The 57,671-nt window shown below is 42.4% G+C and carries 45 protein-coding genes and 1 pseudogene (2 of these 46 cut by a window edge); 22 read left to right on the top strand and 24 right to left on the bottom strand.

Features of this window, described 5'->3' with window-relative positions:
• From I3249_RS06815 to I3249_RS06830, 4 genes are all read right to left on the bottom strand, one after another.
• Positions 1-153: the 5' end (the start) of a transporter substrate-binding domain-containing protein gene (locus tag I3249_RS06815; protein WP_238050788.1), read on the bottom strand. 744 nt of this gene lie to the left of the window's left edge; 153 of the gene's 897 nt are visible here — the first part of the coding sequence; the start codon lies at positions 151-153; the stop codon falls past the left edge of the window.
• 152 nt (positions 154-305) lie between these two features.
• A complete protein-coding gene (locus tag I3249_RS06820; RefSeq protein ID WP_238069235.1) occupies positions 306-1,106 on the bottom strand; it encodes a transporter substrate-binding domain-containing protein in 801 nt (266 codons plus the stop codon).
• 337 nt (positions 1,107-1,443) lie between these two features.
• Positions 1,444-2,241 carry an ATP-binding cassette domain-containing protein gene (locus I3249_RS06825; protein WP_057758311.1) on the bottom strand — a complete coding sequence of 266 codons (798 nt, stop codon included), beginning with the start codon at positions 2,239-2,241 and terminating at the stop codon, positions 1,444-1,446.
• Between the two features lie 347 nt (positions 2,242-2,588).
• Entirely contained in the window at positions 2,589-2,894 is a 306-nt protein-coding gene (locus I3249_RS06830) for a hypothetical protein (RefSeq protein WP_057758309.1), read from the bottom strand.
• A gap of 431 nt (positions 2,895-3,325) precedes the next feature.
• Here I3249_RS06830 and I3249_RS06835 point away from each other — a divergent pair, with 431 nt between their 5' ends.
• From I3249_RS06835 to gltS, 4 genes are all read left to right on the top strand, one after another.
• Positions 3,326-4,627: a glutamate-5-semialdehyde dehydrogenase gene (locus I3249_RS06835; protein WP_238069236.1), complete on the top strand. Its 1,302-nt coding sequence runs from the start codon at positions 3,326-3,328 to the stop codon at positions 4,625-4,627.
• Positions 4,628-4,748: 121 nt separating this feature from the next.
• Positions 4,749-5,501 (top strand): ribonuclease domain-containing protein, encoded by a 753-nt coding sequence (locus I3249_RS06840; protein ID WP_238069238.1) that lies wholly within the window; start codon positions 4,749-4,751, stop codon positions 5,499-5,501.
• A gap of 1 nt (position 5,502) precedes the next feature.
• The gene (locus tag I3249_RS06845) at positions 5,503-5,952 is read left to right on the top strand and encodes a barstar family protein (RefSeq protein ID WP_238069240.1); all 450 of its coding nucleotides are present in this window, start codon (positions 5,503-5,505) and stop codon (positions 5,950-5,952) included.
• Positions 5,953-6,088: 136 nt separating this feature from the next.
• Positions 6,089-7,363, top strand: coding sequence for a sodium/glutamate symporter (gene gltS, locus I3249_RS06850; protein ID WP_238069241.1), 1,275 nt, complete (start codon positions 6,089-6,091; stop codon positions 7,361-7,363).
• A gap of 135 nt (positions 7,364-7,498) precedes the next feature.
• On the opposite strand, the gene I3249_RS06855 is transcribed toward gltS, so the two are convergent.
• The 4 genes from I3249_RS06855 to I3249_RS06870 form a co-directional block, all read right to left on the bottom strand.
• Entirely contained in the window at positions 7,499-9,007 is a 1,509-nt protein-coding gene (locus tag I3249_RS06855) for an alanine/glycine:cation symporter family protein (protein WP_238069242.1), read from the bottom strand.
• A 436-nt stretch (positions 9,008-9,443) separates the two neighbouring features.
• Positions 9,444-10,700, bottom strand: coding sequence for a serine hydroxymethyltransferase (gene glyA / locus I3249_RS06860; RefSeq protein ID WP_057758295.1), 1,257 nt, complete (start codon positions 10,698-10,700; stop codon positions 9,444-9,446).
• A gap of 449 nt (positions 10,701-11,149) precedes the next feature.
• The gene (locus I3249_RS06865) at positions 11,150-11,650 is read right to left on the bottom strand and encodes a chorismate lyase (RefSeq protein ID WP_238069243.1); all 501 of its coding nucleotides are present in this window, start codon (positions 11,648-11,650) and stop codon (positions 11,150-11,152) included.
• 99 nt (positions 11,651-11,749) lie between these two features.
• Positions 11,750-13,123 carry a peptidogalycan biosysnthesis protein gene (locus tag I3249_RS06870; RefSeq protein WP_238069244.1) on the bottom strand — a complete coding sequence of 458 codons (1,374 nt, stop codon included), beginning with the start codon at positions 13,121-13,123 and terminating at the stop codon, positions 11,750-11,752.
• 607 nt (positions 13,124-13,730) lie between these two features.
• Between I3249_RS06870 and I3249_RS06875 the strand changes: the two genes are divergently transcribed.
• Entirely contained in the window at positions 13,731-15,950 is a 2,220-nt protein-coding gene (locus I3249_RS06875; RefSeq protein ID WP_201578910.1) for an NADP-dependent isocitrate dehydrogenase, read from the top strand.
• 234 nt (positions 15,951-16,184) lie between these two features.
• Here I3249_RS06875 and icd read toward each other — a convergent pair whose 3' ends face one another.
• Positions 16,185-17,444, bottom strand: a complete 1,260-nt coding sequence (gene icd / locus I3249_RS06880) for an NADP-dependent isocitrate dehydrogenase (RefSeq protein ID WP_238069245.1) — start codon at positions 17,442-17,444, stop codon at positions 16,185-16,187.
• 438 nt (positions 17,445-17,882) lie between these two features.
• Here icd and I3249_RS06885 point away from each other — a divergent pair, with 438 nt between their 5' ends.
• Both I3249_RS06885 and I3249_RS06890 read left to right on the top strand, forming a co-directional pair.
• Positions 17,883-18,497: a pseudouridine synthase gene (locus I3249_RS06885; RefSeq protein ID WP_101205551.1), complete on the top strand. Its 615-nt coding sequence runs from the start codon at positions 17,883-17,885 to the stop codon at positions 18,495-18,497.
• A gap of 221 nt (positions 18,498-18,718) precedes the next feature.
• On the top strand, positions 18,719-19,582 hold the full coding sequence (locus tag I3249_RS06890) for a DUF305 domain-containing protein (protein ID WP_238069246.1): 864 nt from the start codon (positions 18,719-18,721) through the stop codon (positions 19,580-19,582).
• Positions 19,583-19,732: 150 nt separating this feature from the next.
• Here I3249_RS06890 and I3249_RS06895 read toward each other — a convergent pair whose 3' ends face one another.
• On the bottom strand, positions 19,733-21,685 hold the full coding sequence (locus I3249_RS06895) for a PDZ domain-containing protein (RefSeq protein WP_238069277.1): 1,953 nt from the start codon (positions 21,683-21,685) through the stop codon (positions 19,733-19,735).
• Between the two features lie 402 nt (positions 21,686-22,087).
• Between I3249_RS06895 and I3249_RS06900 the strand changes: the two genes are divergently transcribed.
• A complete protein-coding gene (locus I3249_RS06900; RefSeq protein WP_057758283.1) occupies positions 22,088-22,573 on the top strand; it encodes a peptidylprolyl isomerase in 486 nt (161 codons plus the stop codon).
• Between the two features lie 545 nt (positions 22,574-23,118).
• Here the strand turns inward: I3249_RS06900 and I3249_RS06905 are convergent.
• Positions 23,119-25,329, bottom strand: a complete 2,211-nt coding sequence (locus tag I3249_RS06905; RefSeq protein WP_101205548.1) for a carboxy terminal-processing peptidase — start codon at positions 25,327-25,329, stop codon at positions 23,119-23,121.
• Positions 25,330-25,791: 462 nt separating this feature from the next.
• Here I3249_RS06905 and nagZ point away from each other — a divergent pair, with 462 nt between their 5' ends.
• Positions 25,792-26,868, top strand: a complete 1,077-nt coding sequence (gene nagZ / locus I3249_RS06910; protein WP_238069247.1) for a beta-N-acetylhexosaminidase — start codon at positions 25,792-25,794, stop codon at positions 26,866-26,868.
• 101 nt (positions 26,869-26,969) lie between these two features.
• On the opposite strand, the gene I3249_RS06915 is transcribed toward nagZ, so the two are convergent.
• Complete coding sequence (locus tag I3249_RS06915) at positions 26,970-28,565, bottom strand: OmpA family protein (RefSeq protein ID WP_238069249.1); 1,596 nt, start codon at positions 28,563-28,565, stop codon at positions 26,970-26,972.
• 294 nt (positions 28,566-28,859) lie between these two features.
• Positions 28,860-30,506, bottom strand: coding sequence for a hypothetical protein (locus tag I3249_RS06920; RefSeq protein WP_238069250.1), 1,647 nt, complete (start codon positions 30,504-30,506; stop codon positions 28,860-28,862).
• A 414-nt stretch (positions 30,507-30,920) separates the two neighbouring features.
• Between I3249_RS06920 and I3249_RS06925 the strand changes: the two genes are divergently transcribed.
• From I3249_RS06925 to I3249_RS06950, 6 genes and pseudogenes are all read left to right on the top strand, one after another.
• Positions 30,921-31,529, top strand: coding sequence for a rhomboid family intramembrane serine protease (locus I3249_RS06925; protein WP_057758273.1), 609 nt, complete (start codon positions 30,921-30,923; stop codon positions 31,527-31,529).
• Positions 31,530-31,632: 103 nt separating this feature from the next.
• Positions 31,633-32,589: a metallophosphoesterase gene (locus I3249_RS06930; protein WP_238069252.1), complete on the top strand. Its 957-nt coding sequence runs from the start codon at positions 31,633-31,635 to the stop codon at positions 32,587-32,589.
• A gap of 107 nt (positions 32,590-32,696) precedes the next feature.
• Positions 32,697-33,248: a 5-(carboxyamino)imidazole ribonucleotide mutase gene (gene purE, locus I3249_RS06935; RefSeq protein WP_082624535.1), complete on the top strand. Its 552-nt coding sequence runs from the start codon at positions 32,697-32,699 to the stop codon at positions 33,246-33,248.
• Positions 33,249-33,445: 197 nt separating this feature from the next.
• A pseudogene (locus tag I3249_RS06940) lies at positions 33,446-34,618 on the top strand (5-(carboxyamino)imidazole ribonucleotide synthase); the annotation flags it as partial.
• A gap of 215 nt (positions 34,619-34,833) precedes the next feature.
• Positions 34,834-35,283, top strand: a complete 450-nt coding sequence (locus I3249_RS06945; protein ID WP_102093310.1) for a DUF188 domain-containing protein — start codon at positions 34,834-34,836, stop codon at positions 35,281-35,283.
• Between the two features lie 235 nt (positions 35,284-35,518).
• The gene (locus I3249_RS06950) at positions 35,519-36,160 is read left to right on the top strand and encodes an NAD(P)H-binding protein (protein WP_238069255.1); all 642 of its coding nucleotides are present in this window, start codon (positions 35,519-35,521) and stop codon (positions 36,158-36,160) included.
• Positions 36,161-36,317: 157 nt separating this feature from the next.
• Here I3249_RS06950 and epmA read toward each other — a convergent pair whose 3' ends face one another.
• The 3 genes from epmA to I3249_RS06965 all read right to left on the bottom strand — a co-directional run bounded on the left by epmA (position 36,318) and on the right by I3249_RS06965 (position 39,914).
• Positions 36,318-37,346 carry an EF-P lysine aminoacylase EpmA gene (epmA, locus tag I3249_RS06955; protein ID WP_238069256.1) on the bottom strand — a complete coding sequence of 343 codons (1,029 nt, stop codon included), beginning with the start codon at positions 37,344-37,346 and terminating at the stop codon, positions 36,318-36,320.
• Between the two features lie 50 nt (positions 37,347-37,396).
• Entirely contained in the window at positions 37,397-38,506 is a 1,110-nt protein-coding gene (locus tag I3249_RS06960; protein ID WP_238069278.1) for a 4-phosphoerythronate dehydrogenase, read from the bottom strand.
• A 280-nt stretch (positions 38,507-38,786) separates the two neighbouring features.
• Complete coding sequence (locus tag I3249_RS06965; RefSeq protein WP_238069258.1) at positions 38,787-39,914, bottom strand: AI-2E family transporter; 1,128 nt, start codon at positions 39,912-39,914, stop codon at positions 38,787-38,789.
• An 875-nt stretch (positions 39,915-40,789) separates the two neighbouring features.
• Here I3249_RS06965 and I3249_RS06970 point away from each other — a divergent pair.
• Positions 40,790-42,481 (top strand): NAD+ synthase, encoded by a 1,692-nt coding sequence (locus tag I3249_RS06970; protein WP_102078089.1) that lies wholly within the window; start codon positions 40,790-40,792, stop codon positions 42,479-42,481.
• A gap of 213 nt (positions 42,482-42,694) precedes the next feature.
• Positions 42,695-43,969 (top strand): hemolysin family protein, encoded by a 1,275-nt coding sequence (locus tag I3249_RS06975; RefSeq protein WP_057758257.1) that lies wholly within the window; start codon positions 42,695-42,697, stop codon positions 43,967-43,969.
• A 46-nt stretch (positions 43,970-44,015) separates the two neighbouring features.
• Here the strand turns inward: I3249_RS06975 and I3249_RS06980 are convergent, their stop codons facing one another.
• Positions 44,016-44,732: a YggS family pyridoxal phosphate-dependent enzyme gene (locus tag I3249_RS06980; RefSeq protein ID WP_269137223.1), complete on the bottom strand. Its 717-nt coding sequence runs from the start codon at positions 44,730-44,732 to the stop codon at positions 44,016-44,018.
• A gap of 353 nt (positions 44,733-45,085) precedes the next feature.
• Between I3249_RS06980 and I3249_RS06985 the strand changes: the two genes are divergently transcribed.
• Together I3249_RS06985 and I3249_RS06990 are read left to right on the top strand one after the other, a co-directional pair.
• Positions 45,086-46,141, top strand: a complete 1,056-nt coding sequence (locus I3249_RS06985; RefSeq protein WP_057758253.1) for a type IV pilus twitching motility protein PilT — start codon at positions 45,086-45,088, stop codon at positions 46,139-46,141.
• Positions 46,142-46,273: 132 nt separating this feature from the next.
• Positions 46,274-47,395, top strand: coding sequence for a PilT/PilU family type 4a pilus ATPase (locus I3249_RS06990; RefSeq protein ID WP_238069259.1), 1,122 nt, complete (start codon positions 46,274-46,276; stop codon positions 47,393-47,395).
• 129 nt (positions 47,396-47,524) lie between these two features.
• Here the strand turns inward: I3249_RS06990 and fur are convergent, their stop codons facing one another.
• Positions 47,525-47,959, bottom strand: coding sequence for a ferric iron uptake transcriptional regulator (gene fur / locus I3249_RS06995; protein ID WP_058024231.1), 435 nt, complete (start codon positions 47,957-47,959; stop codon positions 47,525-47,527).
• Between the two features lie 327 nt (positions 47,960-48,286).
• On the opposite strand from fur, the gene bamE reads away from it, so the two are divergent.
• Complete coding sequence (gene bamE / locus I3249_RS07000; protein ID WP_058024230.1) at positions 48,287-48,706, top strand: outer membrane protein assembly factor BamE; 420 nt, start codon at positions 48,287-48,289, stop codon at positions 48,704-48,706.
• A gap of 50 nt (positions 48,707-48,756) precedes the next feature.
• Here bamE and I3249_RS07005 read toward each other — a convergent pair whose 3' ends face one another.
• The 4 genes from I3249_RS07005 to I3249_RS07020 all read right to left on the bottom strand — a co-directional run bounded on the left by I3249_RS07005 (position 48,757) and on the right by I3249_RS07020 (position 51,926).
• Positions 48,757-49,128: an RnfH family protein gene (locus I3249_RS07005; RefSeq protein ID WP_238069261.1), complete on the bottom strand. Its 372-nt coding sequence runs from the start codon at positions 49,126-49,128 to the stop codon at positions 48,757-48,759.
• Positions 49,116-50,249, bottom strand: a complete 1,134-nt coding sequence (locus I3249_RS07010; protein ID WP_102078085.1) for a hypothetical protein — start codon at positions 50,247-50,249, stop codon at positions 49,116-49,118. The genes I3249_RS07005 and I3249_RS07010 overlap by 13 nt, the downstream gene beginning before the upstream one ends.
• A 354-nt stretch (positions 50,250-50,603) precedes the next feature.
• The gene (locus I3249_RS07015) at positions 50,604-51,272 is read right to left on the bottom strand and encodes a c-type cytochrome (RefSeq protein ID WP_101205531.1); all 669 of its coding nucleotides are present in this window, start codon (positions 51,270-51,272) and stop codon (positions 50,604-50,606) included.
• 318 nt (positions 51,273-51,590) lie between these two features.
• Entirely contained in the window at positions 51,591-51,926 is a 336-nt protein-coding gene (locus I3249_RS07020; RefSeq protein ID WP_238069263.1) for a c-type cytochrome, read from the bottom strand.
• Positions 51,927-52,313: 387 nt separating this feature from the next.
• Between I3249_RS07020 and yihA the strand changes: the two genes are divergently transcribed.
• Positions 52,314-53,069 (top strand): ribosome biogenesis GTP-binding protein YihA/YsxC, encoded by a 756-nt coding sequence (gene yihA / locus I3249_RS07025; RefSeq protein WP_238069264.1) that lies wholly within the window; start codon positions 52,314-52,316, stop codon positions 53,067-53,069.
• Positions 53,070-53,192: 123 nt separating this feature from the next.
• On the opposite strand, the gene I3249_RS07030 is transcribed toward yihA, so the two are convergent.
• Together I3249_RS07030 and I3249_RS07035 are read right to left on the bottom strand one after the other, a co-directional pair.
• Entirely contained in the window at positions 53,193-53,900 is a 708-nt protein-coding gene (locus I3249_RS07030; RefSeq protein ID WP_238069266.1) for an HAD-IA family hydrolase, read from the bottom strand.
• A gap of 133 nt (positions 53,901-54,033) precedes the next feature.
• On the bottom strand, positions 54,034-55,044 hold the full coding sequence (locus I3249_RS07035; protein ID WP_101205527.1) for an RluA family pseudouridine synthase: 1,011 nt from the start codon (positions 55,042-55,044) through the stop codon (positions 54,034-54,036).
• 1,189 nt (positions 55,045-56,233) lie between these two features.
• Between I3249_RS07035 and I3249_RS07040 the strand changes: the two genes are divergently transcribed.
• A protein-coding gene (locus I3249_RS07040) for an Rne/Rng family ribonuclease (protein WP_238069267.1) crosses the window boundary here: on the top strand, positions 56,234-57,671 show its 5' portion. The gene runs 2,732 nt beyond the window's last position; 1,438 of the gene's 4,170 nt are visible here — the first part of the coding sequence; it begins with the start codon at positions 56,234-56,236; its stop codon lies off the right edge, out of view.

Raw genomic sequence — 57,671 nt, forward strand, 5'->3', positions numbered from 1 at the left:
GATATTTAAAGGCGCTTCAGTAGCGGTATCAGCTTCAGCATTTTCTGCTGGTGCTGAGCTATTGTTACAACCTGCCAGCATTAGCATTGCTGCGCTAAGCGGTGCTAGCCACAATGCTTTTTTGCTCATTGATGATGTCATTGAAATTGTCATAAGTTTTATCCCTTAATATATTTACCAGCTGTATCGTCAATCACTGCTTGCTGATTTATGCTTATAAACACCGTTTATTTGAAACATGCTTGGTTTTAAGCATTACTCGCATCAAACGTCACTTGTTCTAAGCATAGATCTTCAGTGAGTCATTATTGACCAAAGTTCATTTGCTCAAGACGTGCAAGCTCACCGTTACTACGGATTTCGCTTAATGCTTTGTCAAAGTCAGCTTTGAGTGAGTCACCTTTACGTACAGCAATGGCAATATTGTCATCGTTATCAATTTCATCACCAACGATACCGAAGCCCGCTGCGTTTTCTGCTAACCATGATTTGGCAGAAACTTTTTCGGCCAATACGGCATCGCTACGACCAGATTTTAGATCTAGATAGGCATTGTCATAGTTATCATACAACTGAACTGTGTTGCCTTCTTTGCCTTCGTAGTTATCCTGTAGATAAGCACCTGGTGTAGTAGAACGTTGACCACCAAGCGTTGCGTCTTTAATCGTCATAGGATCAAAACTACCATCCGTATTGGTCAACCATACCATCGTATTGGCAAAGTATGGCTCGCTGAAATCAACTTTTTCTTGACGCTCAGCAGTGATAGACATACCTGCGATCACAGCATCATATTTCTGTGCCAATAGACCTGGGATAATACCGTCCCAATCCTGTGCAACGATTTCACACTTGGCTTGCATTTGATCACACAAGGCATTGGCAACATCGATATCAAAACCTGCCAAGCTGCCGTCGGCGTTGGTGTAGTTGAATGGAGGGTAAGCGCCTTCGGTAGCGATACGAATGGTTTTACCAGTGGTTTCTGCTGCAGGGGCGTCAGCGTTGGTATCGGTAGTTTCATCGGCAGGTTGGCTACAAGCGCTCAACATCAATGCAGCAGTAACGGTCATCGATGACCACAATAGGCGAGAATTCGACATCATACGTTCCTTAAATTCTGATGGGTTTTACATAAGTTTTCGACAGGATTTTCTGACTTAGGGTTCTGATATTTTGTTCTCTGACGTCCCTGCCAGACAAGCAATATAGATAGCAGAATAACAGACAGCCGCGAGACGTGACGGCCTATAAACCTTTTGATAATACCTGAGTAAAATATCAAAAACAAACGTTTTGCATACTCATAGTTATCATTGGGCAATAAACAGTCAACAATGGTTACGTTACAGTGATTTTACATTTGGCAGGGCAAATGGTGGCAAACGTGTTGCCACCATCTGTATTAGACATGATATTAAGCAAAAAACTAATAATTAATAACTAAGTAGGACGATGTGATGCCATAAAGTCTTTAACGCGCTCAGAGGTAGGGTTATCAAAGACTTGCTCAGGTGTGCCAATTTCTTCAACCACACCTTGATGTAAAAAGACGACTTTGCTTGATACTTCACGGGCAAAGCGCATTTCGTGAGTAACGATAAGCATCGTACGTCCCTCTTCTGCTAGCTCGCGCATTACCGCAAGCACTTCGTTGACCAGTTCAGGATCTAGCGCAGAGGTTGGTTCATCAAACAATAGGACTTGTGGCTGCATAGCAAGCGCACGGGCGATTGCGACACGCTGACGCTGACCACCAGATAAGTTGGCAGGATAAGCATCTTTTTTGTCGAGCAGGCCGACTTTATCGAGCAGCTTTTCTGCATCGCTAATTGCTTGGTCTTTTTTAATCTTTAAGACCTGCGTTGGCCCTTCGATGATGTTTTGCAGAATGGTCTTATGCGGCCACAGGTTGAAGTTCTGAAAGACAAACCCGACGCGTGCGCGCAAGCTTTCTAATTGCTTCACGTCTGCTGCTTGTAGCTCACCTGATTTGGCAGGTTTTAGCATTAGCTCTTCATTACCAATCAAGATACGGCCATGATTGGGGTTTTCAAGAAGATTAATACAACGCAGCAACGTCGACTTACCTGAGCCAGATGAGCCCAAAATAGAGATAACATCGCCATCATAGGCAGTCAAGGATACCCCTTTCAATACCTCTAATGAGCCGTAGCTTTTATGGATGTCTTGTAAGTCTAGGGCGATAGGCCGAGTCGGGTTTTTTGCAGTATCAAGCATGGTTCAGCAGACTTCCAATAAATATGAGTGAAAACACGAATAAAATAAGAGCTATATCTATATATAGTACAAGCATCTAGAGGCATTATCGTAATATGCCTGATGAGGCAAAGAGAAAAATGCCATATTGTCTCTTATTACGCAGTAAAAAGGCAAATATTGTATTTAACCAACGGGTTAATCAGCTTCTAATAAACCGGAGTACAAAAAAGCCCAGACTGCATTTATCGCTCTGGGCTTTATTTTATCACTTTAGAATACGAGACGTTGTGTTATCTGATAACTGCCTATTTATAGTATGTGCTTAGTACATCTAATATGTAGCTAGTGCATTCTATAATATGCGATTAGTACGTCGATACATGCTCTGAGTCTTCAGTACCGTCCATCATATCCGCATCTTCTGCTGTCGCCACTGCCACATCATCGTTATTGGTAACGTCCATACCCTCATCATCGGCACTAGCAACGGCCACATCGTCATTGTCACTCGCTGTTGCACTTTCTTCTACAGAGGTTTGAGCGTCTACAGTAGTATCAGCGTCAGTTTCCATCGGTGTGTCGTCTTTTTTGCTACAAGCGCCTAATGCTAGAGCACCTGCTACCAAGCCAACCGTTAACCAATTTTTATAAGTTGTATTTTTCGTAGCCATGTTCGTTCTCCATCACTCATCATAATAAGATTAAGTACTATCTACTGATAGCCTTGCTGTTTTAATGCTTACTATACTGAGGATATCTCGCGGCTACCTTAGTATTTACAGCGCAATTCTGTTAAAAACACGTAAAGATATAGTGTAGTACTGATAACGCGATTATCTTAAATAAATACTGCTTAGCACGAGCAATATTACTCTGAATAAGCCCTTACAAGAGCGCTGCAAAGCGGATTCTGTTCACAAAATCATCTTTACTATCGTCTCAATCTGCTCTATGTTAAATAGCATAATGACCTATCGCTATTTCAGTAGGCATTCAAAACTTCTTTTTTTGCGACATTTTTCGCCTTTTTAGGTACTTTTACCTATATAAAACTGGGCGCTTTTAGTTATAAAAAACCTGTATCACATAAGGAAAATAATTTATGAGTCAATCGAATACTACGGATATTACGACCTATATGCAGTCTGTCGGCAAGCAAGCAAGAGCCGCTTCTCGCGCGCTGGCTGCTGCCAACACTGGCGATAAAAATTCAGCACTTTTGGCCATTCATGATGAGCTGGTCAATGCCAAACAAGACATCTTGGCTGCAAATAAAATCGATATGGACAACGGTCAAAAAAACAATCTTGATAGCGCACTCCTCGATCGCTTGGAGCTAAACGAAGCACGATTTAACGGTATGCTACAAGGTCTTAAAGACGTCGCTGGCCTTCCTGATCCAATCGGTGAAGTCACTGACATGACCTATCAGCCATCGGGTATTCATTTGGGCAAAATGCGGGTGCCACTTGGTGTGGTCGGTATGATTTATGAGTCGCGCCCTAATGTGACTTTAGAGGCTGCCTCACTGGCACTCAAATCAGGCAATGCTATTATCTTGCGCGGTGGTTCTGAAGCATTTGAATCTAACCAAGCGATTGCCAAATGTATCATTAAAGGACTTAGTCATACTGATCTATCGGAACATAGTGTACAAGTGCTACAAACGACCGATCGTGCAGCCGTTGGTGAGCTGATTACCATGACTGAATATGTCGATGTCATCGTACCACGTGGCGGTAAAGGTCTGATTGCGCGTATTAGCAACGATGCCAAAGTACCTGTAATTAAGCATTTAGACGGTAATTGCCATACCTTTATCGATAGTGATGCGGATCCTGAGATTGCGATTAAGGTCAGCGTCAATGCCAAAACGCATCGCTACGGCACTTGTAACACGATGGAGACGCTACTGGTCGATGAAACAGTCGCAGATGAGCTATTGCCTAAAATTGCAGAAGCCATCATCGTTGCTGATGACGCAATGCAACTACGCCTTGATGACAAGTCACAAGCTATCCTAAATGAAAATGCTAAGCTTAAAGGTCATCTATCAGCTGCCACCTCTGAAGATTGGGATACTGAATATTTAGCTCCTATCCTAGCGGTAAAAGTGGTCTCAGGTATTGATGAGGCGATTGAGCATATCAATACGCACGGCAGCCATCATACCGATGTCATCATCACTGATAACTATACCAAGTCGCAACGCTTTATCCGTGAAGTGGACTCGGCCAGCGTTATGATTAACGCCTCTAGCCGTTTTGCTGATGGTTTTGAATACGGTCTCGGTGCTGAAATTGGTATTTCGACAGACAAAATCCATGCGCGCGGCCCTGTCGGTCTCGAAGGTCTGACTTCACAGAAATGGATTGTTTATGGTCACGGCGAAACCCGTGCTTAATCATACTAGCATCGACTATCAAAACGAGTAATCAGAAACGTCAGCAATTATGCTGGCGTTTCTTCGTTTAAATCATAAATATTTTAGTCAATGCATTTAAATTATAGGGAGCGGTACGACTATGCAAAGTGGCAAGATTAAGCACTGGAATGAAGATAAAGGCTATGGCTTTATCGATGTAGATAATCAAAGTGAAGATGTGTTCTTTCATATTAGCAAAGCAAGACTGGCGAAGCCTATAACGGTTGGACAAAGTGTCTATTTTAACAGTGCCCGTAACGACAAAAATCAATTGAGAGCCACTGAAGTGACCTCATCTTCGTTGAGCCTTGACCAAGATACTGCATCAGATGTTCCAAGCTATACCCCTACTAATGCTAATAGAAATAGCAATCAACGCACTCGTAACTCAAATCGTAGCAGTCAAAACGGTAGACCCAATAAAAGAAGCTTAGGCTCTACGCTATTTAGCCTTATCGCTATCATCGCCGTCGCTTTCTATTTTTTTGGTGATTTAAATTCGACATTGTTTGCTGATAGCATCGAGTCGACAACGGTATCGCAAGACGTCACTAATAGTACGAGCCAAACCACTACTGCTGGTATAACGGGTGACGCACAGGTCGATAATACGATTGCGCTTATTCAGCAAGGCGGCCCTTTTCCGTATCCAAATAAAGATGGCACGACGTTTTATAACCGTGAAGGCAGACTGCCCGCCCAGTCACAAGGCTACTACCGCGAATATACTGTACCCACCCCTGGTGTCTCTCATCGCGGCGCACGGCGTATCGTCACAGGTGGTAACCCACCTACTGTCTATTACTTGACTATCAACCACTATGATAGTTTCCAAAGGCTACAGGTGCCTTAATATGAAACGAGCTGATATGAAACAAGCGAATACGGACAAAGCCGATATGAATCGAGAAAGTATGAACCAAGCAATCCACTACGTTAATCAAAGCCATGTTAATCAAGGCCACATTAACCAAAACGGTACAGCACTGGGTACTAGCATTCCTGCGCAGGCTGTTACTATAGCCGTAGGTGACACGCTCGAGAAAACTGAGTTATTGACGAGTTTGGCCAAGGCCTGTGACTTTCCTAGTTATTTTTCACACAACTGGGACAGTGCATGGGATTGTCTAACAGACAGTGAGGCAGTTCATTTAAGGCTTGATTTAACAGACGTCAAAAGGATAAATACTGAGGACTTCAATGTCTTTAAAAGCATCATTGAGGATGCCTTTAGAGAATTTGGCAAACCACAATTGTGGATCATCGTGCCATCTGAGGATGAAGCTTATAAGTTAGAAAGTTAGTCGTTGAAAGCCTATATTGCAAGCCCGACCGCCGATAGTCACCGATAATTATTCGTCATCATAGAAACCTGAATTCGAGATAAAGCCATATTTATCCCGAATTCAGGTTAATTTATTTTATAGAAAGGATTAACCTATGGAGATTACCTTAAACGGTTATTACACCCTGATATTGGCCACCTTAGTGCTGCTGCTTGGGCGGTTTTTGGTGCGGAGAGTCAAGTTTTTAGAAGACTTTAATATTCCAGAACCGGTTGCTGGTGGTCTGGTCGCGGCGATTGTTGTCTATGCTCTCAATATGGTTTGGGGATATAGTTTTAACTTTCATCAAGGACTACAGACCGCCACCATGTTGATGTTCTTTGCCTCCATCGGTCTGAGCGCTGATTTTAGTCGATTAAAAGCAGGCGGCACACCATTACTAATTTTTACTATCGTTGTTTCAGTGTTTATTGTATTGCAGGACATCGTTGGTGTGGCCATGGCAAGTGCATTGGGACTTGATCCTTTGCTCGGTCTAGTGACAGGGTCTATCGCTCTAACGGGTGGTCATGGTACAGCAGGCGCTTGGGGAATCACGCTAGAACAAGACTACGGTGTAGTCGGTGCGACTACATTGGGTATCGCGGTTGCTACTTATGGTTTGGTCGCGGGTGGTATCGTTGGCGGTCCTGTTGCCCGTCGCTTGATTAATCGACTTGGCCTAAAACCAACGCCAGCCAACCCTGATCCTAGCGATATCGAAAAAGTTGCTGGTGCGCAGTCGTTATATAGCACCAAACACGATGAGGAGTCTGCAGGTAGTAATAAAGATATCTTTGAAAGGCCTGATAGCATGCGCTTTATCACCGCTTCTTCTACTATCGAAACCTTGGCACTATTCGCAGGTGCTTTGGCTTTTGCCGATGTGATGGCCATCGTTGCTGAAGGTACATGGTTTGAGCTGCCTACGTTCGTATGGGCACTGGCAGGCGGTGTCATCATTCGAAATGTGCTGACGATGGTTTTCAATTTTGATATGTTTGACCGCTCGATTGATGTACTTGGTAATGCGTCTTTAAGTCTATTTTTAGCAATGGCATTGTTGTCTTTAAAACTTTGGCAATTGACCGACTTGGCAGGCCCTGTACTAATTATATTGGTTGTACAGACCATCATTATGATTATCTACGTTTACCTCATTACCTTTAAAATTATGGGTAAAGACTACGACGCAGCTGTATTATCAGCGGGGCATTGTGGTTTTGGTATGGGTGCGACCCCGACTGCAATTGCAAATATGCAGGCAGTCACTGATCGCTATTTGCCTTCACCTAAAGCATTCCTAATCGTACCGATGGTAGGTGCGTTCTTTGTTGATATCGTCAATGCCACGATATTGCAGATTTTTACGAAGTTGCCGTTTATGTAGGCTGATGCTGTTACAGATCAGAACTTAATAGCTATTTAGTAAATAACAAATGCCCACCATCGAAAAGCCCGCCAAGACACATCTTGGCGGGCTTTTTTAATTATCAAGTTATAATAGAATGTTCAATCAAACCTATTATTTATACTTTTTAATTTCGCCACTTTTCACACGAGCTATGAAAGAATTAACTTCTCTTTTCACAATTGGCATCAAGAAGTATAGGCCGATGATGTTAAAGATAGCCATAGCGAACAGAGCCGCATCTGAGAAGTCGATAACGAAGCTAAACTGTACGATGGTACCGATAACAACGAAGATTAAGAAGATAAGTTTGTATATCATCTCGCCGCCTTTACCTTCACCGAAGAGGTAAGTCCAAGCTTTTAGACCGTAATATGACCATGAAATCATCGTTGAGAAAGCAAACAACAATACTGCGACAGCTAGGAAATACTGGAAAATAGGCGCCGTTTCCATAAAGGCTGCACGGGTTAGATCCACACCAGTAAGCGCTTGGGTTTGTAAGTTTGCGGCAGTATTTACCCCAGAGATAGTAATAACAAGCGCCGTCATCGTACAGATAACAACCGTATCAATGAAAGGCTCTAATAGCGCTACTAGACCTTCAGTAGCAGGCTCTTTGGTTTTTACTGCTGAGTGAGCAATAGCGGCTGAACCAACACCCGCTTCGTTAGAGAAAGTGGCACGTTTCAAACCTTGAATCAATGCGCCAATAAAACCACCAGCCACACCAGCACCAGTGAAGGCACCCGATAAAATCTCGCCAAATGCAGCACCGATATGATTAAAGTTAGCAATTAGTACGATTACCGCCATAGTAATGTATAACAAGGCCATAAAGGGTACGACTTTTTCGGTAACGGTTGCGATGCGCGGCATACCACCAATGATAACCATACCGACTAAAAACGCTAAGCCAATACCAAAGAATACACTGTAGTCCGTTGGAATGCTAAAAGTAGAGCTCATGACTGCAAAGGCTTGGTTACCCTGGAACATGTTACCGGCACCAAAGGTCGCCAATATACACTTAAGGGCAAAACCAACAGCCAGAAACTTACCTAATCCGCCCATACCACGTTCAGCCATACCGCGGCTTAGGTAGTACATAGGGCCACCTGATACGACGCCAGATGGTAGTACCGTACGGTATTTGACACCTAGCGTACATTCTACAAACTTAGTCGCCATACCGAATAGGCCGACCATAATCATCCAAAAGGTAGCGCCAGGTCCACCAATAGCAAGCGCTGCACCAACGCCTGCGATGTTACCAAGACCAACGGTACCTGATAGAGCAGTAGCTAAGGCTTGAAAATGGCTGACCTCGCCTTCTTCTTTATTGGCGGAATTTGGATCGGTATATTTGCCTCTGACAATATCTAGAGACAAGCCTATTTGACGAAACTGAATAAATCCAAAGTAAAAAGTGAATACGAGTGCGGCAACTAATAACAAACCCACAATGAGGGGGAAGCTGACGTCTCCAAGAGGTACTGAAAAGAAAATAAGGTCGACGAACCAGCCAAATATATTGGCCATAAAGCCATCGAGACCTGCTCCAAATGCTGCTAAACCTGATTGTTCTGCTGCTTGCGCAAGAGTCGTGCTGAGTAATAGCATCGTTGCGACTAAAGATTATTTTTTCATGTAAATCCCTTTAGTGAAAATAACATTTATATAATTATTCAATCAATTACAGCGATACTAATACAAAGTGTAATTATTTATTATAATTTGTATTAGTATTATTACTAAATGTTCAATACTGACTATATACTAATATTTTTATATAGACAAAAAAATTTACACATTTTTCTTAATTAAACATCAACTTAGCTCTTTAAAACTAATAGCGAAACTCAGTCAAGCTCGCTACATTTATCGAAAAATGTCGGTAGTAATCTTCAGGTTAAATAACAGACTGAAATATAATTAAAAAGAGCTAAATAGCAATACTGATATAGGTTTGCGTTAAATACTCTAATATTTATAGAGAGCAATAACAAAAAAACCGCTAAGCAAAAGCTTAGCGGTTTTTTTATTACCATTCTAAAGTTTACTGATTTTTAGCATAGACTGGTAATTCTGCACAAATCGCTTCTACTTTAGCGCGTACTTCAGTAGCAACCGCTTCATCACCGCGACTGTCTAGTACGTCACAGATCCAACCTGCCAATTCACCCGCTTGTGCTTCGTTGAAACCGCGAGTAGTAATCGCTGGCGTACCGATACGGATACCAGAAGTCACGAATGGTGATTTTGGATCGTTTGGTACAGCATTTTTGTTGACAGTGATGTGTGCTTCACCAAGCCATTTGTCTGCTTCTTTACCCGTCATTTCTTGCTTAACGAGACTGATCAGCATTAGATGGTTTTCAGTACCACCAGAGATGACTTCATAGCCGCGCTCTTGAACCACTTTTGCCATCGCTTGCGCATTTTTCACTACTTGCTGCTGATACGTTTTGAAGTTATCTTCTAACGCTTCTTTAAAGCAAACCGCTTTTGCAGCGATAACATGCATCAACGGGCCACCTTGGTTGCCTGGGAATACAGCTGAGTTTAGCTTTTTAGCCAGTACTTCATCACGTGCCAAAATCATACCTGAGCGTGGGCCACGTAGGGTTTTGTGCGTCGTCGTCGTAACCACATCAGCAAAAGGTACTGGGTTTGGATAAACACCGCCAGCAACCAAGCCTGCAACGTGAGCCATATCGACCAATAGATACGCGCCTACTTCGTCCGCGATGTCACGGAAACGCTGCCAATCAACTACTTGTGAATATGCTGAAAAACCCGCGATGATCATTTTTGGCTTATGCTCACGCGCCAAGCTCTCTACTTGGTCATAATCAATCAGGCCAGTGCCATCTACCAATCCGTACTGTACGGCATTGTAGTTCAAACCTGAGAAGTTGATATGTGCGCCATGCGTCAAGTGACCACCCGCATCTAGGCTCATGCCTAGTACAGTGTCATTTGCTTCTAGCAATGCTAAAAATACGGCTGAGTTTGCTTGGCTACCAGAATGCGGCTGAACGTTCACATACTCTGCACCGAACAACTCTTTAGCGCGGTCAATAGCCAATTGCTCAACTACGTCCACATGCTCACAACCACCATAATAACGCTTTCCAGGATAGCCTTCTGCGTATTTATTGGTAAGGTCAGTACCTTGTGCTTCCATCACTGCTTGTGAGCAGTAGTTTTCAGAGGCGATAAGCTCGATGTGGTTTTCTTGACGAACGCTTTCTGCGGCCATCGCTTCAGCAAGTACTGGATCAAAATCTTTGATAGAAATATCTTTAAACATAGTGATGTCCTAAGTAGTGACTGTCATTAAAAAACGTCATTGAAAAGAAGCTTATAGCCTGCCCACAATAAAACAACTACTGCGTCAACGTCGCTCGAAGTACGCTTGATACCTCTGCACGCTGTTTTTCTGCAGTCTGTTTTATGGTCTGACCCTTATTGTGAATGGAGTCTATTAGCAAAGATTGAAATAAGAATAAATACAGGCGACTGACCTGTTATTAACTTGACTGATTCGTCAATAAAATCGATGTACATTTGCATCGATATCATCGCGAAAGATTAAGTGTAACATGAAAATTTGTGCTGTGAGCGCAAAAAAACCTCACCTTAAGATGAGGGAATTAAATGACTATATAACACAGATAAATAGCCAATAAAATAAAGGATTTACCCGCTGAATTTTTTCTCTTACTTGCACTTTTATGCTGTTTTAGGCATAAAATATTTTTAAATGTGGCTAGATAAAAACGCAGGTAGGAACGTTTCACTGATCATTATCTTACGACCATTCCAGTCATAACGCGTTTGTCGTTGCCAACCGTTACTCGTATGACTGATAAAACGCTCATTTGGCAAGGTACGGCGACGCTTAAATAAAACGTAGCCGATAGGTGTGTTTTTCAGATGCTGAAGACGACGCGACTGACCTTTTAAACTGTTTAAAGGAAAGATACTCTGTGCTTGCACCCATGGCATTTCATCATTGCCATATAGCTGCACTTCCCGTATCCATGCCAGCATTGGACGATTTAGCATCATGCCTTGTATACCCAGCTGCTTTTTTTGACCTAGAGTCAGCGAACGATAGCCTTCAAAGCTGCGTTTTACGCGCAGCGGCTGCCCTGCCTTCTCTTCTAATATAGCAGTGAGAGAGCCTTCAGCATTTAACCAAGGTAAGAGTTCAGTAGGAGGTAGGCCACTGGTAGAACTAAAAGAATTGCTGGTCATAGTTTATGGCTAGTATTTTTTATAGGATGTTTGATAGTTAAAAGGTGCTTGCAGATAAAAGCAGAGTGAGTCACAGCTGATTACCGTTATGAACCAATGCTATGAGTCACTATCATCAAATTCAGGCATATTGTCAGCATTAAAAGGCAGAGCTTCAAAAGCCTGCTGACGATACTGCGCCATATGCATCCGATCTCTAGCACAAAAATCGCCAATCGCCGGTACAAAACGCGGATCATAGATACGGTGGATAGAATGTGTCGTCGTTGGGACAAAACCACGTACTAGCTTATGCTCGCCTTGCGTACCAGGATCAAAAGATATCAATCCTTGCTCAATAGCAAACTCGATACCTTGGTAATAACACAGCTCAAAATGCAAGCTGTCATATTCACCGAGCGCACCCCAGTAACGACCATATAAGGTGGCATTATTATCGCCACCAACATTGTCACCATCAGCCTTGTCGCTATCAGGTCTGTCATATAAGAACAAACTACTCGCGATAATCTCACCACTGGCGTCGAGTGCTTGTGCAAGCATTATATGCTCAGGCATGCTCACTGCCAATGCCATAAAAAAATCTATCGTCAAATAAGGTTGTTGTCCGCGTACTGCATAGGTCATCACATAACAGTGATAAAAAGCCTTCCAATCAGCATCGCTAATAGCATCGCCGCATTTTCGCTGGCAAATAATGCCTTGCTCGGCAACTTTACGGCGCTCAGCCCGAATGGTTTTACGCTTTTTGGCTTTTAAGGTCATCAAAAACGCATCAAAATCTGCAAATGGCTTACTGTCATTAAGTAAGTCTTTGTTTTGCCATAAGAACTGGCAGCCTTGACGCTCAAATATCGGTAGCTCAATAGCAGCTGACTCTACGCCATTTTCTTGAGCCGCTATCGCAAGCTCTACATCAATTTCAGTTGGCATAGATGTGGTGACGATAGAGGCAAGCTCAGGTGTCACAAACAGTCCATGCCAGCTTGAGGCACCCACTTGTTGAGCGATATCATCGATACCTGCGATGGCTGTTTTGAGAATATCTTCATTTAAGGTTTCACCTTTTGCCAACCAAATTCTTTGACCGGTAATCGGTGTATATGGTGCGCTAGTGACCAATCGCGGATAATAATCAACGCCATAGCGTGCATAAGCTTCAGCCCATGCATGATCAAATACAAACTCACCACGATGATGACCTTTTATAAACACTGGCATGACGGCCACAGGTTGCAATGCATTTTCTGCCGCGCTGTCTACTAAGGTATCGGTGCTATCTTCACTATCGGCATAGTCTGTGACACGATGTACCAAAATAAATATCGGTAGCCACCCTGCCTGCTCACCAATGGCTCCGGTGTCAGTCAGCGCTTGCCAAAAAGCAAATGACATAAAAGGGGTATCTGGCGTCTGCCACTCTGTTTGGCTCTGCCAGCTGGCATCATTAATCAGCGCATACTCTAAACTCATATTCACCGTCACTATTATAATCGCGATATATTTATCGATAACCAATCTATTGATGACCTAGACTAGCAAATTTTTACGTCATTGCTGTCACAATTTGCAAAAACTTATCCGCACCCAATAGAAAACCACCAACGATAACGCGGGTGGTTTGTAAGAATGCGCTCATGGGCAGTAAGATCAATATAAAACGTCATGAAAAAACAGTAGTTGTATGGAAAAGATGATATCGAAGCCGATGACTGGTAGAATAAGGTTGTTATTAGCTTAGTATAATTCGAAACCATAGGATACGAGCTAAAACAGTATACTTAGTTCATGGTATACGATTGACATCCTATCGGATTTATAGTGGATTGATTATAATGTAGCGTCAGTGATTTATTTTTAGGCAGTTTTGCACCGACCGTTAATGTGTTGCCTTTAAATGCTTTTTTCATGAATATTATTAAAAGAAAATGTCTGACCTGTCTTAAAAATTTCTAAGAAGCTACATATGAAGTACTTGTTCTAACCATATCATGGATTATTGCATAGTATCATTGACGCATATTCAACACTATATTTGAGCTTTATTATTAACTACAGCCTAAAGGAAGATCTAACTAAAATGTCAAAAATTATTTATACAAAAACTGACGAAGCCCCAGCGCTGGCGACTCTGTCGTTCTTACCTATTGTCGAAGCATTCACTAAAACGGCAGGCGTTGAAGTTGAAACCAGCGATATCTCTGTTGCAGCGCGTATATTGGCCGAATTCCCTGAATACTTGACCGAAGAGCAACGTGTTCCTGACAACTTAGCTGAGCTAGGTCGTCTGACTCAAGATCCAAATACTAACATCATCAAACTGCCAAACATCAGTGCTTCTGTACAGCAGTTAAAAGCTGCTATCAAAGAGCTACAGAGCAAAGGCTATGCCATCCCTAACTTCCCAGAAGATCCACAAACTGACGAAGAAAAAGAGCTACGCAAGCGCTATGGCAAAAGCTTAGGCAGTTCAGTGAACCCAGTACTGCGTGAAGGTAACTCAGATCGCCGCGCGCCTAAAGCAGTTAAAAACTATGCACGTAAGCATCCACACTCTATGGGTGAATGGAAGCAATGGTCAAGCACGCACGTATCACACATGCATGGCGGCGACTTCTACGATGGCGAGCAATCTATGACATTAGATAAAGCTCGTACAGTACGTATGGAGTTGTTACTTGATGACGGTACTCAAAAAGTATTAAAGCCTAAAATTGCTTTGCTTGATAAAGAAGTCATCGATCTGATGGTCATGAGCAAAAAAGCACTATTAGAGTTTTATGAGCGTGAAATGGAAGATTGCCGCGAAGCTGGTATCTTGTTCTCGTTACACGTGAAAGCAACCATGATGAAGGTCTCGCATCCTATCGTCTTCGGTCATGCAGTTAGAATCTACTATAAAGAAGCCTTTGAAAAACATGGCGCATTCTTTGATGAGCTAGGTATCAACGTCAACAACGGTATGGCTGACTTGTACGACAAAATTGCCACTTTGCCAGCCTCTCAGCGTGAAGAGATTGAGCGCGACTTGCATGCGTGTCAAGAGCATCGCCCACGTCTGGCCATGGTTGACTCTTCAAAAGGTATCACCAACTTCCATTCTCCAAGTGATGTAATCGTTGATGCTTCTATGCCAGCGATGATTCGTTCAGGTGGTAAAATGTGGGGTGCTGATGGCAAAATGTATGACTGTAAAGCCGTCATGCCAGAGTCTACCTTTGCGCGTATTTACCAAGAAATGATCAACTTCTGCAAATGGCATGGTAACTTTGATCCAAAGACCATGGGTACCGTTCCTAACGTTGGCCTAATGGCTCAAAAAGCTGAAGAATATGGCTCGCACGACAAGACTTTTGAGTCTAGCGATGCTGGTATTGCACGCATCGTCGACATTGATACTGATGAAGTGCTACTCGAAAAACGTGTTGAGAAAGGTGATATCTGGCGCATGTGTCAGGTTAAAGATGAGCCTATCCAAGACTGGGTAAAACTTGCCGTACGCCGTGCTCGTGAATCAGATACGCCTGTTATCTTCTGGTTAGACCCATACCGTCCACATGAGAACGAGCTAATCAAAAAAGTTAGAACGTATCTAAAAGATCATGATACTACTGGCTTACATATCGAGATTATGTCTCAGGTTCGTGCGATGCGTTATACCCTAGAGCGCGTTGCTCGTGGTCTAGATACTATCTCTGCGACTGGTAACATCCTACGCGATTACCTAACTGACTTGTTCCCTATTCTAGAGCTAGGTACCAGTGCCAAGATGCTATCAGTTGTACCATTAATGAAAGGCGGCGGTTTGTTTGAAACTGGCGCTGGTGGTTCTGCACCAAAGCATGTTGAGCAGCTGACAGAAGAAAACCATCTACGTTGGGATTCACTTGGTGAGTTCTTGGCCTTGACGGTATCTTTGGAGCATTTAGCAAACAATGACAACAATGCTAAAGCTCAAATCTTGGCAGACACGCTAGATACAGCAACAGAAAAACTGCTACTAAACGATAAGTCGCCATCACGTAAAACTGGCGAGCTCGACAACCGTGGTAGCCACTTCTATCTAGCGATGTACTGGGCAGAAGAGCTTGCAGCGCAAGATAAAGATAGCGAGCTAAAAGCGCAATTTACACCATTCGCGCAAAAGCTAAAAGAGAACGAAGAAGCCATCGTTAAAGAACTTAACCAAGCTCAAGGCAAGCCAGTAGACATTAAAGGCTACTACTATGCTGATGAAGAATTGGCTAAGAAAGCAATGCGTCCAAGCGCTTTGTTTAACGAGACTTTGGCATCGCTATAATTTTAAGCAACTGCTCTTAAACAATTAAGCCTAATCTCTTTTGGTTTTTATACCTAGCAGCGATTAAGCAAGTTTAAGTCTTAGTAAAAAACACCTCAACCGTCTTAGAACGTTGGGGTGTTTTTTTGTGTTTTCTAAAGTCTTTATAAAGAGTGAAATAATAAAAGCCGCCTATATAAATAGGTGGCTTTTAATACATAGTAATAAAATAGAATGCTTAGAGTTTAAATAGTCTTAGGCTTCCATATGCTTAATAATCGCCTTACCAAACTCAGAAGTACTCAGTAAGGTAGCATCTGGCATCAGACGCTCAAAATCATACGTGACTGTTTTATTGGCAATCGCACCTTGGATACCGCTAATGACAAGATCAGCTGCTTCCGTCCAGCCCATATCACGAAGCATCATCTCAGCAGACAATATCAGTGAGCCTGGGTTTACTTTATTCTGACCAGCGTACTTGGGCGCAGTACCGTGCGTCGCTTCATAAACAGCAATCGCGCCGCCTTTGTTTGCACCAGGCGCGATACCAATACCGCCTACTTCAGCCGCCAAGGCATCAGAGATATAGTCACCGTTTAGGTTAAGCGTTGCTACTACAGAATAATCTGCTGGACGCATCAAAATCTGCTGCAAGAACGCATCAGCGATGACGTCTTTAATAATAATATCGTTACCCGTTTTTGGATTTTTCATGGTCATCCATGGACCGCCATCTAATAACTCTGCACCAAAACGCTCTGCTGCCAGCTCATAACCCCAATCCTTAAATGCGCCTTCAGTGAACTTCATGATATTGCCTTTGTGCACTAGGGTCACATTTGGCAGATCATTATCAATGGCATGCTGAATCGCTTTACGTACTAAGCGCTGTGAGCCTTCTTTCGAAACTGGCTTGATACCGATGCCGCAGTCTTCAGGGAAGCGAATACTGGTTACCCCCATCTCATCTCTTAAAAAATTGATAACTTTTTTGGCATCATCACTGCCCGCTTTCCACTCGATACCCGTGTAGATGTCTTCTGTATTTTCACGGAAGATAACCATATCCGTCAGCTCTGGATGCTGTACTGGGCTTGGTACGCCCTCAAACCAGCGCACGGGGCGCTGACATACGTATAGGTCAAGGTTTTGGCGTACCGCGACGTTTAATGAGCTAAAGCCACCACCCACTGGCGTGGTCAATGGACCCTTGATACTAATGACATAGTCTTTTAGAATCTCTAGCGTCTCGCTTGGCAAATAGTCGCCGTCATATACTTTCGCTGCTTTTTCACCAAGATAAGTCTCCATCCAAATGATAGACTTCTTGCCGTGATACGCTTTATCAACTGCAGCATTGACTACTTTTATCATGACAGGCGTGATATCTATGCCGATCCCATCACCTTCCACAAACGGAATAATCGGATGGTTAGGAACATTTAATGTTAGATCTGCGTTTACGGTTACTTTTTCGCCGTCTCTTGGCACGATAACCTTATCATATGACATCGATGATACTCCTTGGTTGTATGTTGGACGTCGCAAGCGAACTAGACACTTTGTTATGATAACCGTTTTATTATAGTTATAACGCTCTGGGTGCTTATCGGTTAAGCAAAGCTTTGATGAGTACGATACTTGCAACATTGGTTTGAACGATATGAAAATAGCTCGAAGCTAAAAAAATTAAAATAAAAACCCAAATAATGATTGTCGCTTACAGATAGTGGATATTTCTCTATTGAAAATATAAATACCACTATCAGAGTGAGGATTTAGGATAACAGCAAATTTATACAAGCGCTGTCCTACTTTTGTAGCAGGTCATGTAACATACAGCACATATAAATATATCGCCTTTAGTCTTGTCGCTTAATACTAGCTCTGCATTACAAAACATACGCTACAATGATTCATTGTCCATCAAAAACTAGGAAACACCGTTTTATGTCTACTTCTAGTCTCATCTTATTCAATAAGCCTTACGGGGTGCAAAGTCAGTTTAGAGATGACAGTAATAACGATCACACCACCCTATCGCAATACTTTACTGACAAGGCTTTGCGAGTTGCTGGTCGGTTAGATGCTACTTCAGAGGGCTTGCTGATTTTGACCGATGATGGTCGAGTTAATAAAGCAATTACTCATCCGCCAAAAGCCAATGCAGGGCGCAAACAAGGTAAAACTTATTTAGTGCAAGTAGAAGGAACCCCTACTGCTGAGCAACTCAATAAGCTCAAACGTGGCGTGGTTTTAAAAGATGGTAAAACGCTACCTGCTGAGGTCAAACACGTCAGTGAAAATGAGCTACCGATGGTACTCTGGCAGCGCAATCCGCCAATACGTGAGCGTAAAAGCGTACCGGACTCATGGCTAATGCTGACAATATATGAAGGTAAAAATCGCCAAGTTAGACGTATGACAGCGCATGTCGGTCTGCCTTGTCTGCGTTTGATACGTTGGTCAGTGGCAGGATTTGAGCTAGGTGAGTTAGCTGTTGGGGAGTTTGTACGCGTTCATCTAACTAGCGAACACTGTCGTCAGCTAGGTATTTCTAGCTAGTTTAGATAGTTTTAAGTTTATATATTGTTGATTAGTTCACACTGTTTGGCTATTTAGCTGTTTAGCCCCTAATATAAAGCTCTGACACTAATATATTACGACCTGTTAAACATAGTGTCTCGAATGGGTAAGGTTTATCTGCTAACATTCAGCACGTAATTGATTATGTATAATAGGTATTATCCATTTATCGTTTGGTTTTTTCACAATAGGGATATGTCATGATTGCTTCTCGTCGTTTTCTTTCGTTGGTCACTAGCATTTCTGCGGCGCTTGTATTGAGTGCCTGTCAGCCAACGACAGAGGACAGCCAATCAAATCCTGCGGAAGAAACCTCACCGCCAGTGACTGATATGCCACATGCTGAGCATGACGATATGGCAGACGATACTCTAACAAATGACAGCGATAATAATGTCATTGATGAGTCTCAAATAAGCGATATGCTCAGAGACTATACGAGATCGATGACTAGAATGCATGATGAGATGATGATTGGGATAGGGTATAACGATCCTGATACCGCTTTTGCTAAAGGCATGTTGGGACATCATCGCGGCGCGGTAGAGATGGCAAAAATAGAACTCAAGTATGGCACTGACGAAGCGATGCGCCAGCTTGCTCAAGACGTCATCACGGCACAGCAAGCTGAAATCGATGTCTTAAACAAGTGGCTGGCTAGCCATCCTGATGCGGCCAAACCTAAGCCAAATACTGTGGCAATGCAGCAAGCATATGCTAAAAACATGGAAAATATGCATGGCGAAATGACTTTGGGTGTGGCTGATCCCGTACCTGATATGGCATTTGCACGCGGCATGCTACCGCATCATATTGCCGCTGTTGATATGGCAAAAGTTCAGCTCGAATATGGGACAGATGAAGAGATGCGTCAGTTAGCTCAAGACGTCATTGATAACCAGCAAACTGAAATTGATGTGATGAAAAACTGGATTGCTGCGCTTGAGGCTGCAAGTAGCAACGAAGACGATAGCTCTGTAGATGAAAACATTGAGCATGAAACTACCGATAATAAGAATCCAGATAACTCAGATAATCTAGATAACAGAGCTAAAGAGCAGTAAATGTATATCTCTCCAACCTCTGACCTATCGAGCATTTAAGTTGCTTGGATATATCTAAAATATTAAAAGTGATTTAAAAAACCCTCTTCTAAGCAGTATTGCTCGGAAGAGGGTTTTTTGTATGGAAAGGTATTTTATATAGCATCGAGGCTATCGTTTCATAACATTAAGCCATGTCTCCCAACCTGCCTCACCTTTTAATTGCTCATTATCATTCTCTAGCGTCTTATCTCCTTTTGCTAAGCATAGGCTTACTTTATGAGGAGGTACTGCTCCAGTCATGCCAGTTGTCTCATCTCGCGGCTTCACTTTAGTTATCGTTTCGGGTTGAACCTGAACACATATCAGCTCATCACGGCGGAACAAATAACATTCAACAGGATGCGCTGTATTAACCAAGGTGGTAAGTTGTTTCGTATCTGCTTTGATGCCGTCAATCGCGATAATAACGTCATGTGCTGAAATACCAGCCCTAGCGGCAATACTACCTCGCATCACACGATTTACCTTGATCCCAGTTGGCGTCTCATTACATCGCATACCCCAAGGCACATGCTTGTCTGCCGTTTCTTTAGTATTCGCCTGTATTTTGACACCATTTGCAATGAGCAACGCTTCAATTGGCAGCTCTTCTACCCCGTTGACATAACGGCGCTCAAAATCTTCCCATTCTGCTAGCGGCATAAACTGCTCAATGACGGAGCCCATGTCAGCACTACTGATACCAATTCGCTTACTGTCGTTCTGCTTGGCCTGAGTATAAAAAGCTTTGACCACATCGAACAAACGATAACGACCGTCACTATTTTTGAGTAAGATTAGGTCCAAACATAGAGCGACCAACGCGCCTTTATTATAGTAACTGATACCCGCATTGCCTGTATTTTCATCGGTGCGATACAGTTTAATCCAAGCATCAAAACTCGACTCTGCCACGCTTTGATTACCACGCCCTGGAGTCTGGTAGTAGCGATTGATTTGCTCGGCTAGCAGTCGCAGATAATTGGCTTTATCAATCACACCTGACGCTTGCAACATAAAATCATCGATATAAGACGTAAAACCTTCGAATACCCAAAGTAATGGTGTAAATGCCTCACGGCGCAAATCGACATCAATCATGACATCAGGACGTACCGTCTTAACCCACCATGAATGAAAATACTCATGACTGCATAAGCCTAAAAACCGCTGATAATCTGTACTTGGTAACTTTGGTTCATTGGCATTTGGCAAGTCATTGCGCGGGGTAATAAGGCTAGTAGAGTTGATATGCTCAAGCCCACCATAGTCTTGACCGCTGGCAAAGGTCATAAAGGTATAATCGTTAAATGGCGCATCGCCTAACCAATCTACGTAGGTCTGACAAATCTGAGTAATATCCTGCTGCAAGCGACCTAGATTGGCATTCTGCTTACCCGACAGATAAAAACTATGATGTAGCGTCTGATGCTCATTATCATGAATGATAAAATCAAACTTTTCTTGTTCAGCGATTTCAAATGGATAATCAATCAACTCGTGATAATTCGTTGCCTGTAACTTATAAATGTGCTGACAGTTCGCTTGCTGACGGCCTTTTTGCTGTTGATCAATCTGCAGGTGCGTAGCGTCCAAACCACAGGCCAACAGTACTTTGCTACTTTCTTTGTCTGCAAAAAATGTCTCAGGCACAATCAAGCTAACTTGGACAGGCGCTTGCTCTTGCCCTTCGACGGCTAGCGCAAGTGAAGTGAAATTGCCATAAAGTCGTTGCTGATCGACATAGGCTGTACGCACAGACAAGTCATAGCAATAGACTTCGTACTCAACGATGACCGTCTGCCCTGCTTGCACAGTTGGCAGCTGCCATGTATTTTTGTCTATTTTTTGCGCGCGATAAGTCTCTGGTTGCTTGTCACTATCCGCTGTTTGAGTTTCTAGTACTTGATAATGTACCGCAGTGATGTTTCGAGCAAACTCACGCATCAGATAACTTCCTGGTATCCACGCTGGTAACCAAAGCTGCAGCGCATCGGATACTGCTGTAAAGCTCAGGGATACATCGACCAAATGCTCGTAAAAACGGGTAAAATCAAAATGATAGCTTATATCAGCTATCATTTTAGCCTTAGTATCATCATGATTGGTTGAAACATTGCTCGCTGGTTGTTTGGTAGTGGTATTGGCAAATGCAGTCATCGTATCTCTCGTCCTTATTTTTATAATTATGCTAGAAGTCCTACTCTAAAAAAGCAACTCCTAAACCATGAATAGCCAATAGCTATGCCTTAACTATAGAAAATAGCAGTTATTATTGTAAATTGTGGCATTAATTGGCATTTTTTATGTTTTTTGCCTTGAAAGTTATGTGAGCCATCTCAATTAAAGATGCTAACTGCTAAAGTTACTTTAATAAACTGATGATAATTGACTAATGACGTGGCCTTTTGGCTTGCAGATTGGCTTTTTTAGGTTTATTGCAACCGTATTTAATTTTTTACATAGATATATTTAGGATATTTTATGACTACTATCGCAAAAGACACTGCCGTCAAATTCAATTACACACTAAAAGACGACGAAGGCAATATCCTTGACCAGTCACCAGAAGGTCAGCCACTTGCTTATCTACATGGTCACAGCAACATTATCCCAGGCCTAGAAGCACAATTAGAAGGTAAGTCTGCTGGCGAAAAAGTTAATGCAGTCGTTGAACCTGCTGATGGCTACGGCGAATACCAAGAGCAAGCAGTACAGCATGTACCACGTGACAACTTCCAAGGCGTTGATGACATTCAGCCTGGTATGCAGTTCCAGTCAGAAGCTGGCGGCCAAGTAATGTTGGTTACTGTGACTGCTGTGAACGATCAAGAAGTGACTGTTGATGCAAACCATCCATTGGCTGGTAAGCGTTTGACATTTGATGTTGAAATCCAAGAAGTACGTGCAGCAACTGAAGACGAACTAAACCATGGCCATGTACATGGTGCAGGTGGCGTTGAGCACTAATCTCTTTTAGAGTATAGTGAAAATAGTTAGATGATAAGTTATTAAATTTATTCTCTAATCTAAAAGGTCAGTAGCCGATAAGGTTACTGGCCTTTTTTATGCTTATCTCATGGTAAGTTTTGAATTAATGTAGATGTGCTCATCTATGAACTGACTACTAATTCCGTATACAGTGCTGCTCAATTTAAATACTATCTACTTAGAAAATCCGCCACAAAAATTACTAGTCTCCAGACGTAACAAAGCCGCATAACGACAAGCGTCATGCGGCTTTTATTACCAACCATCCATGTTAGCGTTACGTGATACCTAATCCCGGGGCATCTCATAACTGACAGGCATCCAGCCTTATCATCCTTAATCAGCAAACTACTTATCCCTAGTGCGACCTTTAAGATACCAATCCCTAGTATCAATGAACCGTTTCGTTCAATCGTGCCGTATAGTTATAGTCGCAGATTGACCCTTCGTTGGTAAGAGGTCTAAACGTCAATCTATGTAAGCATATGCTTACATAGATTACGTAACGTTATAATAACTTCACATTATAGCTTCTCTTCAGGGCTAAGCATCGTCTTAGGTTCAGCGCTAAGCATAAGGTAAGCTGCCTCATTGATGAACGCTTCATCCTCTGGTAACTCTGGACGTTCAGCTGCTTTCATGCGGCTACGTTCTTCAAACTTTGCGTCCATCGCTGCTTGATAAGTGTTCCAGTTAGAGTACGGTCGCTCGCCAGTTGCGATAAGGCGCTTGTTTTCTGCTTCTAATGAGCGTTTTTCAATTAATTGCATTTTAGCTCTGCGGCTATTGATATCTAATCGAACAGGTTTCTTTTCATCATCCATGTTACGAATATCATTTAGTGTCGACAGATAAGTAAATTGCGGGTCTTTCTGTTGGCGAATCTTAGACTGCTGATTGAGCGTCGCCAGTGTATCACTGGTAAACTTCCCTTCAGGCTTGTACGGCGCCGTTCTGATAGTGTCCCAAGGCAATGCTTTTTTCTGAGCGCGCTCGCCGAAGGTTGCATCATCATAGATATTGACTAGCTCAACGTCTGGTACAACACCTTTATTTTGCGTACTACCGCCAGTGACACGATAAAACTTACGCTGAGTTAAGGTGGCAGAGCCTAAAGCTAAGCTATCGAGCTGAATCTGCGCAGAGCCTTTACCAGTTGTCGTACTACCAACTACTAATCCGCGACCATAGTCCTGAATAGCAGCGGCAAAGATTTCACTGGCTGAGGCCGATGCTAAGTTGGTAATGACCGCCATCTTGCCATCATACAACTGCTCGCCGCCATCGTTGTCGCGATACACTTGAATATTGCCACGATTATCACGAATCTGTACTAGTGGTCCACTCTTGATAAAGAACCCTAACATCTTGGCCACTTCATCCAATGAGCCACCAGGGTTGTTTCTCAAATCAACCACTAGGCCATCGATATTTTGTTTATTCAACTCTTTTAGTGCTTTTTCAGTATCGATACTAACGCTACGGTAGTCTTCACCATTGCGACGCGCCCGATAGTTTAGATAAAAGCTCGGTATCTCAAGTACGCCAATACGCTTTGGCGTCTTATCAATATTAGGACGCTGCACTTCTACCACTCGCTGAGTGACGCCTGACTCTTCTTGCTGAATGATGTCTCGTACTACCGTGACCGTACGGGCGCTAGCATCTGGCGTGTTGGGTTGACGTAGTTTCAGTGTGACCGATGTACCGCGTTTTCCGCGAATCAAGCTGACAATTTCACGCGTTGACCAACCAACCACATCCGTCATGGTTTCGCCGTCTTTTGCGATACCAACGATCAAATCATTGGGCTTAATCTGACCCGACTTAGCGGCTGGACCACCATCGACCAAAGTCACAATACGAGTATAGTCCGGATTTTTGCGATCTGGACGAATAGAGACACCTATGCCTTCTAACTGAAGGCTCGACTGGATTTGCAGTTCAGTCGCTTGAATCGGTGCATAATAATTACTGTGTGGATCATAGGTCAGCATTGCCGTATTTAAGATGGTTTCCATGATTTCATCATCTTTAAGACGCTTAAACTGCTCTTGTTGACGTGACAAACGATTTTGCAAAATTTCATTTGGTGTACGCTCATCGTTACGTACCAAGTCTTGCCCACGTGTGATATCTGGATTGCTTAAAAATACTTTCTCTTTGGCTTTTTCGTCTTCTTGACCCAGCGTAATACTCATCAACTGGAATTTTAGCTGACGTTCCCAGTAATCGCGCTGCTCTTTTTTGGTTTTAAAATGACCGAGTTTTTCACGATCAAGAATGATTGTGTCGTTACCTGTCAAATCAATATCTGTTTTGAGCATTTTGGTAGCCATCGCAAAGTACTCATTTGAGCGTTTGCGGTAACGATCAAACACCTCTACCCCTGCAGACAGATCACCTTGTTTTAGGCGAGCGCCAAAATCTTCAGCATGTTTTTTCTTCAGCTCATCGACATCAGATTGCAAAAACAACGTATGGTTTGGGTCAAGGCTATCAATATACATTGATAGGATTTCGCTACCAGTTTTACTATCTAAAGGCTGATTGAGATAATGACTGCGATCCAGCAAGGCGGCTACTTGACGGGTGGTGACCTTTTGCTCAGGGGTCTGAACGAAACTTCCCGTATTGGTCTCGGCGACTGCAGTACCGTAGCTTTGGGTTAAGATAATACCGGCGATGCCCACTGACGCTGCACTGAGTAACCACTGTGCTGGTTGTTTTTTCATCATATGTACCTAGTTATTTGAAGTTAATAGTATTGGGTAATTCATCAGAATTAGAAATGCTCGAATCTGTTATGACCTATAAATGCTGTGTTTTATTCTTATATTTTATGCATCATTAAATACTGATATATAGTCAAAAATCAATCAATATTATCACGCGCATAAATACTGAACTGTCTCAAACTGTATAAGCAATCTTACACGCTACACCTGTACATACCAAACTTTCTATCACTTTTATCATACATAGCAATTGAGGGCTATCAACATCGATTTGATGACTGAATCTACTGGCTATTAGCAAATTGATTTGACCCCAATAATCTGCCACATTATGCTCAGTTAATAATAGCTGTCATAATAAGATATCTGAACAATGACTGATAAGTGATAAGACAGGCATAGATAGATAATCAGTCACCCACATAATATAACCATATATAAAATAATAAGGAATACGCGATGTACGGCGTTTTAATGATAGATATCGATAGTACCGCTTTGACCGCTGAAGATGTCAGCTTGATTAAACAAGCACAGGTTGGCGGAGTAATACTGTTTGGTCGTAACGTCACAGATGCGGCCCAAGTCAGAGCACTATGCGACGATATACGTTATCACAATCAAGACATACTTATCGGTGTGGACCAAGAAGGTGGACGAGTCGCGAGGCTACGTGAAGGCTTTACGCCCCTACCTGCTATGGGTCGATTGGGTGAGCTATTCAATCAAGACCCAAGTAAAGCACTTAGCTGCGCCTACGATTGCGGTTATCTAATGGCAGCTGAAGTACTGGCTGTAGGAATCGATTTGAGCTTTGCACCCGTACTGGATAGAGATGGTATTAGCCAAGTCATCGGTGATCGCAGCTTTCATCATGAGCCGCAAGCCATCACTGCGCTTGCAACACAGTTTATGCGCGGAATGAAAGCGGCTGGTATGGCAACCACTGGTAAACACTTTCCTGGTCATGGTGCCATCGCTCCTGACTCGCACGTATCAGAAGCCATCGATACACGTAGTTTAGATGAAATCATCAATAGCGATATGCAACCTTTTGCTCAAACGCTACATAGTCTGGACGCTCTTATGCCAGCGCATGTGATATTTTCGCAGGTAGACGACAAGCCAGCAGGATTCTCTAAAATTTGGCTACAAGATATCATTCGAGATGAGCTTAAATTTGATGGGGTACTATTCTCTGATGATTTATCGATGGCAGGTGCAAAGGCGGCTGGTGATGTCAGCGCTCGCGTAAAAGCGGCCATTGATGCCGGTTGTGATATTGCCCTCGTGTGCAACGACCGTGTGGCTGCTCATGAGGCGGCTAAAGCTGCGCAAGATCTGCCTTACCCTAATCAGCAACGTATCAAAACCATGCGCGGCAACATCCCAACATGGCAAGGCGACCTTGGATCTACCTGCCAGCAGTTTGAATACTGGCAGCAAGCCAAGCAAAATGTTACTCAGACTTTCTTTGATGCGCAAGCTGATGGTCAGACTGCTAAGCAATCAACAGATCCTACTCTGTATAAATAATAGCTTGTTCAATTGTCATCGAGTAGCATACAAAAAACCGCATCTTTATAAGATGCGGTTTTTGTCATTCGGCTACTATAATCAAAATAAGAACAAATAGATTAATTGGTTGGGTCTACCGTAGTGCCTTGGGTAGCGTCATCGCCATCTGGTAACAAATCATCATTGTTACTATCTAATGGGTTCATATCTGGATCTAGCGAATCACCGTTTATCATCATGCCATCATTTGCACTAACAACCTCGTCATTGACCATAAATTCAATACGGCGATTACGGAAGCGACCTTGTTCGGTTGAATTGTCTGCGATTGGTTCTGATTCGCCCATGCCTTTGGTCGTTAATTTACTGGCATCAACCCCTTTAGACACTAGATATGCTTTCACTGACTCAGCACGCTCCTGAGACAGCTCCATATTATAGGTATCAGAGGCTTGACTGTCCGTATGACCGACAATCATCAGCTTCATATCAGGTACGTTATTGATGATTTCTGCAGCACGGTCTAGCAGCGCCTTATTGACTTCAGGTATAACCGCTTCATCTACTTGGAAGTTAATCACCTGAATACTCAAAGCGCGAGCAACATCACGTGGATCTGGGTTATCACCCAGATTGGTCATCGCCACATCTGCAGCAGCCAGACTGTCATCAATCTCGCCTTGCAAGTCTAATGGGCCTTCAGCTTGCACCGTCATGGCAGGAGCAGCTGCTTGTAGGTCAGCAACCAACTTGTCCAACGCGGCTTTATCAGGAGCATTCACAGTAATGTTATCGCCTTTGATAATCATGCTCGCGTTCGGTACATTTTTGATAATTGGTAATATCGTAGCCAGTTGAGCAGATGCTGGCATATCTACTGCAAAATTATCATCAACGTCAGCACGGCATTTATTGGCTTCATCACCAAATGCACCAGTCAAAGCGTTCATAACATTGGTTTGTAGTGTCTCATCACCCACGCTCATACGACAAGCATACAGCTCGCTATTTTCACCAGTTGCGATACTTAGTGATGCAGGCTCAATTGCGCCTGCAACCGCTAATGCCTCATTACCTTGCGCCCCTTGCTGTACTGTAGCCGCTGGCGTTGCTACAGGCTCAGGGTTTTCTTGACAGCCTCTGAGTAGTGCCCAAGCCAGTGCACCCAAGATAATCAAACCAATAATAGGTAGCAGCGCTTTCATAAAGCTCTCTTTTGGCTCTTCTTCTTTTTGTAGTGGTGCTGTACTGGTGGTATCAGAAATAGGTGTACCAGCCGTAGAGGTGGCAGCGACCGCACTAGCAGGCAAAACAGTGCCCGCCCATGCAGGGATATGATGCTGATAACTGTTCAGGTTGTCATTCAAAAATTGCGGAACGGGCGTGGTACCAGCCAAGCTTTTGATCTCATGAAAAGCCAATGGCGCTGCCATCGCAATCAAACCACGTGAGGCCGTTGCATCGACATTATGCTTGCCTGCCAATTCGCGAGAGATTTGGTCGCGGTGTGCCCCTTCTGTCCATACACGGTCATAAAAAGCATTGTCATCACGGGCAATGTTTTCATTGGCAAAGCGGCTAAAAGTATCATTGTCTGCAAGACGAGCAGCAAAAATGGCATAAAACTGTTCTAGTAGATTTTTCTTAGCTGGGCTACGGTCATCTTCCAATACGGCTGGGCTGACGGTGCGTGTCAAGTGGCTAATAATATCCATAATATGGCTCTCCCCTTAATTTTTATTTATATGATTCGTTTGCTCAAAAAGCAGCTATTTCATTCTTTTGTATTCAATCGTCATAGTAGTCATGGTGGCGATAAATCCATCAAACTACTTTATTTGGTTTTGATTATTATAAAATTCTTAAGCTGCTATTCACAGTCTGTACGTTGTTGTGCAAATGATACAGTAAGTAATGTTTCGGATGGCACACGTAACTGTAGCCAAGCTACATGAAAAGATAGGCCATATAAAAAGACACGCCCTATAAAACAGCGTGCCTTATAAAAACTACCTAACTTGAGCTGGTTCAGCAACGATAATCGTGTTTGCCATCTCATCCACTTCTGAAGGTGAAAAAGGGCCTGGCGGTCTGGTCGTTTGATTATTTGAAGGAAAGTTGTTGGGAATATTACTCGCGCCATTGGTAGGCAGATTGTTGGGCGCATTATTAAAACTGTTATTATTGTTAGGCAAAGGAGTTGGTATCACACGATCTCCAGTATCATCATCTGATGCTTGGTATTCGCCAGAGTTACTATTTACCCCATTATTATTGAGTTGATTATTAATCCCCGCCCCATCATCTACAAACTGGTTATTTGCGTTTGCCATATTGTTCGTAGCATCACCAATATTACTATTATCAGGCAATGGCAGTGGTGCTGTACTCTCGACTACCATCGTTGGTGCTAAGTTGCGTACTTCTGTGACCAGTTTTTGCAGTAGCATATTGTCTGGCGCCTCCAGTATGAGACGATCGTTTTGCACATGCAAACGTGCAAATGGTGTTGATCTAAGCATCGTCAATACATTGGGTAGTATCTCCGCAGGCATATTAACGATTGTGGTTGCTACCCCATCCTGTATGTTCAACTCACAAATACTTGCCTGCTCACCAAAGCTTGTATTAAGCGCCTGTTGCAACGTGCTTTGCAGTGCAGCATCGCCAACGGTCGCACTACAAGTGTACAAGTTACCGCCGTTATCTACACCGACAATAATCTCAACAGGAGTCGTTGTTGGTACAGGAGGCACGGGTGCTGGCGGTGGTTCAACAGGTACTGTGGCCACGGGTTCTACTGGTATTTCATTATTGGGTTTCACTAATAATGCCCATGCTGCTAGTGCAAGCGCAGCTAGGGCTACTATTAATAAAAATACGCGTATTAGTAGATCGTTTCGTTGATTACGAGTACGCACCTGTGCACGCTTTAAATTACTGTTTTCTGCCAAATGGTAGGCTGCTGGATTGGCATGAATAGCATCACTATTGGCAATCGTATCGTTATCTAACGCTTCAGTGTTTGCGCGCTCAGCAGTTGATATTTGCTCTATACTTTCTGCATCATTATTCGTTGTTGGTGTGTCTATGCCAGCTATGCCAGTATCTAAAGTAGCGTCGTCAAGTCTATTCGATATGTCGTCACTTACTGGCACATGTACTTGCACATCATTATCATCTGAATTGAAGCTTGTTTGTATTTGCTGATCCACACCTTGAGTAGCCGTAATCACAGCGGCTGCCCAGATAGGTAAATATGGACGTAAAGCAGCCTGCTTTTCTTGTAAAAATGCTGGCAAAAACTGCCCATTGGCCAATACTTTTAGTTCACGATATGCCAACGGCGCGGCACTAATTAGTAATTGCTCAGTTGTCTGCTCATCAATGTGATGAGTGGCTGACAACTCTTGGATGATAGTCTCTTGCAGACTTTTATCTTGCCATATTTGTTCAAATAAAGGGCTTTCATTATTAGTGCTAGTCATTACTTGATCAGTACGCAGCAACTGTGAGTAAATTTGTGGCACAGCTAGACGCGCAGCCAAAACAGCATAAAATTGCTCAAGTAGACTGACATAGGCGACATTATTGCTGTCATCATTATCCATTACAGCTGGGGTTACCGTTTGTTCTAGCTGGTCAATAATGTTCATATTTCACTGCCTCTATCAGCCTTATTGGAATGTGCAAAATTAAGCACTTATTTTATTTTTGTCCATGTCACTTGTGTATTTTGCTTCTTTGTCTAAAAGACTCATTGCAGCGCGGATGAATGAACACTACTCTCGTCTTTAACCTTGCTTTAAAAGTCTCACTTATGTTGCATGGTACACTGCTACATTATTCACTATAACCGCATAAAAAAGCATCGTTTTGTCACACAATAGGTATTCGCGTTATCGCAACTGCTGTTAGTATTAGTCTATTGCTAATGGTTAGTACTTAATACGGATCAGACGTCAAACTTACTTTTTAATCAGCCGTAACGCTTAGGCTTTGAATACTGTCATTTGTAGCTTGTCATTTGTAACATTGTCACATATCAGGCACGGCCTAAGGATTTTCCTTTGTTAAACCATACGACGCTTATTATCATTATTACCGTTATTGTCAGCTTATTGGCTTGGCAAAACAAGACGCTATTTAATCGACTGATCTTTTACCCGCCAGCAGTCAACAATGGGCAATGGGATCGTTTTGTGACCCACGGCTTTATTCATGCTGATAGTATGCATTTGCTCTTTAATATGTTTACTTTGTATTTCTTTGGGCGTGCTATCGAAGGACTATATCAGCCGTTTTTATTCGGCTACGGTTTTGTGGTTTTTTATGTTTTGGCAATTATCGTTGCCATGATTCCAAGTTACGTGAAGAATAAGAACAACGCCAGTTATTTGAGTCTAGGCGCATCAGGCGGTGTATCGGCTGTGCTATTTGCTTTTATCCTGCTAGCACCATGGGAGAGAATTTACCTCTTTGCCGTAGTTCCTATTCCTGCGATACTATTTGCCGTGGCCTATATATTTTATAGTATCTATGCGGATCGACGCGGTGGTTCAAACATCAATCACATGGCTCATATGTGGGGCGGCGCATTCGGCGTTATCGCCACGATTGTTTTGGAACCAAAAGTACTACCGCACTTTATCAATGCGTTGCTATCACCGGGATTTTAGACATTTTTACGTATAGTAAAGCTAGCATTTTAAAGGCAGCTGTACTTTATAAATACTATTTTGCGCACATTATATTTCTACATTTGAGATTTAGTAATACATTATGATTATAGATATTATCGGTGATATACATGGTTATGCAGACAAACTGGTCGGTCTGCTGCATCAGTTGGGCTATGAGCATAACGGTCAGTATTTCGTGCCACCGACAGGTCACAGGGCATTGTTCATCGGTGATTTGATCGATCGTGGTTCACAGCAACTAGCTACACTGGAGATTGTCTTTGCAATGCTAGATGCCGATGTAGCCGATGCAGTGATGGGCAACCATGAATATAATGCATTGGCATATGCCACGCGCGATCCCGATAATACTAGCCAGTATTTACGCTCGCACAACGACATCCACAGACGCCAACACGAGGCGTTTTTAGCAGAGATACCATTTGGCTCAGAGCAACATGAGTACTGGTTGCAGCGTTTATATGAAATCCCATTATGGATTGAGACCGACTACGCCTGTTTTGTACATGCTTGCTGGGATACAGATAGCATGGCAATACTAAAACCCCTTCTGACTGACGATAACTGTCTGACTCCAGCAGGTTTAATCGCGACGGCTAAAGAAGATACCATCGCCTTTGACGCTTTAGAGCGAGTACTAAAAGGGGTTGAAACAAGCTTACCTGATGGCATTGTGATGGTAGATAAAGAAGGTACTGAGCGTACACGAGTACGAGTACGCTGGTGGCTAGATGAGTTAAATACACGCACACTTCGTGAAGTGTCTCGTGCTCCATCGTCCGCATTGGCACAGATACCGCCTGATGCGTTGGCTGAAAATATTGAATTTGCGCTAAAAACTCATAAACCTGTGTTTGTCGGGCACTATTGGCTCACTGGCACACCTGAGCCACTCAGTCCACAAGTTGCCTGTACCGACTACTCTGCAGCAGTGGATAGCGGTTATTTGACCTGCTACCAGTTAGATACCGAACAACCATTACCATTGACGGCCAAGCATTTTGTTCAGCATTATCACGATGAAAAGCAAACATAAAATCGTGATATCACTGCAATTAACGCCATACCAGTATTAAAAGTCAAACTTGGCTTTACGAGTGTAGCAAAATTTTTGTATGATGGTCTTTTTGAGGATATCCAATCATGAGCACCACGAATACTGCTGCTAACCAGAACGGTCCAATTACCTCTCCTGCTGGTCAGCCAAAAGTCGGCATTATCATGGGTTCGCAGTCTGACTGGGCAACTATGAGTGCTGCTGCGCAATTGCTTGCAGACTTTGACATTGCTTTTGATTGTGAAGTTGTCTCTGCACACCGTACGCCTGACAGATTATTTGATTATGCCAAAAGCGCAAAAGATAATGGTCTACAAGTGATCATCGCTGGTGCAGGCGGTGCCGCTCATCTGCCAGGTATGTGTGCCAGTCAAACGCCGCTACCTGTTTTTGGCGTACCTGTAAAGTCATCTATGCTGAGCGGTTGGGATAGTCTACTGTCTATCGTACAAATGCCAAAAGGCGTCGCTGTTGGTACTTTGGCGATTGGTGCTGCTGGTGCTTATAACGCTGCCCTACTTGCAATTCAAGTATTGGCATTGCATGATGATACGATTGCTACTAAGCTCGATCAGATGCGCCAGTCTCAGACTGAGACCATTCTCGCTAGCCCAACACCAGGTATTATCAATCCTTAGGTAGATATAAGTCGATCGGCTTTTATAGCAGAGTCTTTTATATTTATAGCTTAACGATTGAAGCTATCACTGTATATTTTTAAGTAATTTCGAGTAGAGATAAGGTGCATACAGTGCACCTTTTCCTATTTTCACCCATTGAATTTTAGATTTTAATAGACCAAACATCTTATTCACCTTTATTCAAAGAGCCTGCCATGACTACAGCAAACGCTTATCCTGTTACCCAAACCATTCATACCATCGGTATTTTAGGCGGTGGTCAGCTTGGTATGATGCTTGCCGAAGCCGCCATGCCATTGGGTTACCAATGCGTATTCTTAGAAGACAATGCAGAATGCCCTGCCAGCCTATACGGTCGTGTCTTTCATAGCGATCAATTAGAAGACTTTATCGCAGCAGCGGACGTATTTACCTTAGAGTTTGAAAACACGCCAACGTCTACAGTCGAGCAACTGGTTAGTTTGTCAAAATCTGGCAGCAAGCAAGGCATGTTCCCACCGCTGATCGCGCTTGATATCGCTCAAGATCGTCTAAAAGAAAAGCAGATGTTTAACACGCTTGATATTGCAACCGTGCCATTTATGGAAGTTAACTCTGAAGCTGAGCTCAAGCACGCTTGTAAAGAATTAGGACTGCCTATCGTTCTGAAAACCAGCCGAGGTGGTTATGATGGCAAAGGACAGTTCGTCATCAAGCAAGACAGTGATATTAAAGCTGCTTGGCTAGATCTAAAAGACGCTGTCAGTGGTAAAGGCTCACTAACGCCAACACCTGCGCCATTAATCGCTGAAGGTTTTATTAACTTTAGCCGTGAAGTATCTATCATTGCAGCAAGAGCGCAAAATGGTCAGGTACGCTGTTACGATTTGGTCGAAAATCATCATCACAACGGTATTTTGGCCAAAACTCAAGCGCCTGCTGTTGGCACGAGTCATCTGTTTCAACAAGCAACAGACGCCATTACCAAAGTCATGAACCATTTGGACTATGTCGGCGTTATGGCGCTTGAATTATTCGTCACCAAGGATGCTCGCGGTCATAATGCGATATTGGCGAATGAAATCGCACCACGTGTACACAACTCTGGGCACTGGAGTATCGAAGGCGCTATTACCAGTCAGTTTGAGAACCATATCCGTGCCGTGGTCAATTTGCCATTAGGCGATACAGACAACGTACATCCTGCAATTATGGTGAATGTACTGGGTCAATATCCTGATATCAGTGCAGTGTTAAATATCGATGGCGCTCATTATCATAGCTATCATAAGGCTGAGCGTGACGATCGTAAGATTGCTCATATCACCTTGATGCCTAATGACGTGACAGATTTAGAGCCTGCTATGGCAAAACTGGTCGCTATATTGCCAAACAAGGTTGGTCTGGATAAAGAGTATGCAAACGTAGATACTCAGCCTAGTAAAGTAGACGTCGATGCTAAGAGTAATGCTAAAAACAGTGCTCAGAACAGTGTTCAGAACAGTGTTCAAAATGATGCCATAGCTGATGAACTAGACAATAAAGACAGCCAAGCAGATAGCCTGTCTACTCCTTCAGCAAAACCTGAGAAGGCCAAGAAATAATGCAGATTTGGGTGGACGCAGACTCGGTACCATTGATTGCTAAAGATTTGATTATTAAAACGGCTGAACGTACCAAGACCATGGCTATATTTGTGGCCAATCAGCCGATTAAGTTACGCAAGTCGCCCCTACTTGTCATGACTGTCGTACCCTCAGGGTTCGACAAAGCGGATGATTATATCGTCGAGCAGATACAGGCTGGTGACTTGGCTATTACTAGCGATATCCCCTTAGCCAATGATATTTTGGACAAAGGTGGTATGGTATTGACGACGCGCGGCGTGGTCTACGATAAGAACAACATCAAGCAGAAGCTCAATATGCGCGACTTTATGGATACTATGCGCGGTACTGGTGTCCTAGAGTTGCAGGAAATGAGCGGGCAAAAGCCCTACGGTGATCGAGATAAAAAAGCCTTTGCCGATGGCCTTAATCGCTTGGTTCGTTGATACTTTTTATCGCTCTATCTGACGGTCAGCCGCCCTTTCATCTATTACATGATGTCATCTGATCAACGTTTGCTTCCTTGCAAACGGTATACACTCTATAACCAAACGCTATTCAATCAGCACGCTTTATAACGAAGCGTGCTACCTATTTTTGTTACTCTATATTCGGTTTTTAAGATAAATAAACTTACTGAATAACTCAAACAATAGAATTTAAATAAAAATAGGAATGATTATGAAAATTTTAGTCGTTGGTGCAAGTGGTCGAGTGGGCGGTGATTTGGTTAAGCAGTTATTGGCTGATGACCATCAAGTTATTGGCACGACTCGTCAGAAAGAAAAGCTATTTGGTAATGACAACTATACCCAGCTAGATTTAGACATTACAGCCAGTAAAGAGTCTATTGAAAAACAACTAGATCAGGATATTGAGGCTGTTTACTTTGTAGCAGGATCTGGTGGCAAAAACGTTTTAGAAGTTGACTTGCACGGTGCTGTAAAAACGATGCAGGCTGCACAAGATAAAGGCATTAAACGTTATATTATGCTGAGTTCGGTCTTTTCATTAGAAACTGACAAATGGGACGAAAACCCTGGTATTGCAGATCTAAAAGAATACTATATCTCTAAGCACTACGCAGATCACTGGTTAGTGAATAACAGCTCGCTTGATTACACTATCGTACAGCCAGGTGCACTAAAAGAACGCGCTGGTACAGGCAAAATCACTATCGACGATACCAGCTCTGGTGAGAATGCCATCGAAGATGTAGCGACAACGTTAGCAGCAGTATTAACCGCAGATAACACGATAGGCAAAGTCTTCAATCTACACAATGGTGATATCGATATCAATGAAGCAGTCGCTACGGTATAAATAAATTTAGTATTAGCAAAATTGGTTGTGTCTGCTAAATTTCAGAAGCAGCCAATACAAAAGGTCGTTATCGATTCGCCAATATCTAATTGGTAAATCGGCAACGACCTTTTTATTATATATTTAGATTACAACTAATCGAAAAAAGCTCTTTCAATCATGCTTGCCCACTGGGGAAAGAAATAACTTCTTCCAAGCTGCTTGCACCTGTTAAAACCATTAGCAATCTATCCATACCGACTGCAATACCGCTACATGGCATCAAATCATTGGATGCGGCTAATAGATGTTCATCGATTGGCATTTGAGGTAGATTATGACGCGCACGTAATTGATTGTCTTGTTCAAAACGGTCACGCAATGCTTGACCATCTGCTAGCTCATCATAAGCATTGGCAATCTCAACGCCGTTAATGTATAGCTCAAAACGTTTCGCAATTTTATTACCGTCTTTATCCCTAGCTGTCTTCGCTAACGCAGCGGTCGCAGGTGGATACTCTATAATCAATGTTGGCAAATCATGACCTAGGTTTGGCTCTACGGCATGACTGAATAACAAATCCAACCAGCTCTGGCGACGATTTTCTTCGCTATCATCAGTATTATTAAAATCAAATCTTGTCAAACCCATATCTTCTGCCACGGCTTGCAATGCACTTAAACTCGCTGTCAACGGATGGATGCCCACAAAGTCCATAAAGGCATCGACATAGCGATAATGACTCATCACAACAGAATGACCATAAAGCGCTTCTAACAACTCATTAAGTTCAGTTGCCATCTCGTCCAGACTATAATTCGGTTGATACCATTCAAGCATCGTAAATTCAATATTATGACGCGTACCTATTTCATTATCACGAAAGACAGGACAAATCTGATAAATAGGTACTTGCCAGCTGGCTAATAAACGCTTCATTGCAAACTCAGGCGAGGTATGCAGATAATAAGTGCGCGGACGGTCTTGATAGGTCACATGAGCTGCTACAGACTGCAAAAAAGTGTCTGTATTGCCTGCTTGGGATAATAGCGGTGTCTGCACTTCCAGCACTTGTCGACTGGTAAAAAACTGACGAATATTGCTGATAAATTGCGCACGCTGTTGTGCCATTGCAAGTGTCATGGTTGGTGCGTAGCTAGGCTTAGAAGTAATAAGCTGCGAAGAAATGTTATTTGCTTGAGTCATTGGGCTCTACTGCGACTGATGAATAATTGGTTGCTCAGTATCTTGTTTAATTAAAACTGCCACTCACGGCGCAAGTTATAATCACGTCTCAGACCGTCGAAGTCAGCACCGTTTACCTGCCTATCAACTGCTTTATTGCGCAATGAGGTATCATCTTGCATGACGTCATAAAACTTTGGCAGTCTGTCTGGATATGATTTCAGTTCAGACCATAAGAACATATTTAGCGGTAGCAGATTGGACATAGACTGAGTTGGAGGTATCGTTAATTTTTCACACAAGGCATCATAAATGATTTGTGTGCCACGCAGCTTACCTTCTAGCGTATAGCCAGCGATATGCGGTGTGGCAATAGCGAGTTTGGATAGTAAGCTTTCTTCAATCTCTGGCTCATGCTCAAACACGTCTAGCACCACTTGACGTCCAGTACGCTCAATGTCGGCTTCAAGCGCACTTTCCTCGATTACAGGTCCGCGCGCACTATTAATTAACATCGTATCGGCAGGCATCATTGCTAATGCAGCTGCATTGATAAGGTGACGTGTTGGATAACCACTACCTTTAGGATTCGTCGCATTCTTTTCATTGGTCAAAGGCACATGCAGACTCACCACGTCACTTTGGCTAAGTACCTGCTCCAAGCTAGCATTATTAGTTTTAGAGGCTGGTAACAAGGGATCATAACCTAGCACCTGCCAACCCAAATCATAGGCATATTGAGCAAGCGTATTACCGATATTACCAAGGCCAATGATACCTAAGGTTAATGACGCCGACTGCTGCCAATACTGCGGACGCAAAGTGGAAATAGCCGTCAATACATATTGAGCTACAGAATGCTTACTACAACCAGCTGCATTGGCGAAAGTGATATTGCGAGATGCTAGATAATCTTGATCTACATGGTCGGTCCCAATAGTCGCAGACCCGACAAACTGCACACTGTTATTGTCAGCCAATAGCGCTTCGTTTACTTTCGTCACAGAGCGTATCAGCAGCACATCTGGCTGTACTTCGGCAAGTAGCGCGGCATCGATATCTCGACCAGCGATAGTGATAATATCAACCGTATACTCAGTCAGCTGACCAAGCGTAGAGTCATTAAAAAAATCATTCAGACTGGCGATGTTGCTGTCCGCTAAAATAGTGATATTTTTAATTGTACTTAATTTAGCGATCTTATTATTCGTCGATTCTGTCATATTCTTATTTATCATTTGCCATCATCTCTATCGATAATTTTTTACATCGTATTTTCTAGGGCGTGTCTTCATTTCAAAAATGGAGATAAAAATGAGATAAATTGCCGTCAAACAAGAAAAATAGCGTAGATAATATCAGGATATTAAATAGCTATTTGACGATGTTTGGCAAAATTTAGCCATTTTTAGCCCATTTAGATGGCCATCGGGTGAATTGAAGACACGCCCTAATGACTCGTTATTCTGGTCCATGCACAGGATCTATCGCACGAGGGTCAGAAAGCATCACCTCCTGTTGGGCAAATATCTCATTCTTATGCTGCGATATCCACTCGCGCCATACTGCAAGCCCGATAGCCAGCACGACAGGCCCAATAAACAAACCAACAAAACCAAATGCTGTAAGACCACCTAATACCCCAATAAAAATAATGATAAAAGGAATTTTGGTCGCGCCGCTAATGACGATAGGACGAATCAAATTATCCACCCAGCTAATCACCAGTACACCCCATAGTGCCAAGCCAATGCCTTCTGCAGTATGCCCTTGACTCAATAGCCAAATCGATACACCGCCCCAAACGAACGGCGTACCAAAGGGAATCAAGGCAATAATAAATGTGACAATGGTCAATAAGATAGGACTTGGCGCACCAGCGAAGTAATAGCCGATACCAGACAATAAAGCCTGAGCCAATGCCGTCAGCCCGATGCCGTATACCACGGCACGCGTAGTTGTACCCACAGAATCGATGTAACCGTCGATACGATTGCCGATGATGTTACGCAGCGCTTGACGAATCTGCCGAACCAGACTAGTGCCATCACGATAAAAAAAGAAGAGCGTCATTAACGCCATACCGAGTTTGGCCAAACTACTGAACACCACATCAAAGGCTATTTTGCCATAATATAAATGCGACTGAACCCAAATGCGAAAAGCTTCTAGCGTTCCTTCTGGGTTTTTATTGATACGCCACAGTACGTCTTTGACTTGCTGACCGATGATAGGCAAATCTTTGAGGGAGTCAGGCACATCTAAGTAGCCTACCTTAATACGGTAAATCAAGTTACTAATTAAACTCAAAGCTTCTTGCTGCAAGATAAACACACCGATGACCACTGGCACGCCAATTATCAGTGAAATGCTCACCGTCATAATAGCGGCACTAAAATCTGGGCTTAGCTTCACCTTTTCATGGAAGAAATTATAAATAGGAAAAGTCACATAGGCCAAAATCGCTGCCCACAGCGCTGGTACAATAAAAAACTGCACCACTTGAAAACACAATACGAATAGCACCACTAGCAACGTAATTGCCAATAAGCGCTGAATAATAAATTCTTTTGTCCAGTTTTCAATCATAGCGTATAAACCAAAAGCGGACAGCAAACGATAATTTTGCTGGCGAGTTTATAAATGTGTGATGAATATTAGCTCTTAGACATTGTCTGTAAGCCATATCCATTAGCGAGAGTTGCGAATCATACAAAAAAGCATTGGGTCGAACTTATGGAATCACATGACGATTAAGTAATATGACTGCTAAATAGTATGACGATTAAATAGTGTGACTGTGTTCAGTTCCATACTACAAATTCATAGCCATTTATTATTGTGGATAACACAATAAAAATGCGGTTAACACACCTTATTATGCAATAAAGCATGTGAATTATATAACGCGTTGTTGTAATCTTTACTTACAACTTTGTCTATGCAAGCTTACTAGATGACGACGATAATGACTAGCGCATAATGCATGAATTTAGTGTGTAAAAATGATGTATTGAAAACTGCTTTTATGTTCAGCTTTTAAACTGTTATCTTATAAGGGAATCCACTGGTGCGTTCTATTTGTCGCGACAATTGATGTTATACTAAAGCAATTATTTTAAGCTTTTCAGTGTAGTTAAGTTTATTTGCACATATTTATTTACATCGTCGTACAGACAGCGAATCCTCTGAGCCAGATTTCAACACCCGCTTATATCGTCTTCTTTTAGACTATCATAAGTTCTAATTTTAGGGTGTCGCTATCACTTAGAGTGAGTTACTTGAGCAAAATCATAAGTCTTTTATAAAGGCTTATATAAGATTTAGACTCAGCATATCAGCTCAATATTTGAGCTTGGTATGCCAGAGCGCAGTTTTGAGTTAATTTCGGATTTACTTTGATTTTATTTGAAATCAATGCAGACACACCAAATTTTAATAATATATCGATAGGAACAATAACAATGTCAAAAGACACTGATAACCCCAACTCTAACACCTCAAACGAAGCCAGTAAGACCAATAAACCACAAGATACTGTCACTTTTGCCTTAGCTCAATCACATTTTTTGGTCGGCGATATCTCAACCAACGTCGAAAAAATGCGTACCCTAGCATTACAAGCACGCGAACAGGGTGCTGACGTAATCGTATTCCCAGAGTTAGCGCTACTAGGCTATCCTCCACAAGATTTATTGCTACGCCCAAGCTTATCAGGCCGTGTGAAAAGCGCTTTATCTACTTTGAGTGATATTGATGATATCGTCATGATCGTCGGCTATCCGCATGTCGACCATCACGGTACTTTTAACTCTGCTGCCATCCTACATAATGGTCATCAAAAAGGCTTTTACCATAAGCAAATTTTGCCAAATTATGGCGTGTTTGATGAGCGTCGCTACTTCGATAAAGGTCGCAATCAAGTTTTATTTGACTATAAAGGCATTACCATTGGTCTGCTTATCTGTGAAGACTTGTGGGAAAAAGGTCCTATCTCTGAGCTTAAAAAACAAGGTGCTGATTTAATCGTAAGCTTAAATGCCTCACCTTTTGAGATTGAAAAACAAGACAATCGCAAAACCATGCTGGCCAAGCGTAGCCGTGAAAACAAGCTACCTATCGTCTATGTCAACGCAGTGGGCGGGCAAGACGATCTAGTGTTTGATGGCGGCTCTATGGCTGTACAAGCTGACGGCAGCATTGCTCATGAAGCGCCACGCTTTATGAACCAGTTGCTACTGGCTACGTTAGACGTCAAAACTGCTAAATTCAACGAGCAGACCAAAGCGCCTCTAACCTTGAGCCGTGAATCTGAAATGTATCAAGCGTTAGTCGTCGGTCTACGCGACTATGTTAACCATTCAGGGTTCTCTGGCATTATTGTCGGGTTGTCAGGTGGTATTGACTCGGCATTGACGCTTTGTATTGCTGTTGACGCTCTAGGCGCTGATAAGGTATATGCGGTCATGATGCCATACGAGTATACCTCTCAAATCAGTCTAGAAGACGCTCAAGCACAGGCACGTCGCTTAAATGTTTCTTACACCGTCTGCCCTATCTTTGATGCTGTCGAAGGCATTCGTCATACGCTAGCACCGTTATTCAATAAGTCGCCAGCGGACACGACCGAAGAAAACATCCAAGCGCGTGCTCGTGGTGTTATTTTGATGGCATTGTCTAATAAATTCGGTCATTTAGTTATTACGACTGGTAACAAGTCAGAATTGGCAGTGGGTTATTCAACGCTATATGGCGACATGGCTGGCGGCTTTGACGTACTAAAAGACGTATATAAGTCTCAAGTTTATAAATTGGCGAGCTATCGTAATCGTTTAGAAGATACGCCTGTGATTCCTGAGCGCGTTATTACTCGTCCGCCATCAGCTGAATTACGTCCAGATCAAAAAGATCAAGACAGCTTGCCCGACTACGATGTATTAGATGGTATCTTGACGTCATATATCGATGAAGATATGGGCTATCAAGAGATTATTGATAAAGGCTTTGATGCTGAGATGGTCGCTAAAGTCATCAAAATGGTAGACAACAGCGAATATAAGCGCCTGCAATCTCCTATCGGTACCAAGATTAGCCACAAAGCTTTTGGGCGTGAGCGCCGTTATCCATTAGTTAATAAGTGGTCAATCAAAGGTTAATTACTACACACCTCTCAACTTCTACTATCTATAAGTTGAGAGGTACTAGTTAGCCAGTTTTACAAGATATCGAATTTTTACTATTAGCTGGGTGCTTGCCCAGCTTTTTTGGTTTTTATCCATCAAAAATTTTTACACCTAACCATATTCTTTTCCACACAGTTTCACTAACTATTTTGCCTCAATTATCTTTATTTCTTTTTCGAGTACGTCATGAGTTTGCTAACCGCTAGTGTTTTTCTTCTTTTACTGCTTGCCTTAAGTACCTTTGTCTCTGCTGCTGAGATTGCCATTGCTGCAGGCCGCAAAATCAAGCTCCAAATTATGGCAAAAGAAGGCGATGTTCGCGCACTTGATGTGCTCAATATGCAAGAGCATCCTGGTAGCTTTATCACCGTCGTACAAATAGTGCTAAATGCGGTCGCTATTTCAGCTGGTGCCGTGGGTGAGTCGGCCATTAGTCCTTATCTCGAGCAGTTATTGAATAGTGAAACGATAGCATCGGTTATATCGTTTGTACTTATTACGAGTTTGTTTTCACTACTTGCTGATCTAATGCCTAGGCGTTTGGCCATGTCAAATGCAGAGACGATAGCGGTACGGCTTGTGCGCCCGATGATGTTGTTAATATTTATACTAAAGCCCATTATATGGGTGTTCGATGGGGCTGCAAATATCCTGTTTAAGCTTTTTGGCATCTCAACCATCCGTCAAGATGATATGACACCAGAAGATATTTATGCAGTGATGGATGCAGGTGCTGAAGCAGGTGTATTAAAGAAGCAAGAGCATCACTTGATCGAAAATATCTTTGATATGCAAGAGCGTACCGTTACTTCAGTAATGAACCCTCGCGAAAATATCGTTTACTTTGATACCAAGACAAGTACCGAAGAAGTCGTTAATATCATGATTGAGCAGCCACACAATAAATTTTTGGTCTGCCATGATGATGATTTAGAACATATCGTTGGCTATGTGGAATCTCGTAGCTTTTTAGCTTTGGTTTTGAACCAACAAGAAGTTAGCTTAACGAACAAGACTCTATTGAAACCAGCACTTTTCGTGCCTGATACGTTGTCTTTGTTTGAAGTATTAGAGATGTTTAAATCTACTGGCGCTGATTTTGCGGTTATTGTGAATGAATATGCCCTAGTCGTTGGTGTTATCACCTTAAAAGACGTGATGAGCATTGTGATGGGTGAGTTGGTAACGCTAGAGGAACAACCTATCGTCCAGCGCACTGACAACTCGTGGCTAATCGATGGCATGACCCCTATCGAAGATGTAATTCGTGCATTAGATATCGTCGACCTACCACGCAGTCAAAATTACGAGACTATCAGTGGATTTATGATGTATATGCTCCGAAAAATCCCTAAAAAGACCGACACGATTGAGTATGCCAATTATCGATTTGAGATTATTGCGACTGATAATCTCAAAATTACGCAGATGCTAGTCACCAAATTAGAAGATGTTATTTAACTTACTGGCTAGTTAAAGGATGCTTAACTAGCCTTTTCACATTGTTTCAAGCACGTTGACCAAAGATAGCAGTGCCGACACGTACCATTGTTGTGCCGTTTTCTATCGCTTCTGCCATATCACCACTCATACCCATACTAAGCGTATCCCAGCTATCTAGCTCTGGACAATCGGCTTTAACCTCTTCAAACAACTGCTTAGTTCGAGCAAAGGCATCCGTATTTGCCTTAGCAGGAATAATCATTAGACCACGTAGCTGTAAACGCTCATACCCTTTGATCGCTGTTATCAGCTCTGGCAACTGAGCTGGCAAACATCCGGATTTGCTATCTTCGTTATCGATATTTAATTGGATCAACACATTCAATGGTGGCAGGTCAGCTGGTCGTTGGTCATTCAATCGTTTGGCGATGATATCGCGCTCAACCGTTTGCACCCAATCAAAGTGCTCTGCAATGTCACGTGTCTTATTACGTTGAATACTACCGATATAATGCCAAACGATACTTTTGCCTACAGGCTGAGCTTTAAGTTCAGTAATTTTTTCGATGGCTTCTTGTAGATAGTTTTCACCAAAATCACGCTGTCCCTGCTTCGCTAAAGTTGCAATCATATCGGCAGGTTTCGTTTTCGAAACAGCCAACAGCATAATATTGTCAGCCTGTCTGTCAGCATGATCACATGCTTGCTTCATCTGCGTATTAACTTGCTGCCAGTTATCGATAAGTGTCACTTCATCAATATTGCCATTCATTTCCTTCATATTTTGCCCTTACTGCTTGATTGATTTTTTGAAATTTTTTTCTGCAATTTTTATTATAAAAAAACACAACTATCCGATTTTTAAAGTAAATCAGAAATAACTTCTATAAGAATTATTTTAAAACGATACAGTTCTGGTTTTTCTTAATTTAGTAGATGGTTAAATACTCACAGTCTTGTTATGATATTGTTACATGCTTTAACATATGCTGCTGAATATGCTAGTGATGGTAAAGACCTGTACTAGTGAGCTTCTTGCCATTTCTTATTATACTAAGGCTATCGATGAATAGTTTACCACGTACTTTTATAGTGTTTTGTCTTACCTAGACTAAGTGATAGGAATATCAAATTATGGCCGAAAAAAACAATCTTAATATCGAAGACTTACTGCGCTTTACGGTTAAGCATAAGGCGTCAGATTTACATATTTCAGCAGGTATGCCGGCCATGATACGTGTCGATGGTGAAATGACCCGTATCAATATGCCAGAGATGACCCATCAGGTCGTGCATCAGCTTATTTATGACATCATGAATGATAAGCAACGTGCCGACTTTGAGGAGTTTTTTGAAACGGATTTTTCTTTCGAAATTCCTAATCTAGCACGTTTTCGTGTCAACGCTTTTAATCAAAACCGCGGTGCAGGCGCTGTATTTCGTACCATTCCTTCTAAAGTATTAACAATGGAAGACTTAGGTATGGGCGATGTCTTTAGACGCGTTTCTGACTTTAAGCGTGGTGTGGTACTGGTAACGGGCCCAACAGGTTCAGGTAAGTCAACAACACTTGCGGCGATGATTGATTATATTAACGAAAGCCGTAAAGAGCATATTTTAACTATCGAAGATCCGATTGAATTCGTGCATCAATCTAAAAAAAGCTTGATCAATCAGCGTGAAGTACACCGTGATACTTTGGGTTTTGAACCAGCATTGCGCTCTGCCTTACGTGAAGATCCCGATGTTATTTTGGTTGGTGAGCTACGTGACCTTGAGACTATCCGCTTGGCACTGACAGCGGCAGAGACTGGTCACTTAGTGTTTGGTACCTTGCATACCAGCTCAGCGGCTAAAACGATTGACCGCGTTATTGATGTATTCCCAGCTGCTGAAAAAGATATGATCCGCGCTATGTTGTCAGAATCATTGCAAGCTGTTATTTCACAGACCCTGTTACGTCGTCAAGCAGGTGGACGTATAGCCGCCCATGAAATTATGATAGGTACCCCTGCTATCCGTAACTTGATACGTGAGAACAAAATCGCTCAAATGTACTCTGCTATCCAAACAGGTGCAGGCGATGGCATGATCACCCTTGATCAAACGTTAAAGAACTTGGTAAGTAAGGGAACCATTAGTAAAGATGTTGCACGTCCTTATGCCAAGCAACCTGAGGCATTTTTATAGTATTGATAGATAGTACTGACAGATACCACTAAAAATAATAAACAACTTATGGTCTCTGTTTTTACTTTATTACTTTTTACTCACGTATTTAAAATATGATTTTAATTGACTTACATCTGGTGCAGGTGCGATATGGACATTGATAAACTATTACAATTAATGATCAGCAAAAATGGCTCTGACCTTTTTATTACTGCTGACGTAGCACCTTCCATGAAAGTGAATGGAAAAATTTTACCTGTCGGTAGAACACCTCTGAGTGCTGAGCAAACCATGAGATTGGTCAAAGGTGTAATGACACCAAGCCAGCAAAAAGAGTTTGAAGAAACCAATGAGTGTCAATTTGCGATCTCTGATGAAGCGCAGCAAGCTCGCTTTCGAGTCAGTGCATTTGTACAGCGTGATATGGCAGGAATGATTTTACGAAAAATTGAAAATAACATTCCAACGGTCGAAGAATTACGCTTACCGCCAGCTTTAAAAGAATTGGCCATGAAAAAACGCGGTATTGTTCTATTAGTTGGCGCAACGGGTACAGGTAAATCTACTACCCTTGCTGCAATGATAGGACATCGCAATCAAAACTCTCATGGTCATATTATTACGATAGAAGACCCTATCGAGTTTGTTCATAAGCATCGCGGCTGTATTATTACCCAGCGTGAAGTTGGTATCGATACCCATTCATTTGAAGCGGGCCTAAAAAACACGCTACGCCAAGCACCCGATGTCATCTTAATCGGCGAGATTCGTAACCGTGAAGTCATGAGCTATGCTATTCAGTACGCAGAAACTGGCCATCTAGTGTTTGCAACGTTGCACGCAAACAACGCTAACCAAGCAATTGATCGTATCATTCACTTCTTTGAAACCAGTCGCCATAACCAGTTGTTTATGGATTTGTCGTTGAACCTGCAAGCTATTATCGCACAGCAACTTATCCCCACACCTGATGGTAAAGGAAGACGCGCTGCTATTGAAATTTTGCTAAATTCGCAGCTGATCAGTGACTATATCCGTAAAGGGGAAGTTCATGAGATTAAAGATGTGATGACACGCTCACGAGACAGTGGCATGCAAACCTTTGATCAGGCACTTTTTGATTTGTACGAACAAGGAGAGATAACGTATAAAGAAGCGATTCTACATGCCGACTCCCCTAATGATCTACGCCTCAAAATTAAGCTAAGTAGCAAAAACGGCAAGGCTAATTTAGATGAAGGTGCTGATAGTTTATCGTTAGATGTGAGCTAAGTTATTGAGTTTCCCATACAGAATAGACATATATAAAAGAAACCCTCGTTATTTATAACGAGGGCTTCTTTTATTGTTCGATATCGTAGTGCTGATAGAAATAAGCGTTTCTACTTATACGCTAGACAATTACTTCGCGCTGTCTCTACAGGCTTGATCCGCGCAGATACCATATAGCACGAGAGAATGCCCAGACAGTTTAAAGCCATGTTTTTCTGCGACTTTCAGCTGCTCTTCCTCGATCATCTCATTATGGAATTCAATGATTTTGCCACAAACATCGCAAACCAAGTGATCGTGATGCTCTTCTTGGGTAATTTCAAACACTGACAAGTTATTTTCAAAGTTATGACGCTCAACGATGCCCGCCTGCTCAAATTGTGTGAGTACACGATAGACCGTGGCAAGACCAACATCTTCACCTTGTTCGATGAGCGCTTTGTATATTTCTTCTGCACTCATGTGGTGTAACTCGGCGCTTTCTAGCAGCTCTAAAATCTTAATACGAGGTAACGTAACCTTCAATCCTGCTCTACGTAAATCTTGATTGGTAAAAGAAGCCATAATATCCCTTCTGACTGTGACAGTCTTAGCAAATGAAAAACTAAAAAATATGAGATAAATAATCGTTGCTGATTATTCTTTATTAAATATAAGTGGTTTTAACACCCTCAAAACAGTGCTGATGAGGTGAAGGACTGCTTTATAATTCCCTGAATAACCGCAGTGCAAGCCTATGAATTTAAAATATAAATAATAAAACCATTCAGGTGGTGTTTGGTAAATAATGTCGTAAGTGGTAGGCAATTGCAAGTAAATGACGTATCATTTGTCCAAGATTGTCGGTCAGACTCGCACCATCTAACTTTGGCCGCGCCTAATTCATTTCTTATGAGTCATCTTACCATGATAAAGACATTAAATTTTCGTCCGTTAAGCCATGCCAGCGTACTACGTAACATTGTTATCACCAGTATGCTGAGCGCTACTGTCGCTATGTCTGGCTGCTCACTATTGAGCGTTTATAAGATTGATTTGCCTCAAGGCACAGCAATTACTCAAACCCAAGCACAAAAACTAAAAGTAGGGATGAATCAGAACCAAGTACTTTATATCCTTGGCAGTCCTGCGATTAGAGATACCCTTGAGCCTAAGCGCTGGGATTACATTTACGATTACCAAGCAGGCACCGAAGGCCGCCGTAAAGGCATTGCTGATGTCAAAAATGCAAGCCAACACTTAGTCGTTTACTTTGATGATAATGGTTTGGTCACTCGCATCGAAGGTATCGAGAGCTTACCAGCATCGTAATCCGTACGACTTATCAGCTCGAATGACTAACAGTTAAAATTAATAATAACTTAACCGCGAGATTTATTTTTGCGCTGAGACATTGGATCAGCGCTTAAACTGCGATATACCTCGATACGGTCAAAAGGCTGTAGCAAATAGCTTAATGGCTGTTTCTGCGCATAAATCCCTACATGCCAACGTTTCGCAGTTGGCGTGGTGATATCTATTACTTGCTCACACCATTTTGCCAGCTCAGCAAACTTTTCAAGCCACCCTGCTTGCGCCAATGCTTCATATAAACTAGTACCTTGTCTAACCTGCAAAGCTAGATAATGCTGGCGCTGCTCATCTTCAGCATACGCCAGATATACTGTTATTAGATTGGCTTGCGTAGACTGTGGCACACTGCTGTCACGACCTTCGACCGTTAGCTCAACCACTGCATCACCCAACCTATCAATGCTAGCAGCAATGCTAATGGTACGACTAAACGTATCGCAACTCGCCACAAGTTATAAACTGCTTCATTGCTAAAATTCAGTGACTTACGTAAATGGCTGATTTTCATCTGCCAACCCGCAAATACTGATAATAATAGTACAGCAATGCTACTAATAATAACCAAGATACCAACTAACCATGCTGTCGGAATCGCAACCACTAGTAATAACGCTACAGCAAAAGTGATTATCAAACTAACTAATAATCCAAATTTATGCGTTAACTGTTGCGTGCTGTAATGTAGCAAGTAACTGGCTACAAATAAAACCCCGCCCCAATATAACAGCTGTCCAATTGGCGGTAGCGACATACCACTAGTAAATAAAGCCACTACTCCTATCAGCAGTTGCAATACCCAAATCGGTAACACTAACTTGGTTGCACGGTACTCACGAGTAGCCACTCTGTTTTTTGGTTGCTGATTGTTGGCTTCTACCGCTGTGACTGTCTGCTTACTCACCAAGTTCTGACCGAACCAGTATAGTCCTGTACCCGCACCGACACTCACTAATGCTAGCGCGACTGCGCGTGCCCATTCCGTCAAACTGACATCCGTCATGGCAAAACCAGCACTTGGCACACCGTTTGCGAACCCTAGCAACAACCCTATTACCATCAACCCCAAACCAATAGGTAAAGGTGCAACACCCAGCAAGCTTAAGAGTAACGCAATGACCATCAGGCCTGCAGCCACTGCGAAGCTAGGCACATCGGGTACGCTATTTAGCTCAGTTAATGCAGACAATATACCCGTACTTGCGCCAGATATAACCAACGCTGCAATCAGAATAGAGACTAATGCCGCTAACCAACCAAAGCTGCGCCATATTGGACTGACATCTGCTTCACGAGTGAGCTTTTGCATACCCGCTAGAGGTCCTTCGACACTGCGATAGGCCAACGCTATTTCAGCGTAGACAACTGGCAGTGCAACCAATACCATGGCTAATAACCATAGTAACCAAAAATCAATCTCACCAATTGACGCAGGTGCAAACCAACGAAATAGCAATAACGGTAGTAGCGCCGCGATAAAATAAGAAGCATAACGGATCATCATAATTTCAATCCAAACGATCTAATACCATTCACAAAAACTAGAGTAGCAAATAAAACAAGTGCAAGTACCACGCATGGTAGACCGAACATGTTTGACAAGGCTAATCGTATTTTGAAAATCGGTATAAAGTGAATAACAATAACTTATAATTATACAGAGCAACGACTGGCCTCTGTAAATGAATTCATCTAAATACTGTCTTAATATAAGGGACAAACAGTTATAAAAAAACCCCGAAATCGGGGTTTAGTCATTCAGATATAATCAATATGCGATTCAGTACTCAGTGGCTTCATTCAATGGCCTTCTATGCAAAGCAAAGTATGTATCAGATATCGCATCAGTGCGACTCAATTAGTGAATAGCACTTACATAATCTGACAAGATACGAATGTCACGATCTGATAGTTTCGATGCAACCGTTTGCATCATACCCATCTCGCCTTCTTTGGCTGCATCATTGACTCGTTTTTGATCATCGCTATCGATATCATCAACACGTCCAGCGGCACGGAATAGTTTTAGCTGAGTAGCAATATACTGAGCATGCTGTCCACCTAGTTTTGGAAATGCAGCCCAAGTGTTACCTGCGGCGTCTGGACCATGACAGCCGGCACAACCAATAACACCGCGCGACTTGTCGCCGCCCAAGAATAGCTTAGTCGCTTCTTGGTTGGTTGCAGGGTTGCCGTAGCCAACGCCCCAAGGCGCTTGACTGGCGTAATAACCTGCTACGTTGGCTAGGTCTTGTTGAGACAGATTAGCAACTTGTGATTGCATGATACCGTTTTTGCGATAGCCTGCTTTAAAGTTGACTAGCTGTTTATATAGGTACTTTACGTTTTGGCCGCCAAGGTTTGGCTGTGCAGGAACAATGCTGACGCCATTAAGACCATGACAAGCGGCACAAACGGTTTCTGCAACTTTTTGACCTGCATTGACGTCATATTCAGGAACAATAATAGCAGCTTGTACGCTGAAACTTGCAACGCATAAGCTGGCAGCAGCGATTAACTTTTTCATTGATACAAATCCTACTAGCTCGGCGTAAGCATTATTTAGAGTGATTGCACTGGTAAGATACCTGATATAGCCGCCTCTTTAATCATGAGAATGGCGTATATTTTGAGGTCTTGGACACAAGCAGTCTGAAAGTACTTACTAACATCAGGGTTTATTTTCGATTATTATAGCAAGACTTTGTATCATTTGCCTACTTAATCATAGTATCCATCAGTTTTCTGGCAACACAATATACAATATGACGCAAAAACAAAAAGCGCAGATAGGTTATTAGCCCAGCGCTTTATTTTATATGTTCAAATTATATTTATAAGTCGATTATTTGCTCATATATTCGATAAGTTTACGATAGTCGTCATCACTACATTTGTCGCAAAGACCACCTGCTGGCATTTGCGGCATCCCACCTTTGACAGACTTAATGAGTGTCGGCATACTTTTTTGTTTGATCAGCTGTTGCCATTTGGCACTATCACCTTTTTTAATGGCATTCAACGCCCCACTATCGTGACAGGCTGCACATGAGTTATTATAGGTAGTGGCGATATCTGCCGCACCTGCGCTGCTAATCATAATGCCACTTAATAATAGTCCAGCACTGCTAGCAATTATAGCGCGATAACTCGTGCTAAGAAGTTTACTGATTGAAAACATAGAGCACCTCCTCGTGATATTTCACGTGTCTCATCAATCGTTCTATTAAACATCCTTCGTTAAACATTGTAACAATATATGTCATATAAACATAGAGAATTTGGATATGGCTTTGTTAAAGCTGAGAACTTGTCTTAATGACTGACCAACTTTAATGTTATCCTACTATTTATATGATGCTAATCGCAGTTATTTCAATAAGTAAGACACGGAATAGTATAGAATAGCCAGTAATATTAAATAACTACTTTTATGATTTGCACATAACTGCATCGATGAAAAATAACCTTTTAACTTGATTTACCTATCGCTTGACCAATTACTTGAATCATCAGCTGACTAAAATTTTATAATCGCATCCAATTTTTTAAGATTAATGAGCCATTTATGAGTACCCCGTTTAACGATGTCGCCGCTGAACATGCCTTGTTCAATACCAAATCTCGTCAGAAAATTCAGCAAACTGAGTTTATGATGTCAGCACCTACTTTTCGTCTCTGTCCGCCTGATATGGGATTGGAAGTCGCTTTTGCAGGTCGTTCAAACGCTGGCAAATCATCAGCTATCAACGCCTTAACCAATCAGCGTCAATTGGCTCGCTCGTCTAAGACACCTGGACGCACGCAGATGATTAACTTTTTTAGTATCGGTGATACTGACAGACGTTTGGTTGATTTGCCTGGTTACGGCTATGCCGCTGTTCCCCTAGAGATGAAAAAAGAATGGCAGGTTGAGCTAGAAGAATACTTGGTATCACGTTCAAGCCTTGCAGGTCTAGTACTGATGACAGACATTCGTCATCCGCTTAAGTTTTTTGATGAGCAAATGCTGCACTGGGCAAATGATGGTGAGCTACCAGTACATATTCTGCTGACCAAAGCAGATAAACTGAAGTACGGTGCTTCTAAAAATGCCCTCCTTGAGACTCGTAAACGCCTGAAAAAACTGGGCTTAAACTGTACCATTCAGTTGTTTTCGGCCCTCAGAAAAGAAGGTCTCGATGAGTTGGCTGGGATAATGGGCAACTGGTATGAGTATCAGCTTGATGCAGACAAAATCATCGAGTCTTCTTTTGCATTGCTAGAAGGCGCTGAGTTAGAAGACGCTATTGAAAAAGAAAGCGTTGAAAAAGAAAACAAATAAACATCGTTGTCTCCAATAAAAAGGGTTTATCGCTATTACGATAAACCCTTTTTTATTGCCTGTTTATTCAATCATTATTATCATCGGTATGCTATAAAAATAATAAGGGTTATAAAAGTAGCTCTACCCGCATAACAAATCTACTAGCGCCTGTGGAGTATCAACTTGATAGGTTGGGTTTTGCGCAGCAAGCTCTGCACTCGTTGCCGTACCATAGTTCACCGCTATACTGGTCATACCCAATGCTGTTGCCATCTGAATGTCATAGATACTGTCACCGATAAACACAGCATCAGAAACCTGCTGCTGCGTGTACTCCAAAATATCGGTTAACATCTGCGGATCAGGTTTTGAGCCTGACTCATCAGCACAACGCGTAATCGCAAAATAATCATGGCTATCTGAAGCATCTAATACACGATCTAGCCCTTTTCTTTTTTTACCCGTTGCTACGGCGAGCGTTTTGCCTTGCTGCTGCAAAATTTGCAACATACGCTCTATCGGTTCAAAGAGCGGCGTACTGTGACTATTTGCAATATAGTACTCTGCATAGGTTTGCTGAATCTCAAGCAACTGCGCATCGTTTGCCTGCGGATATAAAATCTTAATCCCATTCATTAAACTCAGACCAATGATATCTTTTACGGCTTTATCAGTCGTTTTAAACCCGTGTGCTTCGCCAGCTACATGCATAGAATCAACAATCAGGCCGATTGAATCCATTAGGGTGCCGTCCCAATCAAAAATAATCAACGTCTTATCAGACAGATTGTGTTCTGCTGATGGTTGAGTATTTATGATGCTTTCTGAAATTGTAGCTGGTTTGGTCATGGGTTTACCTTGATGAATAAAAGTAATAAATAGCAGATACTAAAACGTCACGGTGGCTTATTCGTAAAAATAAGATATCGTGACGTTTAGGAAAGTACAAAAATAGTTTGGCACAAGAGTTTATTTTGGAAAACTATTCAGGCAATTTCGTTGTTTCTGGTAGCCAATCTGCCATATCGTCTGGCAATGGCGCAGTGATGGTCTTGTAGCCTGGAATGTCTAAGCGCCATGCATGTAGACACAGACGATGGACGCCTGATTTGTCATGGACGTTATATTTATCATCACCTAAAATGGCATGACCGATATGCGCTAAATGTACACGGATTTGATGAGTGCGACCCGTCAATGGCTTGGCTTCAATCAAGCTGACTGGCTGACTATTAATCGTAAAGCGATCATGGATAATAATATCAGTCTGGCTTTCTTTCGCTTGTGGATCTTGGCTATCTACTTTCACTCGGCGCTCACCACTGGCAAGCGTGTAACGTAGCAATGGCGCATTGATACGCTGCTCATTAAGCGCAGGTTGTCCTTTGGCTAGACATAGATAGTGCTTTTGAATGGTCTTGTCTACCAAATGCTGCTGCAATACTTTAAGCGTTGAGCGTTTTTTGGAAATCATCAGCAGCCCTGATGTGTCTTTATCGATGCGATGGATCAGCTCTAGGTATTTTTTACCCGTCACTTCACGCATGGCTTCGATAACCCCGAAGTCCAAGCCGCTACCGCCATGCACAGCGATACCAGAGGGTTTATTTAGCACTAGCAAACCGTCATCTTCATAGACCACGCGCGCCAGCAAGCTTTTGGCAAATTCGGTGCTAATAATTGGTTTTTCACGCGTTGCTAGCTCTACAGGGGCAATACGTACCACATCTTCACGCTGCACTCTATCGTGTGCTTTACAGCGTTTATTATTGACGCGTATCTCATCTGAGCGAATCATTTTATAAATATGTGATTTTGGTAAACCTTTTAGACGGTTTAACAAAAAGTTATCCAAACGCTGATCGTGTTGATGGCGCGTTACTTCGAGGTAGTTCACCTTACCGAAGTTGCTAATCTCATCGTCAGCGCTTTGTGGGCGTGTTTTGCTATTAAAAATAGCAGGGGCTTCATGGGTAGTAGCGTCGTCAGTCATTTTTGAGTTTGTCATTTTTAGTTAGGTATTTACACAAAGATTTGCTATAGTTTAGCATGTTGAGCGACAATTAAGCAGAGGCGACAGCAATAATCATTGTTGTTACAAATAGTTGACCACCATTTTATTGCTTGTTAGTTTTCTACTACTCGCCAGTAAAGAGGTTGACACTATTTATCCTGCTGACCTGACACGTTTCATCTAATTTTAGGGCGCGTTATTTATTTAGAGGTATTACTTACCAAATATAGCCCTACAAATTAAAAATACTGTACTGAATGTTATTCGGTACCATAAAATAAATAGTGACACTAAATACCTTCGCGTTAATAACGCTGATAATAAATCAGCTTATTAACCGATTACAACACAACACTGACTCACTAATTGCATGACAACGACCGTACTTGATAACCAATCATTATTTAATGACTATTTATCTGATGGTTCTTTATGCCAGCATAGTTGAGCAAGTATGGGTAGTTTAGCGTTAGGATCGAAAAGTATATCGATAGCTGCCTAAGTATTGGTGGTCAAACAGATGACGATAACAATGTAAATACGATACCACGCTGACAAGCTGGTCCATTACTCTGTTTGCCAAGTACGCCCCGCTGATAACAAAAGCTGCGACACCTAACCTTGAGACACCCAAGATATTATTGACGTTATACGAAGAACGATAAACAAAGAGTAACCAATTGCTTCACCTGAATAAACAACCGCTGAATGATGCCACTATATAGTAGCAATCATGACCGCGATATTATTGTTAGACTTTGATGGATGAATGGCAACAGCACCACGCCTTTTTAATATCAGTATTTTTTAGAACTGTAACTGACCCTCGCCCACGCTTACAACGTGCGCTGAAATCACTACCAATAGAACGTACTGAGAATAAGAGCGCTTTGACTCGCTGACACATTCATATATGTACCAAGTTTACTGATGATAAAATATAAGTACCGTAGCTTTACACCCTATATTACTGATATTAATGTGAGCGCTGCTCATTATTTCAGGTAAAAAAGAAGCCATTGAAAAAGCCCATGTGCTTTATGAAACCCACGATTTACGTTCTACCGTTAATGAACATCTACACACGCTAATCACAATATTAGCCACACTTGCCACTATGTCCTAAAGACTGTCTTATCGTTGTCATGCGTACTCATAGGATACAAATATGAAACGCATTTTGATCAACGCCACTCAAAACGAAGAGATTCGTGTCGCCTTATGTAAAGGCAACCACCTGTACGATTTCGACCTAGAAAACCGTACCCGTGAACAAAAAAAATCTAATATTTACAAAGGTCATGTGACCCGTGTCGAGCCATCGCTCGAAGCAGTATTTGTCGAATATGGTTCTCAACGCCAAGGATTTTTGCCAATCCGTGAAATCTCTGCTGAATACCTAAGCGGCAACCCACGTGACGAAAACATCAAAAAACTGATTAAAGAAGGCGACGAGCTAATCGTCCAAGTTGAAAAAGAAGAGCGCGGCAATAAAGGCGCTGCCCTATCGACGTATGTGTCATTAGCAGGTCGCTACCTAGTATTAATGCCAAACAACCCTCGCGGTGGTGGTATCTCACGTCAAATCTCGGGCAAACTGCGTGAAGATATGAAGCGTATGCTGAGCAACCTTGATTTACCAAAAGGCATGAGTGTCATCATTCGTACTGCTGGTATTGGTAAAACGCAAGAAGACTTGCAGCACGATTTAAATCACTTGCTCAACATTTGGCAAGCCATTCAAGAACAAAACCAAAAATACCCATCACCGCGCTTGGTTCACCAAGAAGCGGGCGTTGTCACACGTGCTGTTCGTGATTATCTGCGTGATGATATCGCTGAGATTTGGATTGATAACGAAAACGCTTATATTGAAGCGGCTGGGTTTATCGATGCGGTAATGCCAAAACAAGCCGAAAAGCTACGCAAATATACCGATTATGAGCCGATGTTTTCGCGCTTCAATATCGAAAAGCAAATCGAAACCGCTTATCAGCGTGAAGTACGCTTGCCATCAGGTGGTTCAATCGTTATTGACCAAACAGAAGCACTGGTCTCTATTGATATTAACTCAGCTAAGTCAACCAAAGGTTCAGACGTTGCTGAGACCGCTTACCATACCAACTTAGAAGCAGCCGATGAGATTGCTCGTCAGCTTCGTTTGCGTGATATGGGTGGTTTGATCGTTATTGATTTCATTGACATGAATGACAATAAGCACCAAAAAGAAGTAGAAAAACGTCTAATCGACGCGACCAAATATGACCGTGCGCGCGTTCAATTTGGTGATATTTCTAAATTTGGTCTGATGGAAATGAGCCGTCAGCGTCTACGTCCTTCATTAGAAGAGTCAACAGGCTATATCTGCCCACGTTGTCATGGCAACGGTATGATTCGTGACTTGCGCTCATTGTCGCTATCTATCATGCGTCAAATTGAGCAAATCGCTCTAAAAGAACGTCAAGGTGAAGTACAAGCAGAAGTCCCAACAGACATCGCAGCATTCTTATTAAATGAAAAGCGCGATAGCTTGGTTTATCTTGAGCAAGACAGTGGCACTCGTATCACTATTTTGCCACACGCGCATTTAGAATCACCAAACTTCA

Origin of the sequence: Psychrobacter sp. Ps1 (assembly GCF_022129425.1) — a bacterium.
Taxonomy (GTDB): Bacteria; Pseudomonadota; Gammaproteobacteria; order Pseudomonadales; family Moraxellaceae; genus Psychrobacter.

What these genes read in the sequence shown, in the direction of transcription:
- I3249_RS06950 (WP_238069255.1), top strand. Translation starts at nt 35,519, where the DNA reads ATGAAAATTTTAGTCGTTGGTGCAAGTGGTCGAGTGGGCGGTGATTTG.
- I3249_RS06930 (WP_238069252.1), top strand. Translation starts at nt 31,633, where the DNA reads ATGATTATAGATATTATCGGTGATATACATGGTTATGCAGACAAACTG.
- I3249_RS06875 (WP_201578910.1), top strand. Translation starts at nt 13,731, where the DNA reads ATGTCAAAAATTATTTATACAAAAACTGACGAAGCCCCAGCGCTGGCG.
- I3249_RS07010 (WP_102078085.1), bottom strand. Translation starts at nt 50,249, where the DNA reads ATGATGATCCGTTATGCTTCTTATTTTATCGCGGCGCTACTACCGTTA.
- purE (WP_082624535.1), top strand. Translation starts at nt 32,697, where the DNA reads ATGAGCACCACGAATACTGCTGCTAACCAGAACGGTCCAATTACCTCT.
- I3249_RS06840 (WP_238069238.1), top strand. Translation starts at nt 4,749, where the DNA reads ATGCAAAGTGGCAAGATTAAGCACTGGAATGAAGATAAAGGCTATGGC.
- epmA (WP_238069256.1), bottom strand. Translation starts at nt 37,346, where the DNA reads ATGACTCAAGCAAATAACATTTCTTCGCAGCTTATTACTTCTAAGCCT.
- nagZ (WP_238069247.1), top strand. Translation starts at nt 25,792, where the DNA reads ATGTACGGCGTTTTAATGATAGATATCGATAGTACCGCTTTGACCGCT.
- I3249_RS07015 (WP_101205531.1), bottom strand. Translation starts at nt 51,272, where the DNA reads ATGAAAAAGTTAATCGCTGCTGCCAGCTTATGCGTTGCAAGTTTCAGC.
- I3249_RS06825 (WP_057758311.1), bottom strand. Translation starts at nt 2,241, where the DNA reads ATGCTTGATACTGCAAAAAACCCGACTCGGCCTATCGCCCTAGACTTA.
- gltS (WP_238069241.1), top strand. Translation starts at nt 6,089, where the DNA reads ATGGAGATTACCTTAAACGGTTATTACACCCTGATATTGGCCACCTTA.
- I3249_RS06870 (WP_238069244.1), bottom strand. Translation starts at nt 13,123, where the DNA reads ATGAGTTTAGAGTATGCGCTGATTAATGATGCCAGCTGGCAGAGCCAA.
- I3249_RS06905 (WP_101205548.1), bottom strand. Translation starts at nt 25,329, where the DNA reads ATGAAAAAACAACCAGCACAGTGGTTACTCAGTGCAGCGTCAGTGGGC.
- I3249_RS06845 (WP_238069240.1), top strand. Translation starts at nt 5,503, where the DNA reads ATGAAACGAGCTGATATGAAACAAGCGAATACGGACAAAGCCGATATG.
- I3249_RS06990 (WP_238069259.1), top strand. Translation starts at nt 46,274, where the DNA reads ATGGACATTGATAAACTATTACAATTAATGATCAGCAAAAATGGCTCT.
- I3249_RS07035 (WP_101205527.1), bottom strand. Translation starts at nt 55,044, where the DNA reads ATGACTGACGACGCTACTACCCATGAAGCCCCTGCTATTTTTAATAGC.
- I3249_RS06865 (WP_238069243.1), bottom strand. Translation starts at nt 11,650, where the DNA reads ATGACCAGCAATTCTTTTAGTTCTACCAGTGGCCTACCTCCTACTGAA.
- yihA (WP_238069264.1), top strand. Translation starts at nt 52,314, where the DNA reads ATGAGTACCCCGTTTAACGATGTCGCCGCTGAACATGCCTTGTTCAAT.
- I3249_RS06985 (WP_057758253.1), top strand. Translation starts at nt 45,086, where the DNA reads ATGGCCGAAAAAAACAATCTTAATATCGAAGACTTACTGCGCTTTACG.
- I3249_RS06890 (WP_238069246.1), top strand. Translation starts at nt 18,719, where the DNA reads ATGATTGCTTCTCGTCGTTTTCTTTCGTTGGTCACTAGCATTTCTGCG.
- I3249_RS06980 (WP_269137223.1), bottom strand. Translation starts at nt 44,732, where the DNA reads ATGAAGGAAATGAATGGCAATATTGATGAAGTGACACTTATCGATAAC.
- I3249_RS06895 (WP_238069277.1), bottom strand. Translation starts at nt 21,685, where the DNA reads ATGATAGCTGATATAAGCTATCATTTTGATTTTACCCGTTTTTACGAG.
- I3249_RS06945 (WP_102093310.1), top strand. Translation starts at nt 34,834, where the DNA reads ATGCAGATTTGGGTGGACGCAGACTCGGTACCATTGATTGCTAAAGAT.
- I3249_RS06820 (WP_238069235.1), bottom strand. Translation starts at nt 1,106, where the DNA reads ATGATGTCGAATTCTCGCCTATTGTGGTCATCGATGACCGTTACTGCT.
- I3249_RS06920 (WP_238069250.1), bottom strand. Translation starts at nt 30,506, where the DNA reads ATGAACATTATTGACCAGCTAGAACAAACGGTAACCCCAGCTGTAATG.
- I3249_RS07020 (WP_238069263.1), bottom strand. Translation starts at nt 51,926, where the DNA reads ATGTTTTCAATCAGTAAACTTCTTAGCACGAGTTATCGCGCTATAATT.
- icd (WP_238069245.1), bottom strand. Translation starts at nt 17,444, where the DNA reads ATGTCATATGATAAGGTTATCGTGCCAAGAGACGGCGAAAAAGTAACC.
- I3249_RS06835 (WP_238069236.1), top strand. Translation starts at nt 3,326, where the DNA reads ATGAGTCAATCGAATACTACGGATATTACGACCTATATGCAGTCTGTC.
- I3249_RS06915 (WP_238069249.1), bottom strand. Translation starts at nt 28,565, where the DNA reads ATGGATATTATTAGCCACTTGACACGCACCGTCAGCCCAGCCGTATTG.
- I3249_RS06965 (WP_238069258.1), bottom strand. Translation starts at nt 39,914, where the DNA reads ATGATTGAAAACTGGACAAAAGAATTTATTATTCAGCGCTTATTGGCA.
- I3249_RS06855 (WP_238069242.1), bottom strand. Translation starts at nt 9,007, where the DNA reads ATGCTATTACTCAGCACGACTCTTGCGCAAGCAGCAGAACAATCAGGT.
- I3249_RS06830 (WP_057758309.1), bottom strand. Translation starts at nt 2,894, where the DNA reads ATGGCTACGAAAAATACAACTTATAAAAATTGGTTAACGGTTGGCTTG.
- I3249_RS07030 (WP_238069266.1), bottom strand. Translation starts at nt 53,900, where the DNA reads ATGACCAAACCAGCTACAATTTCAGAAAGCATCATAAATACTCAACCA.
- fur (WP_058024231.1), bottom strand. Translation starts at nt 47,959, where the DNA reads ATGGCTTCTTTTACCAATCAAGATTTACGTAGAGCAGGATTGAAGGTT.
- I3249_RS06885 (WP_101205551.1), top strand. Translation starts at nt 17,883, where the DNA reads ATGTCTACTTCTAGTCTCATCTTATTCAATAAGCCTTACGGGGTGCAA.
- I3249_RS06975 (WP_057758257.1), top strand. Translation starts at nt 42,695, where the DNA reads ATGAGTTTGCTAACCGCTAGTGTTTTTCTTCTTTTACTGCTTGCCTTA.
- I3249_RS06900 (WP_057758283.1), top strand. Translation starts at nt 22,088, where the DNA reads ATGACTACTATCGCAAAAGACACTGCCGTCAAATTCAATTACACACTA.
- I3249_RS06970 (WP_102078089.1), top strand. Translation starts at nt 40,790, where the DNA reads ATGTCAAAAGACACTGATAACCCCAACTCTAACACCTCAAACGAAGCC.
- glyA (WP_057758295.1), bottom strand. Translation starts at nt 10,700, where the DNA reads ATGTTTAAAGATATTTCTATCAAAGATTTTGATCCAGTACTTGCTGAA.
- bamE (WP_058024230.1), top strand. Translation starts at nt 48,287, where the DNA reads ATGAGTCATCTTACCATGATAAAGACATTAAATTTTCGTCCGTTAAGC.